Source organism: Longispora sp. NPDC051575, from assembly GCF_040681875.1.
Taxonomy (GTDB): domain Bacteria; phylum Actinomycetota; class Actinomycetes; order Mycobacteriales; family Micromonosporaceae; genus Longispora.
Genome location: NZ_JBFAZP010000012.1, coordinates 170,185 through 225,896 on the forward strand (window position 1 = coordinate 170,185; position 55,712 = coordinate 225,896).

Annotated in this window: 65 protein-coding genes and 1 pseudogene (2 of these 66 only partly in view); 46 read left to right on the top strand and 20 right to left on the bottom strand. The window is 72.4% G+C overall.

What is annotated here, in order from left to right:
- Together AB0M43_RS33385 and AB0M43_RS33390 are read right to left on the bottom strand one after the other, a co-directional pair.
- Positions 1–866, bottom strand: partial view of a leucyl aminopeptidase family protein gene (locus tag AB0M43_RS33385; RefSeq protein ID WP_363730273.1) — the 5' portion only. The gene continues 559 nt to the left of window position 1, outside the view; the window shows 866 of its 1,425 coding nt (coding positions 1–866); it begins with the start codon at positions 864–866; the stop codon falls past the left edge of the window.
- A gap of 179 nt (positions 867–1,045) precedes the next feature.
- Positions 1,046–1,213, bottom strand: coding sequence for a DUF3117 domain-containing protein (locus AB0M43_RS33390; RefSeq protein WP_197005545.1), 168 nt, complete (start codon positions 1,211–1,213; stop codon positions 1,046–1,048).
- 182 nt (positions 1,214–1,395) lie between these two features.
- On the opposite strand from AB0M43_RS33390, the gene AB0M43_RS33395 reads away from it, so the two are divergent.
- The 4 genes from AB0M43_RS33395 (at position 1,396) to AB0M43_RS33410 (ending at position 5,446) form a co-directional block, all read left to right on the top strand.
- Entirely contained in the window at positions 1,396–2,187 is a 792-nt protein-coding gene (locus tag AB0M43_RS33395) for a PaaX family transcriptional regulator C-terminal domain-containing protein (RefSeq protein ID WP_363730275.1), read from the top strand.
- On the top strand, positions 2,184–2,975 hold the full coding sequence (locus AB0M43_RS33400) for an enoyl-CoA hydratase-related protein (protein ID WP_363730276.1): 792 nt from the start codon (positions 2,184–2,186) through the stop codon (positions 2,973–2,975). The genes AB0M43_RS33395 and AB0M43_RS33400 overlap by 4 nt, the downstream gene beginning before the upstream one ends.
- A gap of 79 nt (positions 2,976–3,054) precedes the next feature.
- Positions 3,055–4,239, top strand: a complete 1,185-nt coding sequence (locus tag AB0M43_RS33405) for a DUF1800 domain-containing protein (RefSeq protein WP_363730279.1) — start codon at positions 3,055–3,057, stop codon at positions 4,237–4,239.
- A gap of 28 nt (positions 4,240–4,267) precedes the next feature.
- Positions 4,268–5,446 carry a DUF1501 domain-containing protein gene (locus AB0M43_RS33410; RefSeq protein WP_363730282.1) on the top strand — a complete coding sequence of 393 codons (1,179 nt, stop codon included), beginning with the start codon at positions 4,268–4,270 and terminating at the stop codon, positions 5,444–5,446.
- Between the two features lie 106 nt (positions 5,447–5,552).
- On the opposite strand, the gene AB0M43_RS33415 is transcribed toward AB0M43_RS33410, so the two are convergent.
- The 9 genes and pseudogenes from AB0M43_RS33415 to dapE all read right to left on the bottom strand — a co-directional run bounded on the left by AB0M43_RS33415 (position 5,553) and on the right by dapE (position 10,982).
- Positions 5,553–5,696 carry a hypothetical protein gene (locus AB0M43_RS33415; RefSeq protein ID WP_363730285.1) on the bottom strand — a complete coding sequence of 48 codons (144 nt, stop codon included), beginning with the start codon at positions 5,694–5,696 and terminating at the stop codon, positions 5,553–5,555.
- A 103-nt stretch (positions 5,697–5,799) separates the two neighbouring features.
- Positions 5,800–6,189: a tautomerase family protein gene (locus AB0M43_RS33420; RefSeq protein ID WP_363730288.1), complete on the bottom strand. Its 390-nt coding sequence runs from the start codon at positions 6,187–6,189 to the stop codon at positions 5,800–5,802.
- Between the two features lie 2 nt (positions 6,190–6,191).
- Positions 6,192–6,386 (bottom strand): annotated as a pseudogene (locus tag AB0M43_RS33425) (hypothetical protein); the annotation flags it as partial.
- A 186-nt stretch (positions 6,387–6,572) separates the two neighbouring features.
- On the bottom strand, positions 6,573–7,142 hold the full coding sequence (locus AB0M43_RS33430; protein ID WP_363730291.1) for a DNA-3-methyladenine glycosylase I: 570 nt from the start codon (positions 7,140–7,142) through the stop codon (positions 6,573–6,575).
- A 102-nt stretch (positions 7,143–7,244) separates the two neighbouring features.
- Positions 7,245–8,006 carry an NAD(P)-binding domain-containing protein gene (locus tag AB0M43_RS33435; RefSeq protein WP_363730293.1) on the bottom strand — a complete coding sequence of 254 codons (762 nt, stop codon included), beginning with the start codon at positions 8,004–8,006 and terminating at the stop codon, positions 7,245–7,247.
- 41 nt (positions 8,007–8,047) lie between these two features.
- A complete protein-coding gene (locus tag AB0M43_RS33440) occupies positions 8,048–8,605 on the bottom strand; it encodes a DivIVA domain-containing protein (RefSeq protein WP_363730296.1) in 558 nt (185 codons plus the stop codon).
- 40 nt (positions 8,606–8,645) lie between these two features.
- Positions 8,646–9,176, bottom strand: a complete 531-nt coding sequence (locus AB0M43_RS33445) for a TIGR00730 family Rossman fold protein (protein ID WP_363730298.1) — start codon at positions 9,174–9,176, stop codon at positions 8,646–8,648.
- 4 nt (positions 9,177–9,180) lie between these two features.
- Entirely contained in the window at positions 9,181–9,921 is a 741-nt protein-coding gene (locus AB0M43_RS33450; protein ID WP_363730300.1) for a TIGR00730 family Rossman fold protein, read from the bottom strand.
- On the bottom strand, positions 9,918–10,982 hold the full coding sequence (gene dapE, locus AB0M43_RS33455; protein WP_363730302.1) for a succinyl-diaminopimelate desuccinylase: 1,065 nt from the start codon (positions 10,980–10,982) through the stop codon (positions 9,918–9,920). The genes AB0M43_RS33450 and dapE overlap by 4 nt, the downstream gene beginning before the upstream one ends.
- A gap of 19 nt (positions 10,983–11,001) precedes the next feature.
- On the opposite strand from dapE, the gene dapD reads away from it, so the two are divergent.
- On the top strand, positions 11,002–11,910 hold the full coding sequence (gene dapD / locus AB0M43_RS33460; RefSeq protein WP_363730305.1) for a 2,3,4,5-tetrahydropyridine-2,6-dicarboxylate N-succinyltransferase: 909 nt from the start codon (positions 11,002–11,004) through the stop codon (positions 11,908–11,910).
- Positions 11,911–12,077: 167 nt separating this feature from the next.
- Here the strand turns inward: dapD and AB0M43_RS33465 are convergent, their stop codons facing one another.
- From AB0M43_RS33465 to fdxA, 3 genes are all read right to left on the bottom strand, one after another.
- Positions 12,078–12,812: a TIGR00266 family protein gene (locus AB0M43_RS33465; RefSeq protein ID WP_363730308.1), complete on the bottom strand. Its 735-nt coding sequence runs from the start codon at positions 12,810–12,812 to the stop codon at positions 12,078–12,080.
- Positions 12,813–12,949: 137 nt separating this feature from the next.
- A complete protein-coding gene (dapC, locus tag AB0M43_RS33470) occupies positions 12,950–14,011 on the bottom strand; it encodes a succinyldiaminopimelate transaminase (protein WP_363730595.1) in 1,062 nt (353 codons plus the stop codon).
- 14 nt (positions 14,012–14,025) lie between these two features.
- Positions 14,026–14,355 carry a ferredoxin gene (gene fdxA, locus AB0M43_RS33475; RefSeq protein ID WP_363730311.1) on the bottom strand — a complete coding sequence of 110 codons (330 nt, stop codon included), beginning with the start codon at positions 14,353–14,355 and terminating at the stop codon, positions 14,026–14,028.
- Between the two features lie 279 nt (positions 14,356–14,634).
- On the opposite strand from fdxA, the gene AB0M43_RS33480 reads away from it, so the two are divergent.
- Positions 14,635–15,435 carry a GNAT family N-acetyltransferase gene (locus AB0M43_RS33480; RefSeq protein WP_363730313.1) on the top strand — a complete coding sequence of 267 codons (801 nt, stop codon included), beginning with the start codon at positions 14,635–14,637 and terminating at the stop codon, positions 15,433–15,435.
- Between the two features lie 14 nt (positions 15,436–15,449).
- Complete coding sequence (locus AB0M43_RS33485) at positions 15,450–16,199, top strand: glycoside hydrolase family 25 protein (RefSeq protein ID WP_363730315.1); 750 nt, start codon at positions 15,450–15,452, stop codon at positions 16,197–16,199.
- On the opposite strand, the gene AB0M43_RS33490 is transcribed toward AB0M43_RS33485, so the two are convergent.
- Genes AB0M43_RS33490 through mshB form a run of 3 tightly spaced genes read right to left on the bottom strand, consistent with a single transcriptional unit; the run spans position 16,196 to position 18,094 of the window.
- On the bottom strand, positions 16,196–16,654 hold the full coding sequence (locus tag AB0M43_RS33490) for a hypothetical protein (RefSeq protein WP_363730318.1): 459 nt from the start codon (positions 16,652–16,654) through the stop codon (positions 16,196–16,198). The genes AB0M43_RS33485 and AB0M43_RS33490 overlap by 4 nt on opposite strands.
- Positions 16,655–16,661: 7 nt before the next feature.
- Entirely contained in the window at positions 16,662–17,234 is a 573-nt protein-coding gene (locus tag AB0M43_RS33495) for a DUF6113 family protein (RefSeq protein ID WP_363730321.1), read from the bottom strand.
- Entirely contained in the window at positions 17,231–18,094 is an 864-nt protein-coding gene (mshB, locus tag AB0M43_RS33500) for an N-acetyl-1-D-myo-inositol-2-amino-2-deoxy-alpha-D-glucopyranoside deacetylase (RefSeq protein WP_363730323.1), read from the bottom strand. Before mshB ends, AB0M43_RS33495 begins: the two co-directional genes overlap by 4 nt.
- 21 nt (positions 18,095–18,115) lie before the next feature.
- Between mshB and AB0M43_RS33505 the strand changes: the two genes are divergently transcribed.
- Positions 18,116–20,164, top strand: a complete 2,049-nt coding sequence (locus AB0M43_RS33505; RefSeq protein WP_363730598.1) for a prolyl oligopeptidase family serine peptidase — start codon at positions 18,116–18,118, stop codon at positions 20,162–20,164.
- Positions 20,165–20,236: 72 nt separating this feature from the next.
- The gene (locus AB0M43_RS33510) at positions 20,237–21,112 is read left to right on the top strand and encodes an aldo/keto reductase (RefSeq protein WP_363730324.1); all 876 of its coding nucleotides are present in this window, start codon (positions 20,237–20,239) and stop codon (positions 21,110–21,112) included.
- Between the two features lie 4 nt (positions 21,113–21,116).
- Here AB0M43_RS33510 and AB0M43_RS33515 read toward each other — a convergent pair whose 3' ends face one another.
- Positions 21,117–23,327 carry a tetratricopeptide repeat protein gene (locus AB0M43_RS33515; protein WP_363730327.1) on the bottom strand — a complete coding sequence of 737 codons (2,211 nt, stop codon included), beginning with the start codon at positions 23,325–23,327 and terminating at the stop codon, positions 21,117–21,119.
- A 21-nt stretch (positions 23,328–23,348) separates the two neighbouring features.
- Here AB0M43_RS33515 and AB0M43_RS33520 point away from each other — a divergent pair, with 21 nt between their 5' ends.
- Positions 23,349–25,115, top strand: coding sequence for a recombinase family protein (locus AB0M43_RS33520; protein ID WP_363730330.1), 1,767 nt, complete (start codon positions 23,349–23,351; stop codon positions 25,113–25,115).
- A gap of 62 nt (positions 25,116–25,177) precedes the next feature.
- On the opposite strand, the gene AB0M43_RS33525 is transcribed toward AB0M43_RS33520, so the two are convergent.
- Both AB0M43_RS33525 and AB0M43_RS33530 read right to left on the bottom strand, forming a co-directional pair.
- Positions 25,178–25,597: a hypothetical protein gene (locus AB0M43_RS33525; RefSeq protein ID WP_363730333.1), complete on the bottom strand. Its 420-nt coding sequence runs from the start codon at positions 25,595–25,597 to the stop codon at positions 25,178–25,180.
- A 255-nt stretch (positions 25,598–25,852) separates the two neighbouring features.
- Positions 25,853–26,662, bottom strand: coding sequence for a helix-turn-helix transcriptional regulator (locus AB0M43_RS33530; protein ID WP_363730334.1), 810 nt, complete (start codon positions 26,660–26,662; stop codon positions 25,853–25,855).
- A 390-nt stretch (positions 26,663–27,052) separates the two neighbouring features.
- Here AB0M43_RS33530 and AB0M43_RS33535 point away from each other — a divergent pair, with 390 nt between their 5' ends.
- The 36 genes from AB0M43_RS33535 to AB0M43_RS33710 all read left to right on the top strand — a co-directional run.
- Complete coding sequence (locus AB0M43_RS33535) at positions 27,053–27,229, top strand: hypothetical protein (protein ID WP_363730337.1); 177 nt, start codon at positions 27,053–27,055, stop codon at positions 27,227–27,229.
- Positions 27,219–27,455, top strand: coding sequence for a winged helix-turn-helix transcriptional regulator (locus AB0M43_RS33540; RefSeq protein WP_363730340.1), 237 nt, complete (start codon positions 27,219–27,221; stop codon positions 27,453–27,455). The genes AB0M43_RS33535 and AB0M43_RS33540 overlap by 11 nt, the downstream gene beginning before the upstream one ends.
- Positions 27,452–27,775 carry a hypothetical protein gene (locus tag AB0M43_RS33545; protein WP_363730343.1) on the top strand — a complete coding sequence of 108 codons (324 nt, stop codon included), beginning with the start codon at positions 27,452–27,454 and terminating at the stop codon, positions 27,773–27,775. The genes AB0M43_RS33540 and AB0M43_RS33545 overlap by 4 nt, the downstream gene beginning before the upstream one ends.
- Positions 27,772–28,521 carry a hypothetical protein gene (locus AB0M43_RS33550; protein ID WP_363730344.1) on the top strand — a complete coding sequence of 250 codons (750 nt, stop codon included), beginning with the start codon at positions 27,772–27,774 and terminating at the stop codon, positions 28,519–28,521. The genes AB0M43_RS33545 and AB0M43_RS33550 overlap by 4 nt, the downstream gene beginning before the upstream one ends.
- Positions 28,522–28,616: 95 nt before the next feature.
- A complete protein-coding gene (locus AB0M43_RS33555) occupies positions 28,617–29,180 on the top strand; it encodes a hypothetical protein (RefSeq protein ID WP_363730346.1) in 564 nt (187 codons plus the stop codon).
- A gap of 69 nt (positions 29,181–29,249) precedes the next feature.
- Entirely contained in the window at positions 29,250–31,895 is a 2,646-nt protein-coding gene (locus tag AB0M43_RS33560; protein WP_363730347.1) for a phage/plasmid primase, P4 family, read from the top strand.
- Between the two features lie 206 nt (positions 31,896–32,101).
- On the top strand, positions 32,102–32,635 hold the full coding sequence (locus AB0M43_RS33565) for a hypothetical protein (RefSeq protein ID WP_363730349.1): 534 nt from the start codon (positions 32,102–32,104) through the stop codon (positions 32,633–32,635).
- Positions 32,636–32,676: 41 nt separating this feature from the next.
- The gene (locus AB0M43_RS33570; protein ID WP_363730352.1) at positions 32,677–33,006 is read left to right on the top strand and encodes a hypothetical protein; all 330 of its coding nucleotides are present in this window, start codon (positions 32,677–32,679) and stop codon (positions 33,004–33,006) included.
- Positions 33,003–33,662 (top strand): hypothetical protein, encoded by a 660-nt coding sequence (locus tag AB0M43_RS33575; protein ID WP_363730355.1) that lies wholly within the window; start codon positions 33,003–33,005, stop codon positions 33,660–33,662. Before AB0M43_RS33570 ends, AB0M43_RS33575 begins: the two co-directional genes overlap by 4 nt.
- Positions 33,659–33,829: a hypothetical protein gene (locus AB0M43_RS33580; protein ID WP_363730357.1), complete on the top strand. Its 171-nt coding sequence runs from the start codon at positions 33,659–33,661 to the stop codon at positions 33,827–33,829. Before AB0M43_RS33575 ends, AB0M43_RS33580 begins: the two co-directional genes overlap by 4 nt.
- 188 nt (positions 33,830–34,017) lie before the next feature.
- Complete coding sequence (locus AB0M43_RS33585) at positions 34,018–35,493, top strand: hypothetical protein (RefSeq protein WP_363730360.1); 1,476 nt, start codon at positions 34,018–34,020, stop codon at positions 35,491–35,493.
- Complete coding sequence (locus AB0M43_RS33590) at positions 35,490–35,804, top strand: HNH endonuclease (protein WP_363730362.1); 315 nt, start codon at positions 35,490–35,492, stop codon at positions 35,802–35,804. The genes AB0M43_RS33585 and AB0M43_RS33590 overlap by 4 nt, the downstream gene beginning before the upstream one ends.
- Entirely contained in the window at positions 35,801–36,031 is a 231-nt protein-coding gene (locus tag AB0M43_RS33595) for a hypothetical protein (RefSeq protein ID WP_363730364.1), read from the top strand. Before AB0M43_RS33590 ends, AB0M43_RS33595 begins: the two co-directional genes overlap by 4 nt.
- A gap of 120 nt (positions 36,032–36,151) precedes the next feature.
- On the top strand, positions 36,152–36,580 hold the full coding sequence (locus tag AB0M43_RS33600; RefSeq protein ID WP_363730367.1) for a hypothetical protein: 429 nt from the start codon (positions 36,152–36,154) through the stop codon (positions 36,578–36,580).
- A gap of 40 nt (positions 36,581–36,620) precedes the next feature.
- The gene (locus AB0M43_RS33605; RefSeq protein ID WP_363730369.1) at positions 36,621–38,210 is read left to right on the top strand and encodes a terminase; all 1,590 of its coding nucleotides are present in this window, start codon (positions 36,621–36,623) and stop codon (positions 38,208–38,210) included.
- Positions 38,211–38,224: 14 nt separating this feature from the next.
- On the top strand, positions 38,225–39,616 hold the full coding sequence (locus tag AB0M43_RS33610; protein ID WP_363730372.1) for a phage portal protein: 1,392 nt from the start codon (positions 38,225–38,227) through the stop codon (positions 39,614–39,616).
- Positions 39,579–41,249, top strand: coding sequence for a hypothetical protein (locus AB0M43_RS33615; protein ID WP_363730373.1), 1,671 nt, complete (start codon positions 39,579–39,581; stop codon positions 41,247–41,249). The genes AB0M43_RS33610 and AB0M43_RS33615 overlap by 38 nt, the downstream gene beginning before the upstream one ends.
- Positions 41,246–41,464 carry a hypothetical protein gene (locus tag AB0M43_RS33620; protein WP_363730375.1) on the top strand — a complete coding sequence of 73 codons (219 nt, stop codon included), beginning with the start codon at positions 41,246–41,248 and terminating at the stop codon, positions 41,462–41,464. Before AB0M43_RS33615 ends, AB0M43_RS33620 begins: the two co-directional genes overlap by 4 nt.
- 77 nt (positions 41,465–41,541) lie before the next feature.
- Entirely contained in the window at positions 41,542–42,069 is a 528-nt protein-coding gene (locus tag AB0M43_RS33625; RefSeq protein ID WP_363730377.1) for a hypothetical protein, read from the top strand.
- A gap of 65 nt (positions 42,070–42,134) precedes the next feature.
- Entirely contained in the window at positions 42,135–43,043 is a 909-nt protein-coding gene (locus tag AB0M43_RS33630; protein WP_363730380.1) for a P22 phage major capsid protein family protein, read from the top strand.
- A 9-nt stretch (positions 43,044–43,052) separates the two neighbouring features.
- Positions 43,053–43,514 carry a hypothetical protein gene (locus tag AB0M43_RS33635; protein ID WP_363730382.1) on the top strand — a complete coding sequence of 154 codons (462 nt, stop codon included), beginning with the start codon at positions 43,053–43,055 and terminating at the stop codon, positions 43,512–43,514.
- Positions 43,511–43,834, top strand: a complete 324-nt coding sequence (locus tag AB0M43_RS33640) for a hypothetical protein (RefSeq protein WP_363730384.1) — start codon at positions 43,511–43,513, stop codon at positions 43,832–43,834. The genes AB0M43_RS33635 and AB0M43_RS33640 overlap by 4 nt, the downstream gene beginning before the upstream one ends.
- 4 nt (positions 43,835–43,838) lie before the next feature.
- Positions 43,839–44,150, top strand: a complete 312-nt coding sequence (locus AB0M43_RS33645) for a DUF5403 family protein (protein ID WP_363730386.1) — start codon at positions 43,839–43,841, stop codon at positions 44,148–44,150.
- Positions 44,150–44,554, top strand: a complete 405-nt coding sequence (locus AB0M43_RS33650; RefSeq protein ID WP_363730388.1) for a hypothetical protein — start codon at positions 44,150–44,152, stop codon at positions 44,552–44,554. The genes AB0M43_RS33645 and AB0M43_RS33650 overlap by 1 nt, the downstream gene beginning before the upstream one ends.
- Positions 44,555–44,605: 51 nt before the next feature.
- Positions 44,606–45,157, top strand: a complete 552-nt coding sequence (locus AB0M43_RS33655; RefSeq protein WP_363730390.1) for a hypothetical protein — start codon at positions 44,606–44,608, stop codon at positions 45,155–45,157.
- A gap of 136 nt (positions 45,158–45,293) precedes the next feature.
- The gene (locus AB0M43_RS33660; RefSeq protein WP_363730392.1) at positions 45,294–45,713 is read left to right on the top strand and encodes a hypothetical protein; all 420 of its coding nucleotides are present in this window, start codon (positions 45,294–45,296) and stop codon (positions 45,711–45,713) included.
- Positions 45,714–45,754: 41 nt separating this feature from the next.
- Entirely contained in the window at positions 45,755–46,009 is a 255-nt protein-coding gene (locus tag AB0M43_RS33665) for a hypothetical protein (RefSeq protein ID WP_363730393.1), read from the top strand.
- A 36-nt stretch (positions 46,010–46,045) separates the two neighbouring features.
- Complete coding sequence (locus AB0M43_RS33670) at positions 46,046–49,102, top strand: hypothetical protein (protein ID WP_363730396.1); 3,057 nt, start codon at positions 46,046–46,048, stop codon at positions 49,100–49,102.
- A 4-nt stretch (positions 49,103–49,106) separates the two neighbouring features.
- Positions 49,107–49,973 carry a hypothetical protein gene (locus tag AB0M43_RS33675; protein WP_363730397.1) on the top strand — a complete coding sequence of 289 codons (867 nt, stop codon included), beginning with the start codon at positions 49,107–49,109 and terminating at the stop codon, positions 49,971–49,973.
- Positions 49,970–52,267: a hypothetical protein gene (locus tag AB0M43_RS33680; protein ID WP_363730398.1), complete on the top strand. Its 2,298-nt coding sequence runs from the start codon at positions 49,970–49,972 to the stop codon at positions 52,265–52,267. The genes AB0M43_RS33675 and AB0M43_RS33680 overlap by 4 nt, the downstream gene beginning before the upstream one ends.
- Positions 52,264–52,764, top strand: coding sequence for a hypothetical protein (locus AB0M43_RS33685; RefSeq protein ID WP_363730400.1), 501 nt, complete (start codon positions 52,264–52,266; stop codon positions 52,762–52,764). The genes AB0M43_RS33680 and AB0M43_RS33685 overlap by 4 nt, the downstream gene beginning before the upstream one ends.
- Positions 52,765–52,890: 126 nt before the next feature.
- A complete protein-coding gene (locus AB0M43_RS33690) occupies positions 52,891–53,676 on the top strand; it encodes a peptidoglycan-binding domain-containing protein (protein WP_363730402.1) in 786 nt (261 codons plus the stop codon).
- Positions 53,655–54,623, top strand: coding sequence for a hypothetical protein (locus AB0M43_RS33695; RefSeq protein ID WP_363730404.1), 969 nt, complete (start codon positions 53,655–53,657; stop codon positions 54,621–54,623). The genes AB0M43_RS33690 and AB0M43_RS33695 overlap by 22 nt, the downstream gene beginning before the upstream one ends.
- Before the next feature lie 11 nt (positions 54,624–54,634).
- Positions 54,635–54,940: a hypothetical protein gene (locus AB0M43_RS33700; protein WP_363730406.1), complete on the top strand. Its 306-nt coding sequence runs from the start codon at positions 54,635–54,637 to the stop codon at positions 54,938–54,940.
- On the top strand, positions 54,937–55,203 hold the full coding sequence (locus AB0M43_RS33705; protein WP_363730408.1) for a holin: 267 nt from the start codon (positions 54,937–54,939) through the stop codon (positions 55,201–55,203). Before AB0M43_RS33700 ends, AB0M43_RS33705 begins: the two co-directional genes overlap by 4 nt.
- A gap of 185 nt (positions 55,204–55,388) precedes the next feature.
- On the top strand, positions 55,389–55,712 hold the 5' portion of the coding sequence (locus tag AB0M43_RS33710) for a hypothetical protein (RefSeq protein WP_363730410.1). It continues 516 nt past the right edge of the window; the window shows 324 of its 840 coding nt (coding positions 1–324); the start codon lies at positions 55,389–55,391; the stop codon falls past the right edge of the window.

Here is a 55,712-nt window from a genome sequence, read left to right on the forward strand (position 1 = left end):
GCCAGGACCGTCACCTTGACGGGGAGCTTGAGCTGGGCCGCGCCGAGCAGGGCGCCCACGACGGCCGCCGCGCCGCCCATGTCCTTGCGCATCAAGAGCATGGCCGCGGCCGGCTTGATCGAGATGCCGCCGGTGTCGAAGGTGATGCCCTTGCCCACCAGTACCACATGCTTGGTGGGGTTTTTGGGGGTGTATGTGAGTTCTACCAGTCGGGGGCCGCGCGACGAGCCGCCGCCGACGGCCAGGATGCCGCCGAAGCCCTCGTCGGCCAGCTCCCTGGGCTCCCGGATCCGGACCCCGACACCCGGGACCTTCGCCGCGGCCTTCTGGATCCGGCCGGCGAGCCAGGCCGGGCTCTTGTCCGCGCTGTTCTTGTTCACCCAGTCCCGGGCCAGGGTCGTCACGTCGGCGGTGACCAGCCCGGCGGTGACGGCCGCCTCGTCGGTCGGGCCCACGAGGTGCACCTTGCGCAGCTTGGGCGCCTTGTCCGCCGCGAGGGGCACCTCCCGGAACCGGTAGGAGGCCAGCTTCAGCCCCTCGACGAGGGCCCGCAGCCGGTCCCCGTCGAGGTCAGCCGGCAGTTCGACCGTGACGGAGGTCTCCCGCGACGCCGACCTGGTCACAGCGGCACCAAACGCCCGCCAACCCGCCGGGCCACCGTCGCCGACCCCGACCAGGAACACCTTGTGGGGCTTCCGGAGCGGCCTGGGCAGGCTCGAGATCTCCCCCGGCCCGCCCTGGTGCTCGGCGTCGGCGAGGAAAGCGGTCAGTTCGTCGTCGAACTCCCGTTCCCCGGACGAGTACACCGGCAGCGCGAGCGCTCCCGGCGCGCCGCGAGCGGCGGAGAGACGGATGTCGAGCTGCACAGGGCCTCCATCAACTTCGGTTCAACGTGTCAGGCAGGACCGACAAGGCACAGGGATCGGTCCTTGGGTGGTACTCCCGGCCCGCCGCACGCCGGGAACCGGTGGGCCCCAGGCGCGGCGGCCCCGGCTCGCCACATGTGCGTGAGGCGGGCTCGGGGCCGATCAGCCAGAGATGGGGTCTACCCCACCACGTCCCGCAGTGCCTCCCCGAGCGCCTTTGCCTCGTCCGGAGTCATCTCCACGACAAGCCGACCGCCACCCTCCAGCGGAACGCGCATCACGATGCCGCGCCCTTCCTTGGTGACCTCCAGCGGACCGTCACCGGTCCGCGGCTTCATGGCCGCCATGCTGTCTCCCCTCAATCAAGCCGCCTAGTACCGCACACGCAGCCGGCCCCGTACCCACTGGGCGTGCCGGCACACGTGCCAACCAATGATTTTCCCTGATAACTGCCCCTGATCCCAAACCGCCCCAGCGCAAATGTGACAGAAGTTTGGATTTTCGGGCGCTCAACTGTCACACTCTGCGGATGCAGGCGCGCTCGGCGCTCTTCGATCTGTACGGAGACCACCTCCGGCCACGCGGCGGCGCCGCCCCCGTGGCCGCTCTCGTGCGCCTCCTCGCGCCACTCGGCATCGCCGCCCCCGCAGTCCGGACCGCAGTATCCCGGATGGTGCGCCAGGGTTGGCTGCAACCGGTCAAACTGCCCGAAGGGCCAGGTTACCGACTCACGCTCAAGGCGTCCCGCCGTTTGGACGAGGCCGCCGCCCGGATCTACCGGACCGAGCGCCTCGGCTGGGACGGCCGGTTCGACCTGATCATCGTCACACTCCCGCTGGACCGGGCCGAACGCGGCCGGCTCGCGGCGGACCTCGCCTTCCTCGGGTACGGCGCGCTGGACCCCGGAACCTGGCTGTCCCCGCGCCCCGCGCCCGAGATCGACGCGCTGCTCACCGACGCCGGGATCCGGTACGAACGGTTCACCGCCGAGCACTTCGCGGGCGCGGGCGGCGCGGCGGCCCTCGTCCGGCGGGCGTGGGACCTGGAGGACCTGGGGCGCAAGTACGCGGAGTTCGTGTCCGCCCAGCAGCCCATCGTGCGGCTCGGCCCGGAGGCCCCGGACGAGGCGGCGTACGCGGCCCGGTTCCGGCTCGTGCACGCCTGGCGTACTTTTCTCTTCCAGGACCCGCAACTGCCCCCGGCCCTGCTCCCCGAGCGGTGGGCCGGTACGACAGCGGCGACGTTCTTCGACCGACACGCCGGACGCCTGCGCCCGGCCGCCGACCGATTCGTGGACACGTGCCTTCAGGAGTTCTCATGACCGACCCGCTGCTCGTCGAGTATTCCGACGGCGTCGCGACGCTGACCCTCAACCGGCCCGAGGCGTACAACTCGCTGAACGTGGCCCTCAAGGAGAAGCTGCGCCTCGTCCTCAACGACGTGGCCGGTGACCGTTCCGTGCGCGCCGTGCTGCTCACGGGCGCCGGCAAGGCGTTCTGCGCGGGCCAGGACCTGCGCGAACACCTCGCCACGCTGGAGAGCGGCACCGCCAACCCGTTGCAGACCGTGCACGACCACTACAACCCGATCGCCCAGCGGCTCGCCAGCCTGCCCAAGCCGGTCGTGGCCGCCGTGAACGGCTCCGCCGCCGGGGCCGGGCTGTCCCTGGCCCTGCTGGCCGACTTCCGGATCGGCGGGCCGCGGACCAGCATGCTGATGGCGTTCGCGAAGGTCGGCCTCGCCGCCGACTCGGGCTCCTCGTGGATCCTGCCCCGGATGGTCGGGCACGCCAAGGCCACCGAGCTGCTGATGCTCGCCGAGCCGGTGGACGCCGCCGAGGCGCTGCGCCTGGGCCTGCTGACCAAGCTCGTGGACGACGACGCGGACGTGCTGCCCGCCGCCCGGGAGCTCGCGCTGCGGCTGGCGCAGGGGCCGACGATCGCGTACGGCGCGATCAAGCGGCAGCTGTCCATCTCCGAGGCCAGCGTGCTGGCGGACTCGCTCGCCGTGGAGGCCGAGGCGCAGTCGATCTGCGGGCGGACCGAGGACCACCGGGCGTCGACCCTGGCGTTCGTGGCCAAGGAGAAGCCGGTGTACCAGGGGAAGTAGCCCCCGCGCCCGGGAACCTTTACCGGGGCCGGCCCGTTCTCCCACCGATTTCCCAGGATTCGGGGTCTACCGTCGGGCCATGTCCACCAGGACCGACGTTTCCCGACTCCTCCGGCGCGCCACCTTCGGGCCCCGCGCCGCCGACGTCGACGCCGCCGAGCGGGTCGGCCTCGCCGCCACCCTGACGGCGTTGCTCGACCCGCCGGGCGTCGACCCGGGCGCGGCGCGTACCCCGGTGCCGGTGTTGCCCCCCGGTGCCGAGAAGAAGGACAAGGACGCCGTCCGGCAGACCGTCGCCTGGTGGTTGGACCGGATGGCGGCTGCCGAGCACTCCGCCACCGAGAAGCTGGTCCTCTTCTGGCACGGGCACTGGGCGACCAGCGTCAAGAAGGTCGGCCCGGCCCTGATGCTCCGCCAGCACGCGACGCTGCGCGCGCACGCCCGGGGCGACTTCCGGGACCTGGCCCGGGCCATGGTCACCGACCCCGCGCTGCTCTACTGGCTCGACGGCCAGCAGAACACCCGCAAGGCCCCCAACGAGAACCTCGCCCGCGAACTGATGGAGCTGTTCACCCTCGGCGTCGGCCACTACACCGAGGACGACGTCCAAGCCGGGGCGCGGGCGCTGACCGGGTGGAAGATCGACAGGAACTCCGGGGACGTGTCGCTGAATCCCAACCAGCACGACACGTCCCCGGTCACCATCCTCGGCCGGACGCGCGCCTTCACCGCAGAGTCCTATGTGGATCTGCTCGTCGACCAGCCCGCGTGCGGCCAGCATCTCGCCGAGCGGGTCGGAAAGTTCTACGGAGCAACCCCCTCGCCGGGTACCGACATCCGCGCGCTCCTGGCCTCCGCCTGGACCCACCTCGCCGACGACCACGTGAAGTCCCCGGTCGACTGGCTCGTCGGGGCCTGCCGGCAACTGGGCGTCCGGCCCGGCGCGTTGAAGGGCAACCCGCTCGCCGCCCTCGGCCAGGTCCCGTTCGCGCCGCCCAACGTCGGCGGCTGGCCGACCGGCGCGGCCTGGCTGACCACCTCGGCCGCCCAGGCCCGGCTCCAGGTCGCCGCCCAGCTCGCCGAGGCCGCGGACCTGGCGACGCTCGACGGACTACCCCCTGGTCAGCGACCCGACGCCCTGGCCCGGACCCTGGTCGTGGACGCCTGGAGCGACCGGACCCGGGCGGCGCTCGCCGAGGTGGCGGGGAATCCGCGCCGCCTGGTGACGACCGCCCTGGCCAGCCCCGAATACGTGACGTCATGACCGGCCCGGCCGGGGAGAGGGGTCTGAAGTGGACACTGTGACGCGGCGGCGGTTCCTGCTCGGCAGCGGGGTCGTGGCGGCCGGGGCCATCGCGGCCGGCGGGGCGGCCCTGAGTCTGCCCGAGCTGCTGTCGACGGCCACCCCGACCTGGCGCGGCGGCCGCACCCTCGTGGTCGTCACCCTGTACGGGGGCAACGACGGGCTCAACACCCTCGTCCCGTACGCCGACGACGCCTACCACGCGGCGCGCCCCGACCTCGCGTACCAGCCCGACCAGGTGCTCGCCCTCGACGGGGAACTCGGGCTCAACCCCGCGCTCAAGGGGTTCAGGAAACTGTGGGACGCCCGGCGGCTGGCCGTCGTGCGCGGGGTCGGCTACCCGCGCCCCAACCGCAGCCACTTCAGTTCCATGGACATCTGGCAGACCGGCTCCCCCGAGACCCCGGTCCGGACCGGCTGGCTCGGCCGGTGGCTCGACGTGACCGGCGGGGCCCCGGTCGACGCGATCTCCCTCGATCCGGTCCTGCCGCCGATGCTGGCGGGGGCCGGGGTGGCCGGGGGCTCCGTACCCCTCAAAGGTCTGAAGTCGCCCAAGGGACTGCCCGTCGCCGCGCTCGCCAGACCCGCGCCCGGCGAGTCCCCGCTGCGCGCCCGGGCCGCCGCCTCCTACGCCGACCTGCTGTCCGTGAACGCCCTGGTCACCAAGGTGCAGGGCACCGAACCCGAGGATCCCGACGCGATCCGCGCCCAGCTGGACCTCGTCGCCCGGTGCGTCGAGGCCAACATCCCCACCCGGGTGTACTCCGTCAGCCACGACGGCTTCGACACCCACGCCGTGGAACGCGGCCCCGCCGAGCGGCTCCTCGGCGAACTGGACACGGCGGTGACGGCGTTCCTGGACCGGATGGCGAGGACGCCGGCCGGCGAGGGGGTCGTGGTCCTCGTGTACTCGGAGTTCGGCCGTCGGGTGAAGGGCAACGCCTCGGAGGGTACGGACCACGGGACGGCCGGGGTGGCGTTCGTGGCCGGGGCCCCGGTCAAGGGCGGGTTCTACGGCCGGCAGCCGAGCCTGACGGAACTCGACGGCGGGGACCTGCGGGTGACCACGGACTTCCGCGACGTGTACGCGAGCCTGCTCGAAGGGGTGCTCGACACCGATCCGGGGCGGGTGCTGTCGGGCTGGACCGGGCGGGTGCCCCTGCTGTGAGCCGGCCGGGGCGCAGGGATCGCGCGCGCCGGGGTGAGCCTGGGCCGGCGTGACCGGCGGAGGCTCAGAAGGGGCGGCGAGCGGGGATCAGGGCCGGCGGCGCGCTTCAGTACCGGAGCTGGCTCATCGCCCCCGGCGTGGACGGGCCCGGCTTCGGGGTCGACGGGCCGGAGGGCTTGTCGTCGGGACCGCACGCGGCGATGACGACGAGGACCAGGGCGGCGAGGGGAACTACCACGAGGCGACGCATCCTCGCAGGGTAACCACGGAGCCGGCTCCCGGGAAGTAGGGAAATCCCCTTGCCGGCCCCTCGGACCCTCGACCGCACCACGCGTCGGAGCGGGTCGGGCGGGTCAGACGTTGACCGGGTAGGTCAGGGCGAGTTCGTCACCCGGCACGCCCCGGATCCCCCAGTGGTGCTGCGGCGTCTCGAAGATCGTGATCTCCACGTCGTCGGGCGCGAGCCCGCACCGCTCCCCGAGCCGCTCGAACAGCAGCCTGATCAGCGTCTTCTTGGCCTCGACGGTCCGGCCCTCGAACATCGACACCTCGATGATGGTGTACCGGTCGGTGCGCGGCTCCGGGTACACGAAGTCCTCGGCGGCCAACGGGATGAACCGCTGGAACTTCTTCGACTCCGGCATCGACAGGCCGTCGACGATGCACGAGTGCACGGTGTCGGACAGCTCCGCGCGGGCGGACGCCAGGTGGGTGTCCCGGGCATAGATCTTGACCTGCGGCACGGCTACTCCTCCTCGGGGTCGAGGTTGACCTCGACGCCTGACACGTAGGCGGCCATGGCGAGCTCGTCGTCGGACGGCGACACGAAGACCGGCAGCTCAGTGGGGCCGAGTTCGCGGAGGAACGCCCAGAACTGCTCGACGGCCTCCGCCGGCGTCTCCGCCTCGATCGGCAGGTCGACACTCACCAACCAGGAACGCATGCCCCCACTCTAGGCCTGCCCGAAATCCAGTCGATCAAGTCCCGCCCGAACCGGCCCCGACCCGCCCCGGCCGCCGCACCGCATCGGCCGCCGCCGCGGACCGGGCACGGACCCGCGGCGGAGCAGGGCCCGGGCCGCCACCAGCGCATCCACCCGTCCTGCGCCGCCGCCCCGTGGCCCGGCTCAGCCCGGGCGCTGGCAGCCCGCCAGGTGGTCGTTCGTCATGCCGGTCGCCTGCATCAGCGCGTACGCCGTCGTGGGGCCGAAGAACTTGAACCCCACTTTCTTCAGCGCCTTCGCCATCGCCGTCGACTCCGGTGTGATCGCCGGGACATCCGCCCCGGTCGCGGGCCGGGCCCGGGGCGGATCCACCGCGAAGCCCCACAGCAGCGCCGACAGCCCGTCGGGCAGCTCCAGGGCCGCGCGCGCGTTGTTGACCGCCGCCTCGATCTTCGCCCGGTTGCGCACGATGCCGGTGTCGGCCATCAGCCGGTCGACGTCCTCGGGGGTGAACTCGGCGACCTTCTCCAGCGAGAAGTCGACGAACGCGGCCCGGAAGGCGGGGCGCTTGCGCAGGATCGTGATCCAGGACAGGCCCGACTGGAAGGCTTCGAGGGTCAGTCTCTCGTACATCTGCTCGTCGCCCCGGATGACCTGACCCCACTCGGTGTCGTGGTAGTCCAGGTATTCGGGTGCCGAGTAGGCCCAGTGGCACCGGGCGTGACCGTCGTCGCCGACAACCAGAGAAGTCATGCCCCGACCGTAGAGGACGGGGCTGACATTCCCGGGCAACCGCCCCAGCCATCGAGCGACGCGGGCCCGGCAGCACGACGGTGGGCCCTCGGGCATCGGACCCTAACCGCGCAGCCGTCCCATCACCCGGTCGAGGGCGCGCCGCACCGAGCCGGGCACGCCCTCGCCCCGGAGGTCGGCCATGACCTGCTCGTTGATCCCGCCCGGCGTCATGTACTCGGCGGTCAGCTCGGCGAGCGTTCCGGTGTGCCCCGTCAGGGACTCGCCCAACTGGCCGAAGATCCGCGTCGTGTACGCGGCCGCCGCCCCGGGGTCCACGCCCTGGTCGGTCAGCCAGTCGACGATGGTGGCGAGGTAGTCCAGGTGCGCGGCGAACGTGGCCGTCGCGGTACTGAACGCGTCCAGGGTCCGTTCCGCCCCCGGCACCAGCACCTCGCCCACCCGGTCGAACAGGGCGCGGCCGGCGTCGACGTCCGGGTAGAGCACGGTGAGACTCCGGCGACGGGCGGCGGCCGGCAGCGGGATGACCCGGGCCACCCGGCCGGCCGGCGCGCCCCAGTCACGCAGCTGCTCCAGCCGCACGCCGGCCATCGCGCTCAGCACCGCCTGGCCCGGCCGGAACGACAGCTCCGCCATGACCTCGGCCGCCAGTTGGGGCCGCACGGCGAGCACGATCGTCGTCGCGTCCCGCACCACGTCCTGGTTGCTGGAACAGACCCGCACATTCGGATACCGGCCAGCCAGTTCCCGCCCGACCTCACGCCCGCGCGGCGACAACAGGATCGGGGGTGGCTCGGCGACGCCCGCGCTGAGGCCCTCCACGACGGCCGTCGTCAGCGCACCAGCCCCCACGAACCCGAACACGACGGACGATAGCCCGGGGCCCGGCTCAGTGGACAACGACCCTACGCGTCCGACTTCGGCGCCTGGCCCGTCGGCCGGGAGTCGTCCGACGCTTCCTCGGCCGGGGACTCCGGCGCATCCTCGGCTGGGGACTCCGGGACGATCTCCCCGGCGGTACCCGTCGGCTCCTGGCTCTCCGCCGAAGGCGCATCCGGCTCGACCGGGGCCGTGGCCACCGCGACCGCCCCGCCGCCCACGACCACCGAGGACTGCCGCCGCGCGTCCCGCAGGGCGTCGGCGTCCCCCTGCCGGCCGGCCCGCAGCGCGGACACCTCCGACTCCAGGACGCTGATCAGCTCCTGCTTGTAGCCGACGTCGTAGCTGAGCCGCTCGATGGCCGCGTCGACCTGGTCGGCCCGGTACCCGCGCAGGCCGGTGTCGAAGCGCAGCTGGGACAGGTCGGGCTCGGCGAGCGGCCGGTCGCCGGGCAGCGGCACGGCGTGGCCGTCGGGGTCCACGTCCGCGAGGCCCGGGTCTGAGCCGGTCATCAGGGCGGCGACCCCGAAGACGATGCCACCGGCGACGAGCGCCACCACGAGAAGGAGCAGAAGCTGGCTCATACGGCTGATGCTAGAGGAACCCGGGCCCCGAACACAGCACTCACAACAGCGCCAGCGCCGCGTCCAGGTCCCCGACGACCGTGATGGCCTTGAGCGCGTCGCCCCGGACCATGTTCGCGGCGACGGTGCGGTCGAGCCAGGCGAGCAGGCCGTCGTAGAAGCCGCCGGCGTTGACCAGGACGATCGGTTTGGGGTGCAGGCCCAGGCCGGCGGTGGTCCAGACCTCGAAGAGCTCGTCGAGGGTACCGAGGCCGCCGGGCAGGACCAGGAACGCGTCCGAGCGTTCGATCATCTCGGTCTTGCGGTCGGCCATCGTCTCGGTGACCACCAGCTCGTCGGCGTCGACGTCGGCGACCTCCCGGCTCTGGAGCTGGCGCGGGATGATGCCGACGGTGTGCCCGCCGGCCGCCCGCGCGCCCGTCGCGACGGCGCCCATCATGCCGACCCGGCCGCCGCCGGAGACGAGGACGTGGCCGGCGCGGGCGAGCGCGGCCCCGGTGTCGGCGGCCAGGGCGAGGTACACCGGGTCGACGGTCGTCGAGGACGCGCAGAACACGCAGATCGCGGCCATCCGGCTACCCTCCGGCGGCGAGGATGTGCCGCACGGCGTCGCCCACGTCGTCGGTGAGGTGGATGAGGTCCAGGTCGCCCGCGCTGATCTTGCCGTCGCCGAGCATCGCGGAGCGCAGCCAGTCGAGAAGGCCGGACCAGTAGTCGACGCCCATCAGGACGACCGGGAACTCGGTGACCTTGTGCGTCTGGACCAGGGTCAGGGACTCGAACAGTTCGTCGAGGGTGCCGAACCCGCCGGGCAGGACGACGAACGCCTGCGCGTACTTCAGGAACATGACCTTGCGGGCGAAGAAGTACCGGAAGTCGATCCCGATGTCGCACCACTCGTTGAGCCCCTGCTCGAAGGGCAGTTCGATGCCGAGCCCGACGGACAGCCCGCCGGCCTCGGAGCAGCCCTTGTTGGCGGCTTCCATGACGCCGGGGCCGCCGCCGGTGACGACCGCGTACCCGGCGCGGGCCAGCGCGGCGCCCAACTCCTCGGCCATCACGCACTCGGGGCTCTCGGGCTTGCTGCGCGCGGAGCCGAACACGCTGACGGCCGAGGGCAGGTCGGAGAGGGTGTCGAAGCCCTCGACGAACTCGGCCTGGATCCGCAGCGCGCGCCAGGCGTCGCCGACCCGCCAGTCCTGTCGGCCCCGGGAGTCGAGGAGCCGCTGGTCGGCGGTGATGACCTGGTCGGCGGCGGCGCGGCGCAGAGTGACCGGGCCCCGGTGGCGCTCGGGGCCTTTGTGTGAGTTTGTCATTTTTCCTTACCCAGCCAGTTCCGGAGCAGAGCGGCACCGTCGATGATCTTCGGGATCTCGACGTTCTCGTCACGCTTGTGCGCGAGGTTCGGGTCGCCCGGGCCGAAGTTCACGGCCGGCACGCCGAGCGTCGCGAACCGGGCCACGTCCGTCCAGCCGAGCTTGGCCCGGGGCTGCTGGCCCACCAGGGCGATGAAGTCGGCGACGGCCGGCGTGGTCAGCCCGGGCAGCGCGCCCGGCGCGGAGTCGGTCAGTTCGAGCTCGAAGCCGTCGAAGACCTCGTGCAGGTGGGCGAGCGCCGCCCGCTCGTCGCGGTCGGGGGCGAACCGGAAGTTCACCGTGACCACGCACTCGTCGGGTACGACGTTGCCGGCCACCCCGCCGGAGATCAGGACCGCGTTCAGCCCCTCCCGGTACTCGCAGCCATCGATCACGACCGACCGGGCCTCGTACGCCTCCAGGCGGCGCAGCACCTCGCCCATCCCGTGGATCGCGTTCACACCGAGCCAGGACCGCGCGGAGTGCGCGCGCCGCCCCTTGGTGGTCACCCGGACCCGCATGGTGCCCTGGCAGCCGGCCTCGACCAGCCCGTACGTCGGCTCGAGCAGGACCGCGAAGTCCGCCGCCAGCCACTCGGGGCGCTCCCGGGCGATCACGTTGAGCCCGTTGCGCTCGGCCTCGATCTCCTCGCAGTCGTAGAAGAAGTACGTCACGTCGTGGATCGGGGCGGTCAGCGTGGCGGCGAGGTGCAGGGCGATCGCGGTGCCGGACTTCATGTCGGACGTGCCGCAGCCCCACATCAGGTCGCCGTCGAGCCGGGACGGGAAGTTGTCGGCGTGCGGGACGGTGTCCAGGTGCCCGGCGAGCACGACCCGGGTGTCGCGGCCGAGTTCGGTGCGCGCCATCACCGTGTTGCCCAGTCTGCTGACCGTGAGGTGTGGTTTCTTCAGCGCCACCTCCACCTGGTCCGCAATATCTTTCTCGTCGCCGGAGACGGACGGGATATCGACGAGGGCGCGGGTGAGCGCCACCGGGTCTGCGAGCAGGTCATCGGTCAGCACCCCCGTAGACTAGCCCGTCGTGAGCAGCGAATTCCTGAATGAGACCGCGTGGGGCGTCGGCCTCGCCACCGTCACCGCCGAGGGCCAGGTCCTGGAGGTGTGGTTCCCGAAGCTCGGGTTCGGCACCCCCGAGGACGTCACTCTGCCGGAGAGCGACCGGCCGCTGGGCATGCGCCGGGTCCGGGTGACCGCGACCGCGAGCCTGGCCGAGCCGCCGAAGGACACCGCCGACGCGTACCTGCGGCTGCACCTGCTCTCCAACCGGCTGATCACCCCGCACCAGGCGAACCTGGAGGGGATCTTCGGCATCCTGCCCAACGTCGCGTGGACGTCGGCGGGTCCGGTGCTGCCGGAGCAGGTCGACGAGCTGCGGCTGACCGTGCCGCACCTGACCGTGTTCTCGGTCGACAAGTTCCCCCGGATGGTGGACTACGTCGTGCCGTCGGGCGTGCGGATCGGCGACGCGGACCGGGTGCGGCTGGGCGCGCACCTGGCCCCCGGTACCACGGTGATGCACGAGGGTTTCGTGAACTTCAACGCCGGCACCCTGGGCACCTCGATGGTCGAGGGCCGGATCGTGATGGGCGTCGTGGTCGGCGACGGCTCCGACATCGGCGCGGGCGCCTCGATCATGGGCACCCTGTCCGGGGGCGGCAAGCAGGTCATCTCGATCGGCCAGCGCTGCCTGGTCGGCGCCAACGGCGGGATCGGCATCTCCCTCGGCGACGACTGCGTGGTGGAGGCCGGGCTCTACGTCACGGCCGGCACGAAGGTGACGCTGCCCGACGGCAAGGTCGTCAAGGCGCTGGAGCTGTCTGGTTCTTCCGGCATCCTGTACATCCGCAACTCGGTCACCGGGGCGGTCGAGGCCCGGCCGCGCACCGGCGGCGGGATCACCCTGAACGAGGCGCTGCACGCGCACAACTGACGGCGGGCGGGCCGTCCCCCGGGCGGCCCAAACCCTTTCGACGGGTACCGAGACCCGCGCGCCGACCACCCGGTCGTCGTTTCCAGGCCCCGGTCGTGGTTCGCGAGGCCCCGGCGGTCGTCGCGCGCCCAGGATCCGGCCCGGTCGACTGACCGCCCGGCAGCCCCCTAGTCGCTCGATCCGCTGTTCCCGCTCGGGAAGAACGGCCGCAGCACCCCGGCCAGGGCCTCGATGTTGCGGGTCTGCATCAGCAGCGTCCCCGGCCCGGTGAACGTCGCCACCAGCCCCTCCCCCGAGGTCAGCGACCGGAACACGCTCTTGGTGGCCTTGTTGATCGTGTACGTCATCCCCGCGTGCCACGCCACCAGGTGCCCGGTGTCCACGACGTAGCGCTCCCCCTGGGCGAGCACCCGGCGGTGCAGCGCCCCGAACGCGGTCACCAGCAGCACCCCCGTGCCGCTGACCTGGAGCACGAACGCGCTGTCGCTGCCGAAGAAGCTGCGCGCCCCGCCCCAGCCGGTCTCGACGCCCAACGCGGGCTCGGCGGCCAGGTAGCAGGACGCGGCCACGTTGTACGTGTCGCCCGCGACGTGCAGCGGCACCACGTCCCCGGGGGTGGCCGGCGCGAGGGTCAACTCCCCGGGCCCGCCCCGCGCCGTGTACGTGGACACGAACGCGCTGCGCCCGCCCACCCCGCGCTTGACGGCGCCCCAGAGCCCGCCCTCCATCTTGGACGTCAGCTCCACGTTCCCGGACATGCTGACCATCGCGCCCGACTCGGTCTTCACCGACTGCTCGGGGCCGAGGACGAGCGTGGCCAGGGCGAACGCGGGCCGGTAGTCGATCCGGTAGCTGAACGTCCCGGCCTGGCCGGCGTCGGGCAGTACGTGCAGTTCGGTCATACCGCCCAGGGTAGTGCGGGGTGGCACGCCGGATGGGAGCTTCGCGGAGACGGGGCGGCGGGCGCACCACGACCGGGAGTGTCTCCAGGTGCCGGGTGCGGCCCCACCGTAACCAGAAAAAGGGGTTTGATCTGGGGTTATGCCAGGCGGGTGGCGACGGCCGCGAACTGGGCGTCGGTGCCGGTCAGCGCGACCCGGACGTGCCGGTCGCCCGTCGGGCCGTACGTCGAGCCGGCGGCCACCAGGATCCCGTGGCCGGCGAACCAGTCCAGAGTGGACCAGCAGTCCTCGTCGCGGGTGGCCCAGAGGTACAGCCCCGCCTCGGAGTGGTCGATCCGGAACCCGGCCCGCTCCAGCGCCGGCTTCAGGACAGCGCGGCGGGCGGCGTACAGGTCGCGCTGGGCGGCCACGTGCGCGTCGTCGCCCAGGGCCGCGACCATCGCCGCCTGGACCGGGGCCGGCACGATCATGCCCGCGTGCTTGCGGACCGCGAGCAGCTCCCGGACGAGCGCGGGGTCGCCGGCGACGAAGCCGGCCCGGTACCCGGCGAGGTTGGAACGCTTGGACAGCGAGTGCACGGCGAGCACGCCCGTGTAGTCCCCGTCGCACACGGACAGGATCGACCGGGGTTGGGTCTCCCAGCCGAGTTCGAGATAGCACTCGTCGCTGACCACCACGGCGCCGCGCTCGCGGGCCCAGGTCACGACCTTGCGCAGGTGCGCCTCGGGGAGCACCCGGCCGGTCGGGTTCGACGGGGAGTTGAGCCAGACCAGGCGGACCCGCTCGGGACCGGCGGCGGTCAGCGCGTCGGCGCGCAACAACTTCGCGCCGGCCAGCTTCACCCCGATCTCATACGTCGGGTAGGCCAGCTCCGGGATCATCACCGTGTCGCCCGCGCCCAGCCCGAGCAGCGTCGGCAGCCAGGCGACCAGCTCCTTCGAGCCGATCGTGGGCAGCACGTCGAAGCCCTCGGGGGCCTCGCAGCGCCGCCCGACCCAGTCGGTCAGGGCCGCGCGGAGGGCCGGCGAGCCGGTGGTCACCGGGTAGCCGGGCGCGTCGGAGGCGTCGGCCAGGGCCTGACGGATGACGTCCGGCACCGGGTCGACGGGGGTGCCGATCGACAGGTCGACCAGCCCGCCCGGGTGCGCCCGAGCCTTCTCCTGGTACGGGATCAGAACGTCCCAGGGAAACTCGGGCAGCCCCTGCGAGACGGTCAGTGTCCCTCACCCATCGGCGGGAGCGACACGATGAAGGCCGCGTCCTTGTCGATCTTGCCGACCTTGGAGGCGCCGCCCGGGGAGCCCAGGTCCTCGAAGAACTCGTAGTTCGCCGGGGTGTACGTGGTCTTCCACTGGTCCGGGACGTCGTCCTCGTAGAAGATCGCCTCGACCGGGCAGACCGGCTCGCACGCACCGCAGTCGACGCACTCGTCGGGGTGGATGTAGAGCATCCGGCCACCCTCGTAGATGCAGTCCACGGGGCATTCCTCGATGCACGCCTTGTCCAGCACGTCCACACACGGTTCGGCAATGATGTACGTCACGGTCGTCCTCTCCGCACTGAATCCACGGCTTTACCCGCCGACGAGTAAGCCTAAGGTGTCCCCGGCGGGCAATCCACCGGGAGGGGCACCGTGCTTTCGAAAGACGATGTTGGGCGGAGGGTCGTGATTCGCCGCAGGTTGCCAGGGACGCAGTTTACTGATGTCCTCGGCGAGCTCCGGGAGGTCCGTGACAAAGATCTCGTCATCTGGACGGATGGCGGGACACTCGTGGTGGAAAAGACGGAGATCGCCGCTTCCAGGGTAGTACCGCCGCGGCCCGTGAAGTACTCCGAGATTGCCGCCCTGGAGCTCGCGGCGGCGGGTGGCTGGCCCGCGCCGGAGACCGCCGGGCTGGGCGGCTGGCTGTTGCGGGCCGGCGGCGGGTGGACGAACCGGGCGAACAGCGCGCTGGCCGTGGGGGATCCCGGGGGCACGCTGGAGGACGCCGTCGAACGGGTCCGGGAGTGGTACGGGGAGCGCGGGCTGGCGCCCCGGTTCGCAGTGCCGTTGCCGTTGGGGCGGCGGACGGACGGGCTGCTGGAGCGGCTGGGGTGGGTGGCGTACATGCCGACCCTGGTCATGGTTCGTGATCTTTCGGGCCCCGGCGGGGAGCTTCCGGGTGCCGGCCGGCTTCCGGGTGCCGGGCCGCTCGCGGGTGCCGCCGGGCCGCCGCCGGCCGCCGGACCGGACATCCGGCTGGACGCCGTCCCGGACCCCGGCTGGCTCGCCCTGATGGCCGGGCACAAGGGCGCGCTCCCCGAGGTCGCCGCCCCGATCCTGACCGGCCCGGAGCTGGTCACCTTCGCCTCCCTGGTCCTCGACGGCGAGCTGGCCGCGATCGGCCGGGGCGCGGTCACCGACGGCTGGCTGGGGCTGTCCCTGATCCAGGTCCGTCCCGAGCACCGGCGCCGGGGGCACGCGGCCCGGCTGGTGGCCGCCCTGTCCGACTGGGGCCGGGGCGTCAGCGCGACCCGGGCGTACCTCCAGGTGGAGGAGGGCAACGACCCCGCGGTGGCGCTGTACGGACGCCTGGGCTTCGAGGTCCATCATAATTACATACACCGCAAAATGGACGCCTGAGATAATATCGGGCGATGTTCACCGTACTGTTGACTCTCGTCCTCGCAGTCGGGCGGATCGCCAGCCCCGTGGAGCAGTACCCCGTCGACGGTGTCGACATCGCGAGCTGGCAACACCCGTGGGGCGCGGCGATCGACTGGCCCCGGGTGCGCGAGGCGGGCGTGGACTTCGCCACCGTGAAGGCCACCGAGGGCTCACCGGTCGACGGCACGGCGTACGTGAACCCGTGGTTCCGGCCCGACTTCGACGGGGCGCGCGCGGCCGGCCTGCCCGTCGCGCCGTACCACTTCTACCTGGGCCGCACCGCCGGCACCGGTACCGCCCAGGCGGCCTTCTTCGTCAGCGAACTCCGCGACGCCGGCTACTCCGGCCACGGCCCCCTGGAACTGCCGCCGATCCTCGACCTCGAATGGGACTGGAAGGCGCGGAGCTGCCCCGCGTACGCGACGGTCGACGACGCGCTGGACTGGCTGCGGGCCGTCGGGGAGGCGTTCGGCCGGCCGCCGATCGTGTACACGAACCGGTACTTCGTCACCGACTGCCTGGCGGGCGCGACGGCGCTGGGCGGCTACCCGCTCCAGGTGGCCCAGTACCGCAACTCCGAGCCCACGGAGCTGCCCGACGGCTGGTCGGACTGGCTGTTGTGGCAGTGGACGGCCCGCGACGAGGTGCCGGGCATCCCGGCGGACCGGGTCACCCGGAGCGTCTTCAAGGGCAGCCAGGCGGAGCTGGACGCGCTGGCGAACCTGGTACCCGGGGGCTAGCGCACCCGGTTCCGCTTGGCGTTCAGCGACTCCTCGTGCCGCTTCCACGCCCGGGTCTTCCAGTCCCGCCCGACGGCGATCACGCCCAGGATCCCCAGCCCGGCCCCGAGCCCGGCGAGCGCCAGGTACAGCACGAGCTGGCCGAGGACCATCCCGAACCCGCCGTCGAACACCGGCTTACCGCTGAACAGCGGGCCGAGCACGACCGAGAGCACGGCGGCGGTCACGCCTGCGGCGAGCAGGTCGGCGGCGACCCGGTCCAGCGGGTAGCGGAGCGCCCACCAGGCGGCGGCCGCGACGCACAGCACCGAGATCGCCCCGAACGTGATCATGCCGATCCGGGTCTGCTCGGTGTCCTTCGCGATGTCGGCCTTCCACACGATCAGCCGGGCCACCGCGTTGATGACGAAAAGCGCGGCGGCGAGCGCGGCCACCGGCATCCATCGTTGTCTCATCGGGAATTCATACCGCATCCACCGGGTACCGCTCAACAGGCCGGCGGGGCACCGGGGGCACCATGACCTTGTACGCGCCATATGCGGCGGCCGCCGAGCCCGCCAGCAGGTAGACCAGCCCCGTCCACTCCCCGGTGATGACGTGGTCGCCCTCGCGCGGGGTCGTCGACCAGTACACGGCGGTCAGCAGCCACAGGACCGGCGGGACCACCGAGAGCCGCCGCCGACCGGTCAGGCGGTAGGTCAGGGTGGCCAGGAACGGGGTGATCAGCAGGGCCCCGACCGCCGCGACCGGGAGCTGGACCCCGAGCAACCGGAACGGGGTCCAGAACGCCTCGACGGTCGCGGAGAACACGGCCAGCCAACAGGCCAGCACCACGATCGCCCCGTCGTGCAGGGGGTGCCACCAGCGCGGCACGTAGGGGTCGGCGGGCACCGCCCAGACCGGCACGTCGAAGGCCCCGGCCTGGCCGAACGCGGGAACCTGGCCGGCGTGGGCCCCCGGCTGGCCGGGCACGGCGGGCTGGCCGAACGCCTCGCCGGCCTGTCCCGCGTCCTCGGGCCGCTCGAAGTGAGTCACCCGGACAGGGTAACGCCCGCGAACAGGTCGTTCTCCCAGCCGTAGGGCCCCACGCCGGGCCCCTTCTCCCCCACCGGGAGGGTGTAGTACTCCACGCCCATCATGTCGGGCCCGGACCCGGCGGCCAGCGAGAACATCCACGAGGTGGGCGGGACCTGGGTGGCGTGCGCGCGCAGGGCGGTCATCTTCTCGTCCGCGTACCCCGTGGCGTCGATCCGGGCGGCGATCTGCTCGTCCGGCGTACCGAAGGGCAGGTCGTCGACGTTCTCCACGCCCGCGAACGGGTTGTCCGAGGAGGCGGAGAACTCGGCGATGCCGGCCTCCATGACGCTGCGGGGGACGGCCGTCCAGTACACCTTCGCGGGGGCCGCGTCGCCGGCGAGCTCGACGGCCCGCATCGTCACCCGGTGGGCCTGGATGTGGTCGGGGTGCCCGTAGAAGCCGATCTCGTCGTAGGTGACGACGACCTGCGGCCGGACCTCCTCGAACACCTTCACCAGGTGGGCGGCCGCCTCGTCGAGGTCCGCGCCCCAGAACGCGCGCGGGTGCCCGTTGGCGGGGGTGTCCATCATTCCGGAGTCGCGGTAGCGGCCCGCGCCGCCCAGGAACCGGACGTCCGACACGCCGAGCGCCCGGCAGGCCTCGGTCAGCTCGGCGACCCGGAAACCGCCCAGCTGGTCGGCTTCGGCAGCGGCGAGCCCGGCCAGTTCGGGCACGTGGATCTCGCCTTCCTCGCCCAACGTACACGTCACCAGCGTCACGTTCGCGCCCTCTGCGGCGTATCGGGCCATGGTGGCTCCGGTGCCGATGGTCTCGTCGTCGGGATGAGCGTGCACGAATACGATGCTGCGGGAGGTCACTCGGCTACTTTAGACCGTATGGTGGACTTTCCCGAGCTCGCCGCACGGACCCACGGGTTCAGCAGCGGCACGCCCCGCGCTGTCACTGTTTCCGCCGATGGCTCGCGGGTCGTCTTCCTGAGATCGACGGGCGCCACTGATCCGTACGACCAGCTCTGGATCATGGATCTACCTGCGGGTACGGAGCGCCGGATCGGTCCGCGGGTCACCGAGGACACCCCGACCCCCGCCGAGGCGGCCCTGCGCGACCGGCTCCGGCTGTCCGCGAAGGGCATCGGGGGGTACTCGACGGACGCCGACACCCTGCACGCCGTGTACGCGCTCTCGGGCCGGCTGTACCGCGCGGACCTGACCACCGGCGAGGTCACCCGGCTGGCCACGGCGGGCCCGGTCACCGATCCCCGGCTGGACCCGACGGGCCGCCGGATCGCTTACGTCACGGACGGCCAGCTCCGGGTTCTGCATCCGGACGGCACGGACGTGCTGCTCGCGGGCGAGGAGCGGGTGACCTGGGGGCTGGCGGAGTTCGCGGCGGCCGAGGAGTTCGGCCGGTCCCGGGGCTACTGGTGGGCCCCGGACGGCGAACGGCTGCTCGTGGCCCGGGTGGACGAGAGCCGGCTGCCCCGCTGGCTGCTGTCGGACCCGTCCGACCCGACCGCCGAGCCCCGGGTGACCCGGCATCCGGTGCCGGGCGGGGACAACGCGCAGGTCTCGCTGCACGTCCTCGACCTGGACGGCGGCTGGGTGGACGTGCACTGGGACCGGGTGGCGTACCCGTATCTGGTGGCCGCCGAGTGGGGTGCCGCCGGCCCGCTGGTGACGGTGCTCCGCCGGCTCCAGCAGCACGGCCTGGCCCTGACGATCGATCCCCGGACCGGCGAGACCCAGGTGCACGCGGAGCTGTCGGACCCGCACTGGGTCGAGCCGGTGCCCGGTACGCCGGCCCGGCTGCCCGACGGCCGGGTGCTGCTGTCCGGCGAGCTGGTCCGCGACGGGCTGGACGCGCGCTGCCTGTTCGCCGACGGCGCGCTGCTCACCCCGCCCGCGTTGTACCCGCGCCGGATCTGCGGCCTGCTCGACGACGGGCTGCTGGTGGCCGCGAGCGAGGGCGACCCCGGCGAACAGCACCTCTACCTGGTGAGTCTCGCGCCGAGTACGGCGCCGCGCCGGTTGACGTCCGCGCCCGGCTGGCACACGGGCTTCGCGGCCGGCTCGACGTACGTGCGGGTGTCCACCTCCCTCGACCACGCGCGCTCGGAGTGGACGGTGGTCACCCCGACCGGGGAGCACGGGATCGGGAACCTGGCTGCCGAGTACCCGTACGCCGCCCGGCCCGCGCTCGCCCGGGTCACCGACCGGGAGATCCCGACGTCGGTGCTCTACCCGACCGCGCACGTGACCGGCCAGCGCCGGCTCCCGGTGCTGGTCAACAGCTACGGCGGCCCGTCGGGGCAGATGGTGCGCGCGTCGCGGGACTTCTGGCAGGAGCGCCAGTGGTGGGCGGAGCAGGGTTTCGCGGTGGTGACGATCGACGGGCGGGGCACGCCGGGCTGCTCCCCGCAGTACGAGAAGATCATCCACCACCGGCTGGCCGACATCGCGCTGGCCGACCAGTGCGACGCCCTCGCCGCGCTCGCCGCCAAGCACCCGGACCTGGACCTGGACCGGGTCGCGATCCGGGGCTGGTCCTTCGGCGGTTGGCTGGCCGCCGCCGCCGTGCTGCGCCGGCCGGAGGTGTTCCACGCGGCGATCGCCGGCGCCCCGGTCACGGACTGGCTGCTCACGGACACGGCGTTCACGGAGCGGTACCTGGGCCTGCCGGAGGAGCAGCCCGAGGTCTACGCCCGGCACAGCCTCCTCGACGAGGCGGGCGCCCTGACCCGCCCCCTGCTGCTGATCCACGGCCTGGCCGACGACAACGTGCACGTGGCGCACACGCTCCAGTTCTCGGCGGCCCTGACCGCCGCGGGCCGGCCGCACTCGGTGATCCCGCTGGTGGGCGCCACGCACATGGGCCTGGGCACCCTCCCCCTGGAACTCGACTTCCTCAAGAAGACCTTCAACCTCTGACGGGTACGGACGGGCCCGCACCGGCGTACGGCGGGGCTGCGCGCGCCGGGCCCCGGCGGCTAGATTCTGCCGGTGCACACACCTGAGATCACCGCGTCCGCAGCGGGCACCTGGACCCTCGGCGACCTCCCCGTCCACCGGCTCGGCTTCGGCGGCATGCGCCTGACCGGCAGCGCGGCGTTCGACCTGGGCACGCCGAGCGACCGCGACCGGTCGATCCGGGTGCTGCGCCGGGCCGTCGAGCTGGGCGTGAACCACATCGACACGGCGGCGTTCTACTTCTCCCCGACCCGGTCGGCCAACGAGCTGATCAACCGGGCCCTCGCCCCGTACGCCGACGACCTGGTCATCGCCACGAAGGTCGGGCCGATGCGCGACGCGGCCGGCGGGTGGCTGGACCTGGCCCGGCCCGACCAGCTGCGCGGGCAGGTCGAGGAGAACCTGCGCCAGCTCGGCCGGGACCACCTGGACCTGGTCAACCTGCGGGTGCACGGCCTCGACTCGATCAGCGAGCACTTCGGCGCGATGGCCGAGCTGCGCGACGCAGGCCTGGTCCGGCACCTGGGGCTGTCCAACGTCCGGGCGGAGCACCTCGCCCAGGCGCGGGCCATCGCCCCGGTCGTGTGCGTGCAGAACAGGTACGGCCACGACCGGCGCAACGGGGACGTCATCCTGCGCGCCTGCGAGGAGCAGGGCATCGCGTTCGTGCCGTTCTTCGCGGTCACCGGCGACGGGCGCGAGGCCGGCGGGGTGCTGCCCGACGACCGGATCGACACGGTCGCCCGGGATCGCGGGGTGTCCGCCGCGCAGGTCCGGATCGCGTGGACCCTCAGCCGGGGCCCGCACATGCTGGCCATTCCCGGCACCGGCAACCCCGACCACCTCGACGAGAACGTGGCCGCCGGGGCGCTCCGCCTGACCGCCGAGGAGCTCGCCTTCCTCGAATAGCGCGCTAGACGTCGTTGTACGGCGCCCCCAGTTCGGCGTGCAGCGCCACGCTCTCGGCCGTGTGCGACGCGTCCCCGGTGGCCTCGCCGAGTACCGCGAGGCTCCGGGCCAGCACGATCCGGTAGCCGCAGGCCCGGCTGTCCTCGGCGGCGCGCGCGGCCTGCTCGGCGGCGGCGACCGGATCGCCGGTGTCCAGCAGCACCCGGGCCAGGACGGCACGCGCCCTGGCCTCGTTCACGGGGAGCTCGGCGCACAGCCGGACCGCCTCGTGCGCGTGGGCCAGCGCCCGCTCCGGCTCGCCGCGCTCGGCGTCCAGTACGGCGAGCACCGACCGGGTCTCGGACTCGATGGCCGCCGCCGGCAGCCGCTCGCACAGTTCCAGCGCGGCCTCCGCGAGCCGACGCGCCTCCTCCGACCGGCCGATCCGGCGGTGCGCGCAGCTCAGCCGGGGCAGCACCTGGAGTTCGGCGGACACATGCTCCATCTCCCGCGCGGTCGCGACCGCCGTCTCGAAGTGCGCCAGCGCCTCCGCGTCGCGGCCCAGGTCGAGAAGGATGCTGCCGAGGTTCGTGACGTTCAGGGCGGCCAAGGTCGGCCGCAGTTCCGCGAGCGTCGCGATGCCCTCGGTCATCAGGGCCTCCGCCTCGGGGTACCTGCCCAGGTAGCGGTAGAGGTCACCCAGCAGGCACTGCGTGACCGCGTACCCGTCGCGGTCCTCGTCCTTCAACGCGAACAACGGCAGCGCCTCCGCGAACCGGTGCGCCGACTCCGCCAACCTGCCGTCGTACCGCAGACTCGTGCCGGCCCGCAGCAGGTACACGGCCTGTTCGGTGGTCAGGCCGCCTTCCCTGGCCAGGGCGAGCGCCCGGTCGAAGTGCGCCCGGGCCCCGACGAAGTCCTCCCGCTCCGTGAGCTGGGTGGCCACGCTGTAGTGCGTCGCGGCCCGCACCCGGGGATCGGGACAGTCCCGGGCGATGTCCAGCGCGGCGTAGGCCATCTCCAGCGCCGGCCCCATGTACAGCCGGAAGAGGAAGTAGAACCGCACCCCCTCGGCGAGCAGCCACACCGCCTCCGGATCCGTCCCCTCGGGCGGGGCGGTGACCGCCGCGTGGAAACTGTCGCGCTCGGCGTCGCACCACGCCAGGGCCCGTTCCCGGTCGGCGAACTCCACCGGCTCCGGCGGGTCGTACTGCTCCGGGATCGGCAGGTGCAACCGTTCCGGGGACAACAGCCACGCCGCCGCGTCGGCCGACACCACGTACCAGTGGTAGAACCGGCGGATCGCGGACCCGCGTTCGGGGTCGCCGACGAGCTGGTCGGCGGCGTACAACCGCATCAGGTCGTGGAATCCGTACCGGTCACCGCCCTGCGGCTCGATCAGGTGTGCCGTGACCAGCGTGTTCAGCAGCCTGGTGGCCTCGGAGCGGCCGATGCCCCCGACTGCGGCGGCAGCACCGGTGCCGAAGTCCGGCCCCGGCACCAGGGCGAGCAGCCGGAACAGCCGGGCCGCCTCCGGCTTGAGCCCGGTGTAGGAGTGCCCGAACGCGACCCGGACCGACGCGTCGTCGTCCTCCGGCAACGCCAGCGCGGCGAGCCGGTCGCCGGTCGCCAGGTCCGCCGCGTGCCGGGCCAGCCGCAGCCCGGGCCGCTCGGCCAGTTGCGCCGCCGTGATCCGGATCGCCAGCGGCAGCCGGCCGCACAGTTCCACCAGCCGGCCGGCGGCGGCGGGCTCGGCGGCCACCCGCTCCGGGCCGATCACCGCCACCAGCAGGTCCACCGCCTCGGCCGGCGACAGGATGTCCAGGGTGAGCCGGCGCGCCCCGTCCCGGGCGGTCAGGCCCGGCAACCGGTCCCGGCTGGTGATCAGGGCGAGGCTGCCCGGTCCCGAGGGCAGCAGGGGCCGGACCTGGTCGGCGTGCCGGGCGTTGTCGAGCACCACGAGCAGCCGCAGGTCGGCGGTCCGGCTGCGGTACAGCGCCGCCGCCTCCTCCAGCGCGGTCGGGACCTGCTCGGGGGGTACGCCGAGGGCGCGCAGGAACCGGCTCAACGCCTCCGTCGGGGTGACCGGCGCGGAGGTCGAGTAGCCGTGCAGGTTGATGTGCAGTTGGCCGTCCGGGTAGGAGTGCCTGCTCCGGTGCGCCCAGTGCAGCGCCAGGGCGGTCTTGACCGTCGGTGGTAGCTGGTACCATTCTTTTGGAGTTGAGAAACAACTCAACACGAACAGGATGGAGCACTCGTGAGTACCGCCCTACTGGAGCGTTCGCCCAGCTCGACGTACCGCGCCGTGGTCGCCAAGCTGCTACAGCACCAAGCCCCGTACCAGCCCGGACAGAAGCGGGCGTTTATCTACGCGCGTTGCTCGCACGACCCCCGCAACCTCGGCCGGTCGGTCGAGCGCCAGGTCGAAGACTGCTGGCGCGACTGCGTCAACGCCGGCTACTGGGTCGCCTCGATCTACGTCGACAACGACCGGTCGGCGAGCTTCGCCGCGACGAAGGATCGGGAGGCGTACGCCGAGATGGTCGTCGCCATGGGGCGGGGGCTGTGTGACGTGCTGGTGTGCTGGGAGTCGTCGCGCGCCACGCGGGACATGCGTACGTACTGCGACCTGTCCGACCTGAGCCGCGATCTCGACATCGGCTGGCACTTCAACGGCCAGTTGTTCGACCTGACCAACGACGACGACGAGTTCCGGCTCATGCTCGACGTGACCCTGTCCGTCAAGGAGGTTCGCCGCCTGTCGCGCCGGGTCCGGGTCGGGCACGCCAAGGCGGCCCGCGCTGGGCGCCCGCACGGCCGGTGCGCCTATGGGTACTTCCGGGTGTACTCGCAGCACTCCGGCGACTTCATCTCCCAGGAAGTCGACGACGAGCCGCGCCTCGCTGTCGACGCCGACGGGGTACCGGTGTGCTGGTACTCCCCGGCCGAGGTGGTCGAGTACGCGTCGGCTCGGTTCGCCGGGGGCGACTCGCTGTACATGATCGTCAAGCAGTTCAACGAGATGTGCATCCCGTCGCCCACGCTGGAGTTGGCCCGGCGTAAGCCGCTCCCCGCGCTGGACCCGGACGCCGACCCGGACGTCGAGCCGAAGGCGCCGCCGGTCTGGACCGAGCAGCGGCTACGCGACATCCTGCGGAACAGTCTGTACGCCGGGTGGCGCATCCACCGGGGCGCGCGGGTCGGCAAGGGGTTGTGGCTGCCGATCGTCGACGAAGCGCTGTTCGAGGCCGTGCTCGCGCGCCTGGCCGACCCGGACCGCAAGACGTCGCACAGCAACCGGGCCGCCCATCTCCTCAGCTTCATCGGAACGTGTGGGGTGTGCTCGTCGGTGATCGACGCGAACTGGAAGGACAGCAACAACGGCAAGCCGAAGAAGGACGGCACCCCGGCGACCCGGTACCGGGTCTATGACTGCCAGAAGGGGTGCGTGTCCATCAAGGCCGACGCGCTCGACGCGTTCGTCGAGGCCGTGCTCGTCGCGCGCCTTGAGGATGAGACGTGCCTCGACTGGCTGACTCGCGCCGACGACACGGCCGCCATTGCCGCCGCCGAGCGGGCCGAGGCCGCCCGCGCCAAGGTCGAGGAGTGGAAGGCGATAGCCAAGTCGCCCGACTCGCCCTGGTCGCCCGGGGAGATCACGGCCATGGTCGCCGACCTGCGCCAGGAGATCGAGCGGCTCGACGCCGTGTCGACGCCCGACTACGTGCCGCCGCAGATGCGCGCCATGGTCGGCGAGCGGGCCGCCGTGGTCTGGGAGTCCCTCGACCTGGTGCAGCGCCGGACGCTGCTGCGGAAGGTCATGCGCGTCGAGCTGCTCAAGGCGACCACCCGGGGGCGCCCGCGTGGCCAGTACGGCATGGACGTCGACCGGGTGCGTATCGGCTGGGTGCTGGAGGAGAAGGCCGCCGAGGCGCGCGTCGAGGCCGCCGAGCTGGGCGGCGACGTGGTGCCGATGGTGCCGCGCCAGCGCGCCGCCGAGCCTGCTCTCGCGCTCGCTGCCTGACGGAACAATGAGGCGCGCGGCCCCGGATACGTTGCATGTACCCGGGACCGCGCCTCAGCATCCTACGACGCCAGCTTGAGCCCGGCGGCGGCTATCCGTTGCCGGGCACTCATGACGCGGCCCCCGCAGCCGCGCCTGAATGCCTCGGTCAGTCGGGACAGGTGACGCCGCTCGGCGCTCGTGAGCGTGCTGATCCGCTCGCGCACGGTCCGGGGCAACACGCCCAGCGCCGCCGCTGTCGCCTCGATACCGCCGTCGCCGGCTACGAGCGCGACCGCCAGCTCGTCGAGAGAGATCATGAGACTCGACGCCAACCGCTCAGTCGACAGGTCGAGGGTGTGAGAGCCGCGCGCCAGGAGGCGACGGCGTACCTGTACATGGGTGAGCGTGTCGGCGAGGGTAACGCCGTCGCACGCGTTGGGCAGGTGGTACAGCCCCTCACGAGGGTCGAAGCGTGCGGTTGTGACCGCAGCGTCGAACACCAAGTATTCGTCCCCTGCCGTGACGTCTGGCCAAGGGTCGTAACGGGCTCGTGGCTCCATTCCGGGACCTCCGTATTCCGTGGGCAGAGCTGGGCCGCCTGCCCGCCGGCTCCCCGACTCGAACGGCTGTTCGGGCCGAGGGAAGATCACATCATAGGGCTTACGAACCCTTAATGAAGTCCCGAGTTTGAGTGACCACAACGTCGTGAGCTGCACGGTCAGAAGATCAACCCGAACGGTGGAGCCCGTAGCGGACTAGTCCGACTTGGGGACCGACCGTAGTCGCCGTGTCGCTGTGGCTGTTTTCGACGCGCCGCTGTAGAGGGCCGCGAGCGCGAGCCGCAGCACGTCGGCGAACGACTGGCGCGTCTCCTCAGGTAGGTCGTCGACCTCCGGCGGCACCTGGCGCGCGAACTCCGAGCGCGGGCCGGTCGGCCACAACCCGAGTCCGACGGCGGCGGCGGCGACGACCTCGGACACCGGCACGCCGATTACCCGGCTCACCGCGCGCAGCGTCTCGACTCTCGGAAACTCCGAGTTCTTCCCCTGCGCCAGGTTGTGCAGCGGCGTCGTGGTCATCCCGGCTGTCTTCGCCAGCGCCGCGTACGAGGTTCCGGTTTCGGCTAGGTGGTGTTGCAGCATCGCCGCCAGGGTCGGCGGCACCGGTTCGGGCGCCGGGGTGTTCACCTCGTACCGGGGTAGGTTCTGCGCCAGGTCGAGGTACGACCAGATCAGGTCGAGCATGGCGACCCGCACCGAGTCGGGTAGCTCGGCGACCTCCGGAGGTAGCCGGTCGGCGAACCTCGGCACCGGTACGGCCGTGAGCCCCATGTCGATGCCGAGCCCCTGCGCGGTCGCGCACATCAGCCCCCAGGGGGTCACCTCCAGCACCGACGCCAGACGTACCAGCGTCTCGACCTTCGGAAACTCTGTGTTCCTGCCCTGCCCGAGGTTGTTCACCCCCTGATGGGTGATGCCGACCAGTTTCGCCAGCGCGTCGTAACTGCGCTCGCCCCGCTGTTGCTCGACGACCTCGGCCAGCGTGATTACGACACGCTTGCGCATGGTTGGTCCTTCCCGTGGTCGCGGGTCGCATACCCGCTCTAGGCCCTTGAGTGACCTAGGCGGGTCACTCACCCGCACACACATAGTTCTACTACGTAGCAGCCACCAGTACGTGACTGGCGTCTCGAACCCTTGCACTAAGCCGTTCCGCTTGACTTTAGACCCATCTCAACTTTGATGTTGCGCCACCCGCCATCCGAACGTAGGTTCGACGTACCGCCCCGGCGGCTCGGATCTTGAGAACACCACAGAGACCTGTTTACCTGCTCCGCCGCCTGGCGGGGCCACCCTCGCCTGTCGATCGGACGGCGGCCCGTGCGAGTCGGGCCGAGGGTACGACCATGCCCGAAACGTTCTCTTGAACTTGAGGGGTAGATCAACCAGAGAGGGATGACGTTGTCTGGAGATGCCGCCCGCGCCCGCCGCGAGCAGATGCGCGCCGACCACGGCTCGCACATCGCCGCCGTGGTCGCCGCCGCGCCGCCCTGGGCCGAGATGCCCGGAACCCTGGCCCGCCTGCGCCGGATCGTGCGCCGCCCGTCGGGGGTGGGTTGCGATGCGCGTTGAGACCCTGACCGACGAGCGGGTCGCCGTGCTGCACGCCGTCGCCCAGCACACCGCCCGCCGGGGCTACCCGCCGAGCCTGCGCGACCTCGCCGAGGCCGTAGGGCTGGGCGTGACCACGACGAGCTACCACGTGGGCCGCCTGGCCGCCGGGGGCTACGTCGAGCACACGCCCCGGCTGCCGCGCACGCTGCGGCTCACTCAGGCCGGCTCGGCGGTGGTCGCATGAGCGAGCAGCCCGCCGCCCCGGCCGTCGCCCTCGACGACCTGGCCGCGACCCTGGCCGCGCTGCGCCAGTTCACCGCCGAGGCTAAGAGGTGGGCCGACGCCGCCGCCGAGTTGCGGCGCCTCGTCGAGGCCCGGCTCGGCACCGGAGAAGTCGGCACCATCGCCGGCCGCCCGGTCGTGCGCCACACGTCCTACGTCGAGCGCCGGGTCGACATGGCGCGGCTACGGCTGCTGACCCCGGCGTCGCTCGTCGAGCAGTGCACCACGGTCAACACCCGGCGCCGGTTCTCCCTCGTCGACGACGACGGGGGTAGCCCGTGACCACGTTCGCCGCCCCGGCGGGTACCGACCCGCTGGGCGGGTTGCTCCAGTCCGTCGTACGGGCCGCCTCATCCGGGTCACCCCGGTCACGACAGCGGCGGATCGGGCCGAGCAGCGCCGGGCACCCGTGCGCCCGCCGGGTCGCCTACGAGCTGGCCGGTACCGAGCACGTCAGCGCCGGGGGCGACCCGTGGCCGTCGATCGTCGGCACGGCCGTTCACGCCTGGTTGGCCGACGCCTTCGCCCGGCACAACCGGGAGTTGGGCCGCGACCGGTGGCTCGTCGAGCAGCGCGTCACCATCGCCGACGGACTGCGCGGGACGGTCGACCTGTTCGACACCACGTCGGGCACCGTGATTGATCACAAGGTGCTGGGCGTCGAGTCGCTCCGGGAGATCAAGAAGAACGGCGCCGGCCCGCAGTACCGCACTCAGATCCACCTGTACGCCTACGGGCTGGCCCGCGCCGGGCACACCGTCGAGCGCGTCGCCCTGGCCTGCTACCCGCGTTCCGGGTGGCTCGACGGGCTGCACGTGTGGAGCGAGCCGTACGACCCGGCCGTCGCCGAGGCCGCGCTCGCCCGCCTCGACGGACTCGGCCACATGGCCCGGGTGCTCGACCTCGACGGGCACCCCGACCGCTGGGCCGCCGTGCCCGCCGACGCCGGGTCGTCGTGCACCTGGTGCCCGTTCTGGCGGCCCGGCGCCCCGGTCGACGCGACCGGCTGCCCCGGCGCCGCCCCGTAGCGCGGTTGTCCACAGCCCCGGCGGTCGTCCACAGGCGACCCGCGCCGGGCGCCGCCTCGCTCCACCCTTTCCCTCAAACCCTTGGAGAGCCCCGAATGTCTTCGTTTTCCGCGCCCCACGTTGGCGGCGACACGCTGCCCGAGCGTGACGTACTCGGCCACCTGCTGATCGTCCGCCCCGTCGAGTACGTCGAGAAGATCACGACCGCTTTCGGCGAGAAGGACGCCGTCAGGTTGGACGTCATCGACCTCGACGCCCCCGACCCGCGAACCGGCGAGATGGGCGCCCAGCACGTCGACGTGCTCTGGTTCGGCGGTCGCCTCGTCGGCAGCCTCAAACGCCAGGTCGGCGAGATCGTGCTCGCCCGCATGACTCAGGGCACGCTCAAGCCCGGCGCCACCGGCAAGCCGCCGTACGAGCTGGCGAGCGCACTGGAGGACCCCGCCGCCCTGGCCCGCGCCGAGGCGTGGATCGCCGCGCACCCGAAGTTCACCGCCGCCCAGGCCGCGACCCCGGCGAGCACCCCGCCGCCGGCCCCGGCGCCTGTTCCCGCCCCGGCCGCGACCCCGGCCCCGAGCGCGATCCCCGAGGCGCTGCTCGCCCAGATGGCCCCGGAACAGCGGGCGCTGTTCGAGCAGCTCGCCGCCCAGCAGTCCTAGCCGTCCGCCTGGCCGTCCCGTCGCCGTTGCATGCCGACGGGGCGGCCCCCACTAAGGAGAGGAGGCGCGTTGTTCGCCCTCGACGAAGTACAAGCCTGGCTAGAGCTGCTACACGGCGACTCCCCGGGGCTGGTGCACGTCTGCGGCACCGGAGCGTGGACCGGCAAGACGTTCAGCCCCGACCGGCTCGACGAGGCCGCCGCCTACGCCGCCCAGCTCGACGCCGAGGGCCGCCCCGGCGTGTACGCCCGCATGACCACCGTCACCCGCCCGCCCGGTCGGGGCGAGCGCGGCGGCGCCGACCTGTCCGCATCCCTTCCGGCACTGTGGGCCGATCTCGACATCGCCGGCCCCGGGCACAAGGTCGCCGCCGACGCCCTGCCGTTGCCGCCGAACGAAACGGCCGCCCGGTCCATCATCACCACGTCGGGGCTCCCCGATCCGTCGCTGTGGGTCCACAGTGGCGGGGGTCTCTACCCCATCTGGTACCTGTCCGCCGCGCACGTCGTCGACGGGGACCTCGACCGGCTGTCGGCGCTGTCGCAACGGTGGCAACACATCATCGGCGCGTCGGCGACCCGGCTCGGCTGGAACTACGGCACCGGGGTCGGGGACCTGGCGCGGGTGCTGCGCATCCCGGGGAGCACGAACCGCAAGACGGACACCGACCGGCCGTGCCGGATCGTCGAGGCCGACGGCACCGCGTTCGAGCTGGCCGACCTGTACGCCGCCGCCGACGCGATCGAGCTGCCCGCCCCGGTCCGCCCGATCGTCGCCCCGGCGCCGCCCCGCGCCCGTGACCTGTCCGCCCGGTTCCGGGCACCCGGCGGCACGCTCGGCCCGTTCGACGCCCTGGCCGAACACGCCACCTGGTCAGACATCCTCGGCCCCGCCGGCTGGTCGCTCGTCGCCCGCGAGCGCGACGGCGCCGAGCTGTGGAAACGCCCCGGCGACTCCGCCTCGGAGTACTCCGCCCGCGCCGGACACAACGGGGTGCCGTCGCTGGTCGTGCACTCCGACGCCGCCGGGTTGCCCAGTGGCCCGGGGCAGCGACTCACGATGGGCCGCACGTTCGCGCACCTGCACCACCGGGGCGACGAGCAGGCCGCCGCCCGCGACCTAGCCGCCGCCGCCGCTGGGACCGCCGGGGCGTCCCCGGTCGCCCTGGCGCTACCGGCCGCCGTGCTCGCCGCCGTCCGAGGCACCCGGGGCGTCGTCCCCGCCCAGCGCGCCCCGACGCCAGCGCCGGCCGCCCCGGCGCTGGCCGCGCAGCCTCGGCACCTGGCCGTTGTCGACGGCACCGCCGTCCGTCCGCTGCCGGACCCCAACCCCCTGCCGGCGGCGTCGCTGCCGGTCAGCTACTCCGACGACGGGAACGCGATGTTACTGGTGGACACGATCGGGGAGACCACGCGCTACGTCCCCGAGCGCGGTAAGTGGCTTACCTGGGACGGTGGGCGCTGGGCGTGGGATGAGGCCGGTGGCGTCGTCGAGCACGCCCGCAGCATCATCCGGGCCATGCCCGCCGAGGACGACTCGGCCCGCAAGCACCGGAGTCGTTCCCTGGGCCGGTCGGCGATCGAGGCCATGGTCGCACTCGCCCGCACCGACCGGCGCGTCGTCGCCCCGGCGGCGCTGCTCGACGCCAACCCGCACGCCCTGTGCACGCCCGGCGGGATCGTCGACCTCCGTACCGGGATCGTCCGCCCGTCTGCCCCGGCCGAGCTGCACACCCGGTCCGCGTCCGTCACCCCCGACGCCCGGCACCCGACGCCCCGATGGTCGCAGTTCCTCGCCGACACGTTCGGCGACGACCCCGACCTCGCCGGCTACGTGCGCCGCCTCGTCGGCTACTCCGCCACCGGGCGCGTCACGCACCACGTGTTGCCGTTCTTGTTCGGGTCCGGCGGCAACGGAAAGTCGGTGTTCCTCGATGTCGTCAAGCGGCTGTTGGGGACGTACGCCGGTTCGGCCCCGGCGGGGTTCCTCATGTCGGGGGTTCACCAGCACGAGACGGAAGTCGCCCGCCTGGCCGGCTTGAGGTTCGTCATCTGCTCCGAAGTCAACCAGTCCGACCGGTTCGACGAGGCCCGGATCAAGCTGCTCACGGGCGGCGACGAGCTGACGGCCCGGTTCCTGCACAAGGATCACTTCGAGTTCGTCCCGTCGCACACGCTCTGGTTGATGGGCAACCACCAGCCGACCGTACGGGCGGGCGGGGCGTCGTTCTGGCGTCGGCTGCGGTTGATCCCGTTCACGCGCACCGTCCCGGAGGACAAGCGCGAGGAGGGGCTCGCCGACCGGCTCGTCGACACCGAGGGGCCGGGCATCCTCGCGTGGATCGTCGCCGGGGCTGTCGACGCTCTGTCTGGTGGGATGCGCGACCCGGCATCGGTTCGCGCGGCGACCGCCGACTACGCCGCCGAAGAGGACGCGCTCGCACGCTTCGCCGACGACCGGCTACTCGTCGGCGGCGGCGACCTCGTGCGGACTTCCACCGCCGACGTACGGGGCGCCTACGAGTCCTGGTGTGCCGAGGAGGGCGAGCGGCCCATCAGTTCGCAGATGTTCGGCCGTGAGCTGCGTAGCCGGTTCGGCATCGGGTCGACCCGATCGAACGGGCGCCGGTTCTACCTGGGCGTCACGCTGCTCGACTCGGGCACTGAGTCGGGCACTGGATCGGGCACTGAGCACCGGCACTGGGCCGACCGGTAGCCCGCAACCCCCGATAGTGCCCGTTCTAGTGCCCGCTCCGTGCCCGATATTTCGGCCCGTTGGCACTGGTGTTTTCGCAGCTCAACCTAGCCGAGTGCCGGATAGTGACCGTTCTTTTCTGTGATTGGGATTCACACAGGAACAGGGGAACAATGACCCCGAGAAATACGGGCACTGTCCGGCACGCACCTCCCGAAGGGGTTGCCGTGTCCGATCACCTCATCTCCACCCGCGTACTCGCCGGGCAGTGTCCGCGCTGCCGGACCCTGGTTCTCACCGGCATCGCCGAGGGCGTCCCCGCTCACGTCGACCCGCACCCGGTCGCCCCCGCCGGGGAGTTGACGGCCGTGGTGCAGGGCCGGGCCACCTACACCGTCAAGCAAGGCGAGCTGGTCCGCCGCGACGCCCTGCGCGTCCGATCCCTACGCGGGCCGGTCGTCGTGGACCACCGTTGCGGCGAGCCGATCCCCGCCGCCCAGCTCGCCCCGCCCGATCCGCCGCCGGCCCCGCGCCAGGTGCCGCACATCAGCGCGACGGCGACCCGGGTACGCGAGCACCTGCTCGCCGCCGGCCCCGACCTGATCTGGCGTATCGCGGTCGCCCTGACGCTTCCGGCCGAGGACGTCACCACGGCCGTACGCCGCCTCGACGACGCCGGCCAGATCCAGCGCACCGACCCCCGCCCCGGGATGCCGACCCACTGGGCCGCCGTCCCCGTCGAGCACGTCCCGCCGTACTAAGGAGACCGCACGTGACCAGTCCTCATCGAAAGCGGCGCGGGATGGAATCCCAGCGCGTCGCCGCCGCCTATCTCGCCTCGACCGGCTGGCCGTACGCCACCGACACCGGGGCCGGGCGCCAGGGCGCCGACATCCTCGGCACCCCCGGGTTGCTGTGGGAAGTCAAGGCCCGCCGCGACTTGAACCTCGTCGGCTGGTTGCGCCAGGCCGTCGGGCACGGCGTCGGGTTGCCCCTGCTGCTCGTGCGCCCCGACGGCATGGGACCGGCGACCGTCGCCGACTGGCCCGCCGTGCTGCGCCTGTCCGACCTCGTGACCCTGCTCCGCTCCGCCGGCTACGGCGACCCCATCACCCCGGAGGTAACCCAGTGAAGACCCTCGCCGCGACCCTGTGCACCTCCCCGCGCTGCCGCCGCACCCCCGACAAGTCCGACGTCGACCCGCGCCCGGCCGCCGACGGCCTGCGTACCTGCTGGGTGTGCCGCGACCGCACGGCCGAGCTGCTCGCCGCCGTGCCGTCCCTGTACGCCGAGTGCGAGACGATGCTCGCCCGGACCACGGGGACGTTCGAGAAGGTCGGCGGCTCGACGACGCCGGGGCTCCCGCTCGACCTGGGCGTCGCCGACGTCCGCGCCGACATCCTCGGCGTACTGGCCGCCTGGGCGTCCCTCGTCGTCGACGAGCGCGGACTCGTCCCTTTGGGGCTGGGCACCGTCGCCAGCCTCGCGCAGTTCCTCGACGGTCACCTCGACTGGCTGGCCGCGCACCCGGCCGCCGGGGACTGGTGCGACGAGCTGGCCGACCTGGTGCGCCGCGCCGACCGCGTCCTCGACCCGGACACCACCCGCCGGTCTCTGGTGAGCACGTGCGTTATGGACGACTGCCCCGGCCAGCTCTGGGCGCTGCTCCGCGACGTCGACGACACCCGCCCGTCGGCGATCACGTGCGACGCCGAGCAGTCGCACACCTGGCAGCCTGACCGGTGGCTCGACCTGGGCACGTACCTCAAGTTCCGGGCGGTCGCGTGACCCTGGTGCCCACTGCGGTCGCCGCCCTGGCGCTGGGCGTGGACCCGGCGACGGTGCGCCAGTACGCCCGCCGGGGGAAGTTGACCCGGCACGGCACCGCCCAGCGCGCCGCCTACGACCTCGACGAGGTAAAAGCCCTGCGTAGTAAGGGTTTCCGTAACCACTGACACGTTGATCCACTGGCCGCGACGTGTCACGCTTCTAGCGGCGCACCACGAGTGTGTCTACGACAGCCCCGGATGCCTTCGCGCTCCGGGGCTTCGTCGTATCCGCCGTGTCTCCCTGCCCCGCCGCACCGGGCAACACACACAACCCACCTTCGTAGGCCGTCAGCGACGGCAGGAGGCGGGGAGACATGGCGGTGGTGACCAACACCAGCCACACCCCCGACGGCAAGCCCGCCGCCGTGACCGTGCTCGCCGAGCTGGTCGCCGGCCCGCCCGCCGCCGCCGGGTACACCCCGGGCGGCACGGTCATCCACCGCGCCCGCGCCGTCGCCGACGAGCTGGGCGCCTGGTCCCTCGACCTCACCCCCAACGCCACGATTCGGCCCACGAACACGCACTACCGGCTGACGGAGTACACCGACAGCGGCACCTACCGACACACGATCATCGTGCCGCCGGGCGGCCCGTACACGCTGCTCGACGTCCTGGCCGTCGCCCCGCCTCCGCCCGATCCGCTCGTACCGATCGGCGGCGGCGGCGCCGTTGCCAGCGTCGACGGGATGGTCGGCGCCGTCGACCTCTCCGGGCGGTACGCCGCCCTGGCGCATCTGCACGACGACCGGTACTCGGCCCTGGCGCACGAGCACGACGAGCGGTACGCCGCCCTCGTGCACGCCCACGCCGCCTACGCGCTCACCGGCCACGACCACGACAGCCGGTACGCGGCGCTGGCGCACCTGCACGACGCCCGGTACGCGATGCTCGACCACCTGCACGACGCCCGGTACGCCGCCCTCGTGCACGACCACGACGGCCGGTACGACCTGCGGTACTCGGCGCTGGCGCACACCCACACCGGGTACGCGCTCACCGGCCACGACCACGACGCCCGGTACGCGATGCTGGCGCACGACCACGACGCCCGGTACGACGCCAGGTACGCCACGCTGGCGCACACCCACACCGGGTACGCCGCCGCCGGTCACCTGCACGACGACCGGTACTCGCTGCTGGCGCACCTGCACGACGAGCGGTACGCCGCCCTCGTGCACACGCACGCCGGGTACGCCCTGGCCGCGCACGACCACGACGCCGCCGCGCTCGTCTCCGGCACCGTCGACCGCGCCCGCCTGCCCGCACTCACCCTGGCACAGCGGCCCGTCGTCGGGCGCTGGGCTGTGGTGCCGCCGGTTGGTTCCGTCGCCGCCGCGACGTTGACGCTAGGCGAGCTGCTGCTCACCCCGTTCGTCGTCGGCTCGACGTTCGTCGCCGACCAGCTCTCGGCCGAGGTCAACCCGTCCGCCGTCGGCGCGTCGCTGCGCCTGCTGATCTACGGCGCGACGGCCACGCTCCAGCCCGGCGCCCAGGTGCTCGACCTCGGCGTCGTCGACGCGAGCAGCAACGGCGCCAAACTGTGGACCCCGCCGGGCACGTTCACGTTCACGCCGGGCGTCTGGTGGTTCGGCCTGCTGCCGATCGGCGCGGCCCCGGGCGTCCGTGGCGCCGCGACCTGGCACCCGCTCGTACACACCGACGTTGTACCGGTCGGCACCGGCACCGCGTCCGGGTACGCACAGGCCGGGGTCGGCACCAGCCCGCCCGCGAACGTCTCGGCCACGCTCACCCCCAAGGTGGGGCCGCGCGTCTCGGTTCGGGCAGCGTGACCGGCCGTTGGGCCGGGTCGGACCGGCGCCAGCGGCTACCGCGTGACTGGCCTGCCCGCCGCGCCCGCATCCTCGCCCGTGACGGCTGGCGTTGTACGGCCGTCACCCAGTTCGACGAGCGCTGTGACGCCGCCGCCGACGAGGTAGACCACATCCGCCCCGGCGACGACCACCGCGACCACAACCTCGCCGCGCTGTGCACCTGGCACCACGCCAAGAAGAGTGCCCGCGAGGGTGCGCTCGCCGCGTACCTCGCGCGCCCGCCCCGCCGCCGCCCACCCGAGCGACACCCCGGAGAGATCAGACCATGAGCGACACGATCACCGTGACCATCCTCCGCCGGGTCGGTCAGCACCAGCGGGGCGAGCGCGTCACCTACGACCGGGCAAGCGCCGAGTTCCTCATCGCGCGCGACATGGCCGAGCTGGTCGAGGACGAGCGGCCCGCACGCAAGCCCACCGGCAAGCCCAAGGCACCCAAGCCGCCGACGGTCGTCGACGAGCCCCTACCCCTGGGGGATGACCCCCCGGAGGGCTAAAAGCATCACCGGACAGTCATAGCTTTCCTGGTCCGGTACGGGTTTCCATGCCCGTGACAACACGTTCCGTAATCGCACCGTCACCCGCGGGGCAGGTCGCCTAAATATCGGGGGTGCTCGATGCCGGCAACCCGAGGCCCGATCCCCAAGCGCAGCGACCAGCGCCGCCGCCGCAACGCCGCCGAGCCGGTCACCACCGTCACGCCGCCGGCCGAGCCGGTCGCCGCGCCGCCGCTGGGCTTCCCCGCGCACGAGCTGGCCGCCGCCTGGTACGCCTCCCTGGCCGAGTCCGGACAGGCGCTGTACTTCGAGCCGTCCGACTGGCAGGCCGCTCGGCTGCTCGCGTTCGACCTGACCCGGCACCTCAACGCCCCCCGCGTTTCGGCGCAACTGCTCGCCGCCGTCTGGTCGGCGATGGGCGACCTACTGACCACCGAGGCCGCGCGCCGCCGGGTCCGCATGGAGATCGAGCGCGCCCCCGACGACGGGGCCGACCTGGCGGGGGTGACGGCGCTCGATGACTACCGCCGCGCCCTCGGCGCCGGGTAACCGGCTGCCGCTGTCCCTCGCTCCCGTGCGCATCGGCCCCGTGGGTCTGCCTCGGTACTCCCTCGGCTGGGACATGCTCGCGTGGACCGCCGCCTACCTGCTCCAGCCCGACGGCCCCAACGTCGGCCGCGCCTGGCGCTTCACCCCGGAACAGGCCCGGTTTCTGGTCTGGCTCTACGCCGTCGACGACCGGGGCCGGTTCCTGTACCGGTACGCGGTTCTTCGCCGGATGAAGGGTTGGGGGAAGGACCCCATTGCGGCGTGCGTCGCCGCGCTCGAATTCGTCGGCCCGTGCCGGTTCGGGGGCTGGCGCGAGGACGGTACGCCGATCGTGGTGCCGCACTCGGCCGCCTGGGTGCAGTGCGCCGCCGTCAACCTCACCCAGACCAAGAACACCATGACGTTGTTCCCGGGGCTGTTCTCCGACCGGGCGATACACGAGCACGGCATCGACCTCGGCAAGGAAGTCATCCACTCGCGCCGGGGCGGACGAATCGAAGCCGTCACCTCGTCCCCGCGTGCCCTTGAGGGTGGCCGCGCGAGCATGGTGATCAAGAACGAAAATCATCACTGGATCGCCTCCAACGGCGGCGACGAGATGAGCGAGGTTATCGCCCGGAACCTGGCCAAGGGCCGGGACGGTGCGGCGCGGGCGCTGGCCATCACCAACAGCCATCAGCCCGGCGAGGATTCCGACGCCGAGCGCGACTGGGATGCCTGGCTACAGATCGCCGCCGGGAGCTCCCGCGCGACGGGGCTGCTGTACGACTCGATCGAGGCACCGGCAGATGTGGACATGGCCGACCCCGAGTCGCTGCGCGCCGGGCTGATCGCCGCCCGGGGCGACTCCGACTGGCTCGACGTCGAGCGGCTCATGGAAGAGATCTACGACCCGCGCACCTCGCCCAGCGTGTCGCGCCGGTTCTACCTCAACCAGATCACCTCGGCGCACGACGGCTGGGTCACCGCCCAAGAGTGGGACGCCTGCGCCAACCCGGGCCGCCAAGTCGCCGACGGCGAGACCATCGTCATGTTCTTCGACGGCAGCAAGAGCGGCGACGCCTCCGGGCTCGTCGGGTGCTGCGTCGAGGACGGGCACGTCTTCGTAGTCGACTGCTGGGAACGCCCCGCCGGCCCCGCCGGGGACGACTGGCAGGTCTCCCGTGACGCCGTACACCTGGCCGTGCGTAAGGCTTTCGCCCGCTGGGACGTGGCCGCGTTCTGGTCGGACGTGCGGGAGTTCGAGCAGTCCGTCGACGAGTGGGCCGAGCAGTTCGGCGACGCGCTGCTCATCCCCGCCACGACCGGGCGCAACGCGCACGCGGTCGCCTGGGACATGCGCACCAAGACGCGCGACTTCACTGCCGCCGCCGAGCGCCTGGTCGTCGACCTGGGCGACCGCGCCCTCAGCCACGACGGCGACCCCCGGCTACGCCGACACGTCCTCAACGCCCGGCGCCGCACCAACCGGTACGGCGTGAGCCTGGGCAAGGAAAACAGAAGCTCCGACCGGCGCGTCGACCTGGCCGTGTGTGCCGTCGGCGCCCGCCTGGCCCGCCGCGAACTGATCGCCTCCGGCTCCCTGCTCAAGCGCCGCAGCAACCGCACCGGCCAAGTCTGGTCGTTCTAGCCCCGGGGGTGCTCGTGCTCAACCCCGCCGAAGTCGTCGCCCTGGCCGCCGAGCTGCTGCCGCAGTACCGGGCCGAGCTGGAACGCCTCGACCTGATCGACCGGTACCTCAAGGGCGACCACGCCCCGCCCTACACGCCGAAAGCCGCATCCCGCGAGTACCGGCTACTGGCCCGCCGCGCCCGCACGAACCTGCTCCCGCTGGTCGTCGACGGCATGGCCCAAGCCCTGTACCTGGGCGGGTACACCCGCAGCGACGGCACCCCGGGCGGCGGCTGGAAGTACTGGCAGGCGAACAAGCTGGACGCCAGGCAGACGGCCATCCATCGGGCGTCGCTGTCCTACGGAACGTCCTACACGGTGACCACGCTCGGCGCCGACCCGCTGACCGGTACGGCGATGCCCGTCATTCGGGGCGTGTCGCCCCGGCGGATGATCGCCGCGTACGAGAACCCCGGCGAGGACGACTGGCCGCTGTACGTGCTGCGGGTGGACCCCGACCGTACCGGCAAGGTGTGGCGCCTGCGGGTGTACGACGACTCGCACGTCTACCGCCTCACCGTCGACCACAACGGCGACCGGCCCGAGTACCTCGACGCCCGCCCGCACGGCGCCCCGCTGTGCCCGGTCGTGGCGTTCCCCGACGTGCCCGACCTTGAGGGCCGGGTACGCGGACAGGTCGAGCCGCTGATCGACCTACAGGACCGGGTCAACCAAACCGTGTTCGACCTGCTCGTCGCACAATCGTTCTCCAGCTTCAAAATCCGGTACGCGACCGGCATGGCGCCGGAAGTCGACGCCCAGGGCAACGCGAAACCGTTGCCGGTCGACGCGCGCCGGTTGCTGATGGCCGCCGACCCCGACACCCGGTTCGGGCAGCTCGACGAGACCGCCCTCGGCCCGCTGCTGGAGTCAGGGGATGCCGCGATGCGGCACATGGCCGTGGTGTCCCAGACCCCGTCGACGGACCTGCTCGGCCAGCTCGTGAACCTGTCCGCCGACGCCATCGCGCAAGCACGCGACGGACAGTCGAGGAAGCGGATCGAGCACGAGCACGTGTACGGCGAGTCGTGGGAGCAGACGCTACAGCTCGCCGCGTCGATCGCCGGGGACGCCGAGGGCGCCGCCGAGACGGCCGCCGAGGTGCGCTGGCGCGACATGGAAGCCCGGTCCCTGGCGCAGATCGTCGACGCGCTGGGCAAGGCCGCGACCATGCTCGGCATCCCGCCCGAGGCGCTCTGGTCGCGCATCCCCGGTGTCACACAGACCGAGGTCGACGAGTGGAAGACGTTGCGCCGCGACGGCGACCCCATGGCCGCCCTGGCTGACTCCCTCGACCGGCAGGCCCGGACAACGGCGGGGGTCAACGATGGCGGCAACACTGGCGGACCGGGCGGCGCTCACTGAGCGACACCGCCTGGCCCAGCTCGGCGTACGCGCCCGCTTCACCTCAGCGTTCCTCGACACCTGGCCGGTACTGGACGCGCGCCAGGTTGCGGCGACCGCGCCGCGCTGGCTGCGCCTGACGGTCCCGCTGGTCGCCGAGCACCGGCACCAATCCGCGACCGTCGCCGCCGACTACTACCACCGGTTACGGGCCGCCTCGCTCCCGACCGGGGCGGCCCCGGGGCCGGTTGCGCAACCCGTCGACCCCGATCTCGACGCCGTGCGTACCTCCCTGCTGGTCACCGGACCGGCCACCATCCGCCGCCTGTCCCGCGACGGCCGCCCCGTCGACGAGGCCGCCCGCATCGCCTCGGTTCGCGCGACCGGGGCGGCGTCCCGGCACGTCCTCGACGGCGGACGCGACCTGATCCACACCGCCGTGGCCGCCGACCCGGTAGCCCTGGCCTGGGCGCGGGTCAGTGACGGTAGCCCCTGCGCGTTCTGCGCGATGCTGCTCTCGCGCGGCCCCGTCTACAAGACGAAGCGCGCCGCCACGCTCGCCGTCGAGGGCGACCGGGAGGGCAAGGAGTACCACGACGGGTGTGCCTGCCAACCGGTGCCGATCTACTCGCTCGACGAGCCCTGGCCCGGCAACGGCCGCCAGTTCGAGCAGCTCTGGAAAGACGTTGCCGCCGGCAGTAGTGACCCGCTCAACGCGTTCCGCCAGGCCATCAAGGAACAGCGCGCCGCCGCTCCGGCGGACCCGGTTGCGCAACCGGCCCCGGCCGAGCCGAACCTCGCCGCCGACGCCCCGCAACCCGACCGCGCCCCCGACGACCTGTTCGACGAGCCGGCCGCGCCCGCGCCGATGTCCGACGAGCAGCTCGCGCACCTCGACGACGAGCAGCTCGCCGAGGAGTTCAGCCGCGCGACCAACACCGCCACCCCCGACGAGGCGTACCTCGAACAGATCTTGTCGGAGATGGACCGCCGCGAGGGAATCGGCGACCAGGCCGTCGAGCAGCTCGACCCCCTCGACGGGGTTGCGCTCGACGAGCTGCTCGACGGGGAACTGTTCGACCTGTACGACGAGCACGCCGGGAACCTCGACGTGGTCGGCCGGATCGGCGACGAGCTGGCCCGCCGCGACGCCGACGCCCAGGCCGCCGACCCGTGGCTCGACTACGACCACCACGACCCCGAGCAGCACCTCGACGCGCTGCTCGCCCGGGGCTGGGACTACCGGGAGGCGTACGCCGAGGCGTACAACCTCGACCCCGCCGAGCTGGACCGCCAGGAACGGGCCGCCGCCGTCGACGCCCAGCGCATCACCGGGGAGACCCGGGAGCAGACCGTACGGCGTCTCTACGACGAGTGGCTCGGCGTGCAGTACCTCGCCGCCGAGGACTTCGCCCGGGGACACCTGCTGTCGAAGGAAGGCCCGGCCGCCGCCGTCGACCCGCTGTCGCTGTTCTCCGGCACCTCGGCCCGCGCCCGCAAGTACGCGAGCGAGGACCTGAAACGGTTCTGGGACGAACAGTCACCCCGCCAGACGTTCACAGAGTTCAAGGCGGCACTCTTGAACCGCGACGCCGACGTCGCCGCCGCCGCCAAGACGCGCGCCCAGGGCAACGGGAGGGACTTCGGACTATGACCGAGCCGACCCCGCCCGTGTCCGGGCCGACGCGCGTCGAGCTGCTCGCCGCCATGCGGGCCGCCCGGTTCGCCGCGCTGCGCGGGCTGCCGCTCAAGGCGTGCCCGTACTCCGTGACCGGCGACGGCCGCGCCCGCATCCTGGCCCGGCACTGGGTGGCCGAGTACCTCCTCCGCCGGCCGCACGCCCCGGGCGTCGTCGACTACGACGCCTGACCCCAGCACCACCCAGCCCCGGAAGCCATGCGGCCCGGGGCTTTTCCATGCCCGCACTCTGCCCCAGGAGGGCCACCGTGACCACAGAACCCACCGGCCAGGAGCCAACCACCCCGACCGCCCCCGCGCCCGCTGTGGCGCCCTGGGAGCGCGACGGCACCCCCTTCGATCCGGGCCGCGCCTGGGCGCTGATCGAGGGTCTACGCGCCGACCTGACCAAGGCCAAGACACCCGCCCCGGTCACCCCGGTCCCCCCGGCGGCCCCGGCTGCTCCGGCCGCCGCACCCGCTGTTCCGGCGGCGGCGACGGTCGAGGCCGATCTCGCCGCGCTGCGCGCCGAGCTGGCCCGCGAACGGCTCGCCCGTAAGCACGGACTCGACGACGACCTCGTGTCGCTGCTGGGCACCGGCACCGAGGCCGAGATCGCCGCCCGCGCCGAGCTGCTCGCCGCCCGCCTGGGCGCCGCGCCCGCGACCCCGGCAGCGCCGCCGGTCGCCCGCCGCCCGGTCGAGGTACGCGCCGGGTCCGATCCGACGGGCGGCCCGGTCGAGGAGACCGACCCCGCCAAGCTCGCCGCCGCCGTTCGCGCCCGCCGCCCGTTCTAGCCGTCCCCGTTCGGTCCCACCGCCACGGCGGGCCGGGCACCCCTTGACTCTTCGGAGGTACCGCCGTGGCTAACACGTTCCTCAAGCCCACCGTCATCGCTGCCGCCGCCCTCGGGCTGCTTCAGCGTGAAATCGTTCTCCCGTCGCTGATCTGGCGCGACGCCGCCGGCAACTACGACGGCGCGTTCAACGACACCGTCAGCATCCGCGTACCGGCCCGCGCCAAGGCCCGCCGGATGGCGCTGCGCGACCGCAGCACGGCCATCACTACCGACGACCTGGCCGAGACGAAGATCGACGTCAGCCTCGACACGCACGTCTACCACGCCGCGAGCGTGACCGACGAAGAGCTGTCGATGGACATCACCGACTTCGGCGCCCAGATCCTGATGCCACAGGTTCGGGCCATCGCCGAGGACATCGAGGACCAGGTCGCCGCCGAGATGACCGGCGCCACCTACGCCACGTCCCTCGTCGTCGACGCGCTCAAGCCCGAGAACACCCTCGTGGACGCCCGCGCCGCGCTCAACAAGCAGAACGTTCCCTTTGCCGACCGGTTCGTCGTGCTGGGCGCCGACATGGAGTCGCTGTTTCTCAAGGCCGACGGGCTCAAGCGCGTCAACGAGGCCGGCAGCGACGACGTGCTCACCGAGGCCAAGCTCGGCCGCCTGCGCGGGTTCGACATCTACGCCAGCAACGCCATCCCGCCGGGGCAGGGCTACGCGTTCCACCGAACCGCCTACGTCCTGGGCATGCGCGCCCCGTCCGTTCCCGACGGCGCGACTTTCGGCCGCAGCGAGTCGTACGCGTCCCTGGCGATGCGCTGGCTGAGGGACTACGACGCCGCGTACCTGCGCGACCGGAGCGTCGTGTCGGTGTTCACCGGCACCAACATCGTCGCGGACGGACCGGACGGCCCGGACGCCGGTACCGCGCCGGACTTCGTGCGCGCCGTCAAGCTCACGTTGGTCTAAGGGGGCGCCGTGTCCCTGCCCGCGTTCGCTGTGATCGCCGCCGTCGAGGCCCGGCTCGCCCGCACCCTCAACGGCCCGCAGCGGGCGCGGGCCGCCGCGCTGCTCGACGACATCTCGGCCGAGGTCCGCCAGGCCACCGGCCGCGCCTGGGTCGCCCCCGACGGCACCCTCGACCCCCACCGGCCCGAGGTACTCGACGTGGTCACCCTCGCCGCGACCGTGCGCGAACTGCGCAACCCGCAAGGGTTGTCCGCCGAGACGGTCGGGGAGTACACGCGCCGGTTCGGCCAGACCGAGTCGGGCGGGGTGTACCTCACCGAGGCCGAGCGGCGCATGGTCGCCGCCTCCGTCACCGGCACCGGGGGCGTCGTCTCGGTCCCGACCGTCCGCGACGTCGACGTCACCGACTCCCGCCTGTGGAAGGGCGACGGGTACGGCGGCGACCTGATCCCTTGGGAGACCTGGCCGTGATCCTCCCGCACACCCTCACCGTGTTCGTCTCCGTCGAGCAGCTCGACCCCGACGGCAACCCCATCCGCCGCCCCGGCACGGTCGCCGTCGACCTGGCCTCGTTCGTCCAAGCCGACCGCGCCGACCGCGCCGCCGAGGACGGGCAGGCCAGCGCCGAGCAGCTCGTCGCGTACGTCGACGGCAGCGCCGACCGCCTCGACGCCTGGGCCGTCGCCGAGTACCTGGGCGAGCGGTACGAGCTGCTCGGCCCGCCCACCTGGCACGGTGACCCCGAGCAGACCGTCGCCTACTGGCGGATACGCCTACGACGAGCGAGGTGACCTGATGCCCCGCCCCGTTCCCAACGCGATGCGGCGCCTGGCCCGCGACAAGGCAGTCAAGGCCGCCGTGCGCGCGGTCGCCGAGGAGATCCTCGCCGCCGCCAAGGTCCGCGCCGCCGCACACTCCGACAGCGGACGCTTCGCCAAGTCCCTCAAGATCAACCGGAGGGGCCGCACCGACACCCGCGTCGAGTCCAACGACCCGGCGGGCGCGCACATCGAGCTAGGCCACACCGACGCCAAGACCGGCAACCACGTGCCCGGGATTCACGCCCTGGGCGGTGCCGCCGCCGACGTCGCCGGGGGTGGCCCCTGATGGTCCCCGACGCCGAGCTACTCGCCCTGGCGTACCTGCGCGCCCGCCCCGCCCTGGCCGCCGTCCGCTTCGCCACCGTGCGGCCCGCAGACATCGCCGCCCGGGTGCCGCTGGTGACCGTCGAGCGGATCGGCGGCGGCGGCGCGGCGCCGAGCTGGCGCGGCGGCACCCTTATCGACCGGCCCGCCATCCACCTACAGGCATGGGCCGGACCCGCCCGAGCCGACGCCCGCGCGCTGCTGCGCCGCGTCCTGGCCGAGCTGGACGCCGCCCGCGCCGTCACCCTCCCCGAGGGACACATCGTGCGCGCCGTGCCCCTCGCCGGCCCGACGCTCGTGCCCGACCCGGGCGCCCCCGAACACCTGCACCGCGCTACCGCGACCGTGCAGCTCACCACCCGCTAGTTCTCCCGTTCCGCGCCCCTGGCGCTTTCCTCTTAAGGAGGTGAGCGCCCCATGGCGCTTTCCGACGACGCCCTCGTGATCCCCGGAATCGGCTACGTATACGACGCCCCGGTCGGGACCACCAAGCCCGCCAACCCGCTCAACCCGGCCGTGCCCTGGGTCGACAACGGGCACAGTTCCGAGGACGGGCTCAAGATCAATTTCGACATCTCCAAGACGAAGCGCAAGACCTGGCGCGCTCGCGCTGGTGTCCGGGTGTCCGTCGACGACGTGTCGCTGACCCTGGGTTGGACCGCGCTCCAGCTCGACAACATCTCGCTTGCCCAGTACTTCGGCGGCGGCGACATCAGCGGCCCGGGTGTCTTCGGCGTCATCAAGTCGCCGGTTCCCGTCGAGCGCGCCCTCTTCATCCGGCTCGTAGACGCGAGCAAAGAGGTCGACCTCTACGTCGCCAAGTGCGCCATCACCGCCGCCGGAGAGGTGACCGCGTCGCCCGAGGACTTCGCCGGGTTCCAGCTTGAGGCCGAGGTACTCGACCACGCCGCCGCCGCACACCTCATGCAGTGGCTCGCCCCGAACCTCGGCACCCCCGCCGGACCGTAGAACACACGTCCGCGGGCGACGTTCCCCTCACGGAACGTGATTCCGACCCCCTGGGGGCGGGTGCCGCCGCAGACCCGCCCGCCCCCGGGGCTTCACCCCGTACAGGTCTGCACAACTGCACAGTGGAAGGTCTGCGATGAACGACAACCTTGACGCCGCCGCATCCGAGGCGACCCGCAAGCCGGGCGACCCGCTGCTCGTGCGCCAGATGCACGGGCACACCTGGCGCTTCGGCGCCATCGACGTACGCCCCGCAGCGCTGCGCCGGTACGCCGCCCTGGCCGACCGCCTCGCCGGCCGCGCCGACTCCCGGATCGCGCCCGGCGAGGCAATCGAGATCAGCGCCGTCGCCGAGGACATGCTCAGGTCGGCTCTACCGCCGGGCGACCGCGACCGGTTCGACACCGCGCCGTTCAGCGGCACCGAGATCGGCGAGTTGATCGGCGAGTACTTCGGGGCGCTGGGCGTGGGGCCGGGGGAATCTGTGGCCTCGCGCGCCTCCTCTGCGAGCACGCGGGGCCGATCGAGTCAGACCTCGCGCCGTCGGCGGCGCTAACCGACCTGTGGTCGGGGCGGCTGTCGCTGCGCCGCCTGGCCGTGCTGATCGCCGGGCTACCGCTCACGTCCCGCCTGGCCGTCGCGCTGCGCGGGGCCGAGCACGACGGGTGGGGTGTGGCCGAGCACCTGCTCGCCTCCATCGTCGACGCCACCCAGGCCACGACGCACGCCGTCATTCAGGTCAACTCCCGCAAGCGGGTCCGCGTGCCGCATCCGTTGCCGCGCCCCGGTTCCCGCCCCGCTCGCCGTGTCGTGCGGGTCGCTGATCTCCCCGGGGCACGCCCCACCGCCTAACGGGCTACGTCGCCCCCGACACCTCCGGGGGTACGCGTGGCCGGCAAAAAGCCCGGAGGCGTGGAGGCGGCCCGCGTCTTCGTTCGGGTGCTGCCCAACACCAGCGACTTCGCTAAGGCCCTAGATCGGTATCTGCGCCGGGTCGAGGCGCGCGAGCGGCTCACGATCAACGCGACCGTCGACCCGCAGCAGCTCGGCCGCGAGATCAACAAGGCAATCGAGCTGGCCAGCTCGTACAAGCGCGTCAACCTGCGCACCGACATCGACACGACAGACATCGTGGTCGGCGCCAAGGCCGCCGCCGCCGAGGCCGAGCGCGTCGCCAAGGTCAAGATTCCCGTCGAGGTTGACGGCAAGCGGTTCGTGTCCCTGATGCGCGCCCTGTCGGGCAAGGCCGCCGGGGCGCTGGGCATCCTCGCCCAGGGCGGCAAGCTGGCCGTCGGCGTCGCCGCGCTCGCCGGGATGGCTACCCAGGCCGTGCACCTGGTCGCCGCGCTCGCCCCGGCCGCCGGGGCACTCGGCGCGATTCCTGCCCTGGCCGTCGCCGGGGCCGCCGCCGTCGCAACCCTCAAGTTGGCTTTCTCCGGGATCGGCGACGCCATGTCGGGCGACCCCGAGGCGCTCGCCAAGCTGGCGCCGTCCGCGCGGGCGTTCGTGGGCGAGCTGCTGCGCGCCCGCCCGGCGCTCGACGCCCTCAAGGTCGGCGTGCAGGAGGCCGTTTTCGGGCCGCTGTCCGTTGAGATTCAGGGTCTCGTGCGGACCTGGCTGCCGCTGCTGTCTCGGCACCTGGCCAGCATCGGCGTCGAGTTCGGCGTCGTCTTCGGCAACCTGGCCATTGGCGCCCAGACACCGGAGTTCATCCGGGGTATCTCCGCCGCGCTGGACGCCGCGACGGTCGGGGTACGCGGGTGGGGTAACGCCGCCATCCCGATCATGCAGGCCGTCGGCAACATCGTCGGCGCCTTCGCTCCCGCGATCGGCAAGGTTGGCGCCGGGCTCGCCGAGGCCGCCCGCCAGGCCGCCGAGTTCGTCAACGCCGCCGCCGAGTCCGGCCAGCTCGCCGCGTTCGTCGCCCAGGTCGGCACGACGCTCCGCCAGATCGGCGGCATTCTCGTTCAGGTCGGCGGCATCTTCGCCGCCGTGTTCTCCGCCGCCCAGGCATCGGGCGGGGGGCTGCTCGGCAACCTGCAACAGATCCTGTTGTCGGTTAATCAGTTCCTGTCGGCGGGCGCCGGACAGTCCGCGCTGATCGACTTCTTCTCGTCGGCGTCGGGCGTCATCCGGACCCTGTTGCCGATCGTTCAGACCCTGGCCGCTGGGTTCGGGTCGGTGCTCGCCCCGGCGCTGCTCAAGGTCGCCGGGCTGCTCGGCCCCGGGCTACAGGCCGCCGCTACCGCCATCGTCGGCATCGTCAAGTCGATCGTCGACAGTGGAGCGCTCGACGCCCTGGCGTCCGGGCTGTCGACCGGGCTCGCTGCCCTCGGTCCGGCGCTGCTGCCCCTGGCGTCCGCGCTCGGCGGCATCGTCAAGGCCGCCGCCCCCCTGCTGCCACTGGTCGGCAAGATCGCGGGCGTACTGGCCGGGGTACTGGGCACGGCCCTTTCTAGCCTCGAACCGCTGGTCACGGCCATCGTCGATGCCCTCGGTTCGTCCGGGCTCGTCGACGTCCTGGCCGAGATCGGCGCCGAGCTGGGGCCGCTGATCGCCGCGCTCGTCGCCGACCTGATGCCGACGGTCAAGGCACTGTTGCCCCTGCTGGGGCCGCTGCTGCTGGCCGCCGGGAAGATCATCGTCTTGGTGCTGGCCGCCGCGACGTCGATTCTGACGCTGCTTACGCCGCTGCATGAGTTCATGGCGGCCAAGGTGCTCGTGCCGGTCGTCGAGGCGCTGGCTAAGGGCTTGGTGTGGCTGGCCGGGGCCGCCGACAAGGGTGCCCAGGGCTGGCGCCTGCTGACCGAGTGGATCAAGAAACTCGACTGGTCGAAAATCTGGTCGAGCATCGTGCAGGGCGCCGCCGACGCGCTCGCGTGGCTGACTGGACTACCGGGCCGGGCACTGGCCGCCGTCGGTGGCCTGGCCGCGCAGCTCGGCGTTTGGGCGCTGGGCGTCGTCACGTCCGCCGCCGCGTGGTTCGCCGCGCTCCCGGGGCGCATCGGTGCTGGACTGGCCGCGTTGCCGGGGCTGCTGCTGACCCTGGCGACCGACGCCGCGTCGAAGTTCCTCTACGCGATCGGCTACGGGCTGGGCCTGGCTATCCGGTTCGTGACCGAGATGCCCGGCAAGATCTGGGCCGCGCTCGTGTCGCTGTTCACCGGGGCGCAAACCCTTGTGTCGCAAGGCATCGACGCCGTAGTCGCGTACTTCTCGTCGCTGCCCGACCGGGCGTCGGCGGGCGCGTCCCAACTGTGGGCGCAAGCCGTCGCGCTGTTCCAAGCTGGCGTGACGGCCGCCGTCGGCTGGGTGCTGAGTCTGCGCGACCGTGCCGTCGAGCTGGTCGGCGACCTGTTCGTCAAGGGTCGCCAGCTCGCCGCCGACGGCGTGACCGCGCTCGTCGGGTTCCTGGCGTCGCTGCCCGACCGGGCCTGGGCGGTGCTGTCGTCGCTGCCCGGCAAGGTCAAGACGGCACTGTCGGGCGCCGTGACCGAGGCCAAGAACATCGGTCAAAACATTATGAACGGGATGATTGACGGCATAACGTCGATGATCGCCTCGGCGGTTGAGGCCGCCAAGAAGGCCGTCGGCAAGGTCATCAAGGGCGCCAAGGACGCGCTAGGGATCAACAGCCCGTCGCGTGTGTTCGCCGAGCTGGGCCGCTTCACCGTCGCCGGGTTCGTCGAGGGCGTCGAGGGCGCCGGCCCCGATGCGGTCGGCGCCATGCGGGGCGTGCTGAACGCGCCGTCGGCACCGGCCTACGGGCTGGGCGCCGCCGGGGCGACGGGTGGCCCGGTCGAGCCGGTCGTCAATGTGTCCGCCGTGCTGCGGATCGGCGACGGCCCGGTCATCGACGCCGTCACGACCGCCGTGTCCCGCGATCCCGAGACGTTCGCCCGGCACGTCCGGGCGGGCGACCGCTCACTCAACCGACGGGGGTAGGCACGTGCCGTTGTACCTCGGTCAGCTCGGCGCCCTGGTCGCACTTCCGGACCCGGCGCCGGGCCTGGGCGCCACCCTTGCCCGCCCGCACGGCGAACACGTGACCCTGAGCGGTGGGCGCGCTGTCGACTTCGCCGGCCCCGGGCGGCGCACGTACACGCTGTCGTGGGAGGCGCTCACCGACGACGAGTACGCCGCACTGGAAGCGTTCTACAGCGGCGCGTGGGGGCCGGGTCCGTGGCTGATGCTGCCGACGGACGCCGCATGGAACTACCTAACTCCGCAGCAGGCCAGCGGCACGGACATGCTCGGCAACACCGACGGGTTCGGCGGACCGGCCGTGATGGCGTCGAGCACCGACTACGCCGCTACCGGGTTCCGGTCGCTGGCCTGGTCGCTGGCCACCAACCCCGTCGGCGACGACAACCTCGTCGTGTGGGTGCAGCACAACCTATCCGGGTTGCCCGTCGTGCCGGGGGTGCCGCTCACGTGGTCGGCGCAGATCCGCGCCGCCGCCCCGGTCACCGTTTCCATGTCGATCGGGTGGGGCGACGCCCAGGACCACGCGCTACCCGGGGCGCCGTCCGGTACCCCGGTCGTCGCTGGCCCCGGCTGGCGGACGGTCACCGTGACCGCGACGCCGCCGGCCGCCGCCGCGCTGGCGTACCTGTCCCTCGACGTGGCCCCGGCGTCGGTCACCGCGCCGACAGTCCTGTACGTCGACGCGCTGCGCGCCGACCTGGGCGCCGCCCGCGCCGGCTGGCTGCCGGGCCGGGGCGTCCCGCTCGTGTCCCTGGTCGAGCTGACCCAGACCTACCGGTGGTCCGACGCGATCGACTGCACCGCAACGTTTCTGGAGGTGGGCGCGTGATCCCCGTCTCGCCCGAGCTGGCCGCCGCCATCGAGGCGCCGCAGCGCCGGCCCCGCGTCCGCCTGTCGGTGGACTGGGACGCCAACGGACACGGCGGCGACGACAGCCTCGACGACGTGTCGGCACAGACCGGCGCCGTGACCATCGACCGGGCGCTCGCCGGGGAACTACCCGACGAAGTGTCGTTCGTCGAGGGGACCGCCGCCGCAGCGCTGTCCGCAGACCTCACGACCGGTGATCCGTCCAGCGAGGCCACGCACGCCGCATGGTGGTTCAGCCGCACCAACTACGACGGGCCGCTCGCAGGGAAAGAGCCCCTCGGCCGCGAGATCTTCGCCGACGTCGGGTTCGATACCGCCGCCGGCCCGCAGTACGTACGGCGCTTCACCGGCCGCACCCGCAGTCTGTCGGTATCGGCGCGCGGACGTTCGGCCCGCCTCGCCGCCCTCGACTACCGCGAACGCTTCCGCGAAGTGGTGCAGCTCCCCGGGGTCATGGCCCCGGCGGTAGGGCTTAACGCGTCGTGGTTGCTGTCGTACGTCCTGCACGCCGCCGACGTGCCGCCGTCGCCCCCGGCCCGCACCGATGGCACCACCCGTCTGTGGATGACCGGGCACGGTTCGCCGCAGCCTGCCGTGTCCGGCGACATCGCCCTCACGCGCCGCCGGACGTCCGGCCCGTATTCGAGTCTGGAGAACAGCTACGGCACCGGCCCGTTCTACCTGGCGCCGGCCCTGTCGTACTTCGACGACACGTCGAGTGACTCGATCAGTGGCTTGGTGCGGTACAAGGGCGACCGCGACGCCGACGGGCACGTGACCGGGTTCGGCCGGTACCGCCTTGAGTTCTGGTACAAGTCGCCATTCTGGGTCCACACACCGGTTCAGCCGATGGGCTTCACGCTCATCGACAGCGGCCCGCCGACCGGCGACCACGGGCTACCAGCAAACGTGTTCGTCGGCGTCGACACACAGCGCCGCCTGCGGTACACCCGCACCACCACCGACGCGCCGGTCGTGGTCGTCGCCGACGCGATCGGCCCCACCATCCCCGGGTCGGGGTGGCACTTCCTCGGCATCGACATCGACTTCACGACTGACGTGGTTCGGTTCAAGGTCGACGCGCAACCGGTCGTCACCGTCACGACCGCCGCGACCCCGAACACCGCCGTCTACCCCGGCGTCAACACCATGTTGGCCTACGCCCCGTTCGCCGATCTGCAAGTCACCACCGACCTGCCCACTAACGCGCCGTGGCTCAACGAACTACCGTTCACGCCCGCCGCGATCCTCGACAAGTCGACGTTGGAACTGGACGCCGTGACCGAGCGAGGCGCCCGGGAGGCGTGGGGACTCATCAAGGAGATTGCCGCCGCCGAGCAGGCAATCGTGTCCTTCGACGAGCTGGGCGTATTCCGCTACCAGACCCGGGGCCGCTTGCAGCTCCCCGGCGCAGGGACCGTCAAGCGGACCCTCACCGCGCAAACCTCGATCACCGATCTCGACGGCGACACCTCGGTCGACCGGGTCCGCAACATCATCAGCGCCAGTTACACACCGGTCGTCATGGACGTCGTCGCCGGTTGGATGTGGAACACCCGCGACCTGTACACCGTGCCCGCCAACGGCCGGTTGGACCTGTGGGTATCACCCGACCGGCCACTCGCCGAGGTTCGCACATCTGGTCTGGTGGCTGTTGGTGGACCGATGACCGGCGGTACCCGAGTGAGCCTGGCGCGCAACCCCGATGGAACGAGCCCGATCGACGGGACCGGCTTCATCATCAACGTCACGTACTGGGACGTGGGCTCGTTCAAGTTCACCATCATCAACAACAACCCGTGGCCCGCGTACACCGCCAACACCTACAGCGCGCCCACGATGGCCGTGTCTGGCCGTGGCCCGCGCATCGACCGGGCTGTCAGCGTGCGCGCCCGCGACGACGACTCGGTCGCCACGTTCGGGCCGCAGCCGTTCGACGCGCCCGGCAACCAATGGGTGCAGAGGCGCGAGGCCGCCGACCAGCTCGCCGCCGCGCTCGTGGCTGATCTCGCCGTGCCGCACCTGGCCGTGACGGGGCTGTCGATCATCGGCGACCCCCGGCTACAGCTCGGCGACCTGGTGCGCCTCATCGACCGTGACGGCATCGCCCTCGACGGCGAGTACTGGCTCACTGCGATCCGCGACCAGCTCGACGACCGGGGATACACCCAGACTATCGCCGCCCGCCGCGCCCCTCAGATCCTGCGATGGGGCGAGGGGCGTTGGGGCATCCACTCATGGGGGCAACCGTGACCACCTTCCCCGAGCAGTTCGTCGGCCAGGTCGCCGACCCCGAGTTCATCAACAACCTCACCGACGAAGTGACCCGCCTCGGCACCTACGTCACGTCCGCCTATGCGACGTGGAAGCCCTTCACGCCGACCCTGACCGCGACACCGACCAGCCCGAACCTGGGCGCCGGGGCGAGCCTTACGGGCCGCTACCGGATGGCTGGAAGCCTCCTCACGGCCGAGTACACGATCGTGTGGGGAAGCTCCGGCATCTCGGTCGGCAGCGGCATCTACCGCCTGTCCCTGCCTCGCCCGCCCGCGTTCGGCGTCAAGGCGCTGGGCGTGCTCTGGGTGTCGCACCCGTCGACCCTGGCGCAACAGGCCGGGGTGTGCCGCATCGTCGGTACCGGGCTGGAAATGATCGCCCTCGACAAGGTGCTCTCTCACGCGCTGCCGTGGACCTGGGCCGCTGGCGACCAGATCGGCGCCGCGATCACCTACGAGAACGAGGCCATCTAAGCGCCCGGAAAGAAACGTGCCCGGCACCCACGGGGGAAGGTGCCGGACACCCCTCGACCGTACCCGCGCCGCGACCAGCTCGTCGCGTGTGCTCCCTCACCATGCCCACACCCCGGAGGTACCAGCGTGGCCACCATTCCCACCCCGAACATGCAGAAGTTCGCCGCCGACTTTGAGCGCGCGATCGACACCGCCGAGGGCCGCAACGACGCCGCGACGTTCAGCGGCATCGTCGGCGACGTCGCGCACCGCCGCGAGGGCGGATACCACATCAGCCGTGAGGACCAGCCCAACCCGGGCAACTACTCGGTGCAGCTCGGCCCAGACCGTGAGGGCGCCTCGAACTGGGCGTCGGCCGTAGACATGTCGATGATGCAGCGCGACATGTGGCTCGTCACGGCCCGGCTACTCGCCTCGGCCAAGGACCCGAACGACCCCCGCCTCGACAGCGTGAGGGAGTTTTACGGCACCCTCGACGGCCGCACGGTGACCGGCTGGGACTGCTACAACGGCCGTCCGTCGAGTTCGGACTCGTCGCACCTGTGGCACGTGCACATCTCGTTCCTGCGGAAGTACGCCAACGACGCCGCCGCCATGGCCGCCGTGCTGTCGGTCATCGTCGGGCAGCCGTCCCCGGGCGGCGGCACCCCGACCCCGCCGACCCCGAGCTACCCGGCGTGGCCCGGCCGAGAGATCAGCTACACCCCGGGCCGCCCGCAGATGAACGGCGGCGACGTGCGCACCTGGCAGCAGCGCATGGCGGCGCGCGGCTGGTCGATCGGCGTCGACGGCTGGTACGGGCCGCAGTCCGCCAGCGTCGCCCGGCAGTTTCAGGCCGAGAAGGGTCTCACCGTCGACGGGATCGTCGGCCCGAACACGTGGGCGGCGGCGTGGACCGCGCCCGTCACGTAGACACCCGGGGTCGGCGCGGCGCCCTGGTGGCCACCGTCGCCGGGGCGCTGGCCGCCGCCGCGCTGCTCGCCGTCACCGTGGCCGCGCCGACCCCGGCGCCGCCGCCGGTTGCCTCCCTGCTGCTGTACCCGCCGACCCCGGCGCCCGCGCCGACCAGCCCGTCGCCGTCGCCGTGCCCGACCGTCAACGGGTTCGACTGCACCTGGGCGGCGCGGCTGGCGACCGCGACGGCGCTGGTGGACGCCGCGCCCGGACAGCTCGGCGTGATCCTGATCGACCGGGCGACCGGGGCAAGGTTCACCGCCGGGGCGACGGGCACGGCGACGTGGGCCGGGTCGACGGTCAAACTCGGCATGGCCGCGCTGGTGCTCGACACCTCCGGCGGCCCCGACGGGCTGGCTCCGGCGGACCGGGTCGACCTGGCCGCCATGCTCGCCGTGTCCGACGACGACGCCGCCTCGCGCGTCTGGGAACGGCACGGCGGGCGCGCGATGCTCGGCGAGCTGCGCGCCCGGTACGGCATGTCGGGGCTGGCCATCTCCGGCAGTAACGGGAACTGGGGCGCCATGACGTGCACGCCGGGAGACCTGGCCGCGCTCATGGTGCACGTGCTCGACCGGGCGGCGCCGGCCGTGCGCGACTACCTCGTCGACGCCATGCGCCACGTCGGCGACATCCAGCGTTGGGGCGTCTGGGCAGCCGGCCCCGCCCTGGCCCCGGGCGTCAAAAACAGTTGGTTGGAAAACCCCTACGGCGGCGCCGCGCACTGGAACACGTCCACCATCGGGTTCGCCGGCCCGGCCGAGCGCTGGGTCGTCGCCGTCATGTACCAGATGCCCGCCGGCACCGACGGGAGTCTCGCCCTGGGCGTGCACACCGTCAGTGACCTCGTCGCCGTGCTGCTCGGCGCACCCACCCCGGCGCCCGTCACCGTCCGCCCCACCTAACCGGAGTTCCTGTGTCTGTCGCCGAGCTGCTCGTCGCCCTGGTCGGCACGGGCACCGTCACCACGCTCGTCGGCACCCTCGTCGGGCACCTCGCCGGCCGCCGCCGGGCCGCCGCCGACATCGCCCTCGTGTACGCCGAGCGAGACAAGATCGGCGCCGAAACCGCCCAGCTCGTCGCCGACGCCGCCGGCACCGTCGTCGCCGAGCTGCGCGCCGAGATCGTCCGACTCGCCGTCGAGCTGTCCGCCGCCCGCGTCGAAATCGCCACCCTCCGCGCCGAGCTGTCGGCGCACACCTACCGGAAGGACACCCCTTGACCTACCTCACCACCCGCGCGTTCTGGACCGCCACGGCCGAGCGCGCCCTCAAGACGTTCGCTCAGACCCTGATCGCCGCGCTCACCCTGGGCGCCGTCGCCGGAACCATCGGCGTCGACGTCCTGTCGGTGGACTGGGCGACCGCGCTGTCGCTGTCCGCCGGGGCGACACTGCTGTCGGTGCTCACCTCGGTCGCCTCCGGGCCGATCGGGGCGCCCGGCTCGCCGAGCCTGACCCGCACGCCCACCGACCCCACCGACTGACCCCCGCTCCACTCTCGACGCCCCGCTCGCGTACCCCTCACCGGGTGCGCGGGCGGGGCCTTTTCCGTGTCCTGGCCAGGTTTTTAAGTGCACCGCCAGTCTAGGATTTGCGTTCTATTCAAGTAGAGCTTATTGTCAACTTGCACAGAACGAAGCGAGCGAGACACCTACCCAGGAGGCACCCAGTGACCAGCACCCCGACCCGCACCACCGCCAAGGGCCACAACCTCAACAACGGCGACACGCTGCTGTGGTTCGGCCGCAACGACAAGCGCGCCTACGCCGAGGGCATCCTCGTCACCATCACCAAGAACCAGATGGGGTGCGAGTTCCGCGACGCCGACGGCAAGCTCGTCGAGTACGGCTCGTGCGGCGTGGCCGGCAAGTTCTGGGCCGCCCCGGCCCCGGTCGTCGAGGACGCGCCCGCCGAGCTGGTCGAGGCGCCCGTCGACCTGGGCGACGCTGGCACCGACATCCGGGTCGGCGACACCCTGCTCATCCCCGCCGCC

Excerpts from the sequence above, each read along its gene's own strand:
- AB0M43_RS33390 (WP_197005545.1), bottom strand. The coding sequence starts at position 1,213 with ATGGCGGCCATGAAGCCGCGGACCGGTGACGGTCCGCTGGAGGTCACC.
- AB0M43_RS33395 (WP_363730275.1), top strand. The coding sequence starts at position 1,396 with ATGCAGGCGCGCTCGGCGCTCTTCGATCTGTACGGAGACCACCTCCGG.
- AB0M43_RS33400 (WP_363730276.1), top strand. The coding sequence starts at position 2,184 with ATGACCGACCCGCTGCTCGTCGAGTATTCCGACGGCGTCGCGACGCTG.
- AB0M43_RS33405 (WP_363730279.1), top strand. The coding sequence starts at position 3,055 with ATGTCCACCAGGACCGACGTTTCCCGACTCCTCCGGCGCGCCACCTTC.
- AB0M43_RS33415 (WP_363730285.1), bottom strand. The coding sequence starts at position 5,696 with ATGCGTCGCCTCGTGGTAGTTCCCCTCGCCGCCCTGGTCCTCGTCGTC.
- AB0M43_RS33430 (WP_363730291.1), bottom strand. The coding sequence starts at position 7,142 with ATGACTTCTCTGGTTGTCGGCGACGACGGTCACGCCCGGTGCCACTGG.
- AB0M43_RS33440 (WP_363730296.1), bottom strand. The coding sequence starts at position 8,605 with ATGAGCCAGCTTCTGCTCCTTCTCGTGGTGGCGCTCGTCGCCGGTGGC.
- AB0M43_RS33445 (WP_363730298.1), bottom strand. The coding sequence starts at position 9,176 with ATGGCCGCGATCTGCGTGTTCTGCGCGTCCTCGACGACCGTCGACCCG.
- AB0M43_RS33450 (WP_363730300.1), bottom strand. The coding sequence starts at position 9,921 with ATGACAAACTCACACAAAGGCCCCGAGCGCCACCGGGGCCCGGTCACT.
- AB0M43_RS33465 (WP_363730308.1), bottom strand. The coding sequence starts at position 12,812 with ATGACCGAACTGCACGTACTGCCCGACGCCGGCCAGGCCGGGACGTTC.
- AB0M43_RS33485 (WP_363730315.1), top strand. The coding sequence starts at position 15,450 with ATGTTCACCGTACTGTTGACTCTCGTCCTCGCAGTCGGGCGGATCGCC.
- AB0M43_RS33490 (WP_363730318.1), bottom strand. The coding sequence starts at position 16,654 with ATGAGACAACGATGGATGCCGGTGGCCGCGCTCGCCGCCGCGCTTTTC.
- AB0M43_RS33530 (WP_363730334.1), bottom strand. The coding sequence starts at position 26,662 with ATGCGCAAGCGTGTCGTAATCACGCTGGCCGAGGTCGTCGAGCAACAG.
- AB0M43_RS33535 (WP_363730337.1), top strand. The coding sequence starts at position 27,053 with ATGACGTTGTCTGGAGATGCCGCCCGCGCCCGCCGCGAGCAGATGCGC.
- AB0M43_RS33540 (WP_363730340.1), top strand. The coding sequence starts at position 27,219 with ATGCGCGTTGAGACCCTGACCGACGAGCGGGTCGCCGTGCTGCACGCC.
- AB0M43_RS33545 (WP_363730343.1), top strand. The coding sequence starts at position 27,452 with ATGAGCGAGCAGCCCGCCGCCCCGGCCGTCGCCCTCGACGACCTGGCC.
- AB0M43_RS33555 (WP_363730346.1), top strand. The coding sequence starts at position 28,617 with ATGTCTTCGTTTTCCGCGCCCCACGTTGGCGGCGACACGCTGCCCGAG.
- AB0M43_RS33570 (WP_363730352.1), top strand. The coding sequence starts at position 32,677 with ATGGAATCCCAGCGCGTCGCCGCCGCCTATCTCGCCTCGACCGGCTGG.
- AB0M43_RS33585 (WP_363730360.1), top strand. The coding sequence starts at position 34,018 with ATGGCGGTGGTGACCAACACCAGCCACACCCCCGACGGCAAGCCCGCC.
- AB0M43_RS33595 (WP_363730364.1), top strand. The coding sequence starts at position 35,801 with ATGAGCGACACGATCACCGTGACCATCCTCCGCCGGGTCGGTCAGCAC.
- AB0M43_RS33600 (WP_363730367.1), top strand. The coding sequence starts at position 36,152 with ATGCCGGCAACCCGAGGCCCGATCCCCAAGCGCAGCGACCAGCGCCGC.
- AB0M43_RS33615 (WP_363730373.1), top strand. The coding sequence starts at position 39,579 with ATGGCGGCAACACTGGCGGACCGGGCGGCGCTCACTGAGCGACACCGC.
- AB0M43_RS33620 (WP_363730375.1), top strand. The coding sequence starts at position 41,246 with ATGACCGAGCCGACCCCGCCCGTGTCCGGGCCGACGCGCGTCGAGCTG.
- AB0M43_RS33645 (WP_363730386.1), top strand. The coding sequence starts at position 43,839 with ATGCCCCGCCCCGTTCCCAACGCGATGCGGCGCCTGGCCCGCGACAAG.
- AB0M43_RS33650 (WP_363730388.1), top strand. The coding sequence starts at position 44,150 with ATGGTCCCCGACGCCGAGCTACTCGCCCTGGCGTACCTGCGCGCCCGC.
- AB0M43_RS33655 (WP_363730390.1), top strand. The coding sequence starts at position 44,606 with ATGGCGCTTTCCGACGACGCCCTCGTGATCCCCGGAATCGGCTACGTA.
- AB0M43_RS33660 (WP_363730392.1), top strand. The coding sequence starts at position 45,294 with ATGAACGACAACCTTGACGCCGCCGCATCCGAGGCGACCCGCAAGCCG.